Source organism: Pseudoalteromonas sp. K222D (assembly GCF_017653575.1).
GTDB lineage: Bacteria > Pseudomonadota > Gammaproteobacteria > Enterobacterales > Alteromonadaceae > Pseudoalteromonas > Pseudoalteromonas nigrifaciens.
In genome coordinates this window covers 57,672-113,542 of sequence record NZ_JAGGDL010000004.1, presented here as the reverse complement: position 1 = coordinate 113,542, position 55,871 = coordinate 57,672, and the positions used below count along the sequence as shown (strand labels likewise).

At 40.5% G+C, this 55,871-nt stretch carries 65 protein-coding genes, 1 other RNA gene and 1 riboswitch (2 of these 67 cut by a window edge); of the genes, 35 read left to right on the top strand and 31 right to left on the bottom strand.

Annotated features, from left to right (window positions below; translation table 11 throughout):
* A protein-coding gene (locus tag J5X91_RS04040; RefSeq protein WP_011329232.1) for a 1-acylglycerol-3-phosphate O-acyltransferase crosses the window boundary here: on the top strand, positions 1–106 show its final stretch. Its footprint begins 608 nt before the window's first position; only the last 106 of its 714 coding nucleotides appear in the window; its start codon lies beyond the left edge, outside the window; the stop codon is at positions 104–106.
* Positions 106–441: a ribonuclease E inhibitor RraB gene (gene rraB / locus J5X91_RS04035; RefSeq protein ID WP_011329231.1), complete on the top strand. Its 336-nt coding sequence runs from the start codon at positions 106–108 to the stop codon at positions 439–441. The genes J5X91_RS04040 and rraB overlap by 1 nt, the downstream gene beginning before the upstream one ends.
* Before the next feature lie 94 nt (positions 442–535).
* Here the strand turns inward: rraB and J5X91_RS04030 are convergent, their stop codons facing one another.
* The 3 genes from J5X91_RS04030 to J5X91_RS04020 all read right to left on the bottom strand — a co-directional run bounded on the left by J5X91_RS04030 (position 536) and on the right by J5X91_RS04020 (position 2,796).
* A complete protein-coding gene (locus tag J5X91_RS04030; protein ID WP_011329230.1) occupies positions 536–1,006 on the bottom strand; it encodes a hypothetical protein in 471 nt (156 codons plus the stop codon).
* A gap of 71 nt (positions 1,007–1,077) precedes the next feature.
* Positions 1,078–1,476: a hypothetical protein gene (locus J5X91_RS04025; RefSeq protein WP_208834107.1), complete on the bottom strand. Its 399-nt coding sequence runs from the start codon at positions 1,474–1,476 to the stop codon at positions 1,078–1,080.
* 348 nt (positions 1,477–1,824) lie between these two features.
* Entirely contained in the window at positions 1,825–2,796 is a 972-nt protein-coding gene (locus J5X91_RS04020; protein WP_193038447.1) for a zinc transporter ZntB, read from the bottom strand.
* 278 nt (positions 2,797–3,074) lie between these two features.
* Between J5X91_RS04020 and J5X91_RS04015 the strand changes: the two genes are divergently transcribed.
* The 3 genes from J5X91_RS04015 (at position 3,075) to J5X91_RS04005 (ending at position 5,513) form a co-directional block, all read left to right on the top strand.
* Positions 3,075–3,497 carry an ATP-dependent zinc protease gene (locus tag J5X91_RS04015; RefSeq protein ID WP_086995212.1) on the top strand — a complete coding sequence of 141 codons (423 nt, stop codon included), beginning with the start codon at positions 3,075–3,077 and terminating at the stop codon, positions 3,495–3,497.
* Positions 3,498–3,562: 65 nt separating this feature from the next.
* Positions 3,563–4,468, top strand: coding sequence for a 30S ribosomal protein S6--L-glutamate ligase (gene rimK / locus J5X91_RS04010; protein WP_011329225.1), 906 nt, complete (start codon positions 3,563–3,565; stop codon positions 4,466–4,468).
* Positions 4,455–5,513 (top strand): succinylglutamate desuccinylase/aspartoacylase family protein, encoded by a 1,059-nt coding sequence (locus tag J5X91_RS04005; protein ID WP_011329224.1) that lies wholly within the window; start codon positions 4,455–4,457, stop codon positions 5,511–5,513. Before rimK ends, J5X91_RS04005 begins: the two co-directional genes overlap by 14 nt.
* Before the next feature lie 90 nt (positions 5,514–5,603).
* Here the strand turns inward: J5X91_RS04005 and J5X91_RS04000 are convergent, their stop codons facing one another.
* From J5X91_RS04000 to recQ, 4 genes are all read right to left on the bottom strand, one after another.
* Positions 5,604–6,173 carry a mechanosensitive ion channel domain-containing protein gene (locus J5X91_RS04000; protein ID WP_011329223.1) on the bottom strand — a complete coding sequence of 190 codons (570 nt, stop codon included), beginning with the start codon at positions 6,171–6,173 and terminating at the stop codon, positions 5,604–5,606.
* 65 nt (positions 6,174–6,238) lie between these two features.
* On the bottom strand, positions 6,239–7,948 hold the full coding sequence (locus J5X91_RS03995; RefSeq protein ID WP_208834106.1) for a ShlB/FhaC/HecB family hemolysin secretion/activation protein: 1,710 nt from the start codon (positions 7,946–7,948) through the stop codon (positions 6,239–6,241).
* Positions 7,949–8,055: 107 nt separating this feature from the next.
* Complete coding sequence (locus J5X91_RS03990; protein WP_011329221.1) at positions 8,056–8,340, bottom strand: DUF3630 family protein; 285 nt, start codon at positions 8,338–8,340, stop codon at positions 8,056–8,058.
* Positions 8,341–8,347: 7 nt separating this feature from the next.
* On the bottom strand, positions 8,348–10,171 hold the full coding sequence (recQ, locus tag J5X91_RS03985) for a DNA helicase RecQ (RefSeq protein ID WP_208834105.1): 1,824 nt from the start codon (positions 10,169–10,171) through the stop codon (positions 8,348–8,350).
* A 201-nt stretch (positions 10,172–10,372) separates the two neighbouring features.
* Between recQ and J5X91_RS03980 the strand changes: the two genes are divergently transcribed.
* Both J5X91_RS03980 and rarD read left to right on the top strand, forming a co-directional pair.
* Positions 10,373–10,828: a thioesterase family protein gene (locus tag J5X91_RS03980; protein ID WP_172459223.1), complete on the top strand. Its 456-nt coding sequence runs from the start codon at positions 10,373–10,375 to the stop codon at positions 10,826–10,828.
* 52 nt (positions 10,829–10,880) lie between these two features.
* Positions 10,881–11,801 (top strand): EamA family transporter RarD, encoded by a 921-nt coding sequence (rarD, locus tag J5X91_RS03975; RefSeq protein WP_011329218.1) that lies wholly within the window; start codon positions 10,881–10,883, stop codon positions 11,799–11,801.
* 106 nt (positions 11,802–11,907) lie between these two features.
* Here the strand turns inward: rarD and J5X91_RS03970 are convergent, their stop codons facing one another.
* Positions 11,908–12,282 (bottom strand): DUF413 domain-containing protein, encoded by a 375-nt coding sequence (locus tag J5X91_RS03970; protein ID WP_208834104.1) that lies wholly within the window; start codon positions 12,280–12,282, stop codon positions 11,908–11,910.
* 90 nt (positions 12,283–12,372) lie between these two features.
* Between J5X91_RS03970 and J5X91_RS03965 the strand changes: the two genes are divergently transcribed.
* The 8 genes from J5X91_RS03965 to ung all read left to right on the top strand — a co-directional run bounded on the left by J5X91_RS03965 (position 12,373) and on the right by ung (position 20,035).
* On the top strand, positions 12,373–13,236 hold the full coding sequence (locus J5X91_RS03965) for a LysR family transcriptional regulator (RefSeq protein WP_011329216.1): 864 nt from the start codon (positions 12,373–12,375) through the stop codon (positions 13,234–13,236).
* Positions 13,237–13,398: 162 nt separating this feature from the next.
* A complete protein-coding gene (locus tag J5X91_RS03960; RefSeq protein WP_208834103.1) occupies positions 13,399–14,337 on the top strand; it encodes a porin in 939 nt (312 codons plus the stop codon).
* Between the two features lie 45 nt (positions 14,338–14,382).
* A riboswitch (cobalamin riboswitch) is annotated at positions 14,383–14,524 on the top strand.
* Positions 14,525–14,602: 78 nt separating this feature from the next.
* On the top strand, positions 14,603–15,415 hold the full coding sequence (locus tag J5X91_RS03955) for an ABC transporter ATP-binding protein (protein WP_208834102.1): 813 nt from the start codon (positions 14,603–14,605) through the stop codon (positions 15,413–15,415).
* A 1-nt stretch (position 15,416) separates the two neighbouring features.
* Entirely contained in the window at positions 15,417–16,418 is a 1,002-nt protein-coding gene (locus J5X91_RS03950; protein ID WP_011329213.1) for an iron ABC transporter permease, read from the top strand.
* 9 nt (positions 16,419–16,427) lie between these two features.
* The gene (locus tag J5X91_RS03945; RefSeq protein WP_179806965.1) at positions 16,428–17,918 is read left to right on the top strand and encodes a cobyric acid synthase; all 1,491 of its coding nucleotides are present in this window, start codon (positions 16,428–16,430) and stop codon (positions 17,916–17,918) included.
* Entirely contained in the window at positions 17,902–18,501 is a 600-nt protein-coding gene (gene cobO / locus J5X91_RS03940; RefSeq protein ID WP_182683923.1) for a cob(I)yrinic acid a,c-diamide adenosyltransferase, read from the top strand. Before J5X91_RS03945 ends, cobO begins: the two co-directional genes overlap by 17 nt.
* Positions 18,501–19,376, top strand: coding sequence for a cobalamin-binding protein (locus tag J5X91_RS03935; protein WP_208834101.1), 876 nt, complete (start codon positions 18,501–18,503; stop codon positions 19,374–19,376). The genes cobO and J5X91_RS03935 overlap by 1 nt, the downstream gene beginning before the upstream one ends.
* Complete coding sequence (gene ung, locus J5X91_RS03930; protein ID WP_208834100.1) at positions 19,373–20,035, top strand: uracil-DNA glycosylase; 663 nt, start codon at positions 19,373–19,375, stop codon at positions 20,033–20,035. Before J5X91_RS03935 ends, ung begins: the two co-directional genes overlap by 4 nt.
* Before the next feature lie 57 nt (positions 20,036–20,092).
* Here ung and J5X91_RS03925 read toward each other — a convergent pair whose 3' ends face one another.
* Both J5X91_RS03925 and tal read right to left on the bottom strand, forming a co-directional pair.
* On the bottom strand, positions 20,093–20,272 hold the full coding sequence (locus J5X91_RS03925; RefSeq protein ID WP_011329208.1) for a DUF3545 family protein: 180 nt from the start codon (positions 20,270–20,272) through the stop codon (positions 20,093–20,095).
* A 270-nt stretch (positions 20,273–20,542) separates the two neighbouring features.
* Positions 20,543–21,493 (bottom strand): transaldolase, encoded by a 951-nt coding sequence (gene tal / locus J5X91_RS03920; protein ID WP_089368743.1) that lies wholly within the window; start codon positions 21,491–21,493, stop codon positions 20,543–20,545.
* Between the two features lie 231 nt (positions 21,494–21,724).
* Here tal and yaaA point away from each other — a divergent pair, with 231 nt between their 5' ends.
* Positions 21,725–22,504, top strand: coding sequence for a peroxide stress protein YaaA (yaaA, locus tag J5X91_RS03915; protein WP_208834099.1), 780 nt, complete (start codon positions 21,725–21,727; stop codon positions 22,502–22,504).
* A 132-nt stretch (positions 22,505–22,636) separates the two neighbouring features.
* Positions 22,637–23,593 (top strand): mechanosensitive ion channel family protein, encoded by a 957-nt coding sequence (locus J5X91_RS03910; protein ID WP_208834098.1) that lies wholly within the window; start codon positions 22,637–22,639, stop codon positions 23,591–23,593.
* A gap of 87 nt (positions 23,594–23,680) precedes the next feature.
* On the opposite strand, the gene mgtE is transcribed toward J5X91_RS03910, so the two are convergent.
* The 12 genes from mgtE to J5X91_RS03850 all read right to left on the bottom strand — a co-directional run bounded on the left by mgtE (position 23,681) and on the right by J5X91_RS03850 (position 33,016).
* Positions 23,681–25,039, bottom strand: coding sequence for a magnesium transporter (gene mgtE, locus J5X91_RS03905; RefSeq protein ID WP_011329204.1), 1,359 nt, complete (start codon positions 25,037–25,039; stop codon positions 23,681–23,683).
* Between the two features lie 147 nt (positions 25,040–25,186).
* Positions 25,187–25,459 (bottom strand): HPr family phosphocarrier protein, encoded by a 273-nt coding sequence (locus tag J5X91_RS03900; RefSeq protein WP_011329203.1) that lies wholly within the window; start codon positions 25,457–25,459, stop codon positions 25,187–25,189.
* Positions 25,460–25,502: 43 nt separating this feature from the next.
* Positions 25,503–26,348 (bottom strand): RNase adapter RapZ, encoded by an 846-nt coding sequence (rapZ, locus tag J5X91_RS03895; RefSeq protein ID WP_058374152.1) that lies wholly within the window; start codon positions 26,346–26,348, stop codon positions 25,503–25,505.
* Between the two features lie 21 nt (positions 26,349–26,369).
* Entirely contained in the window at positions 26,370–26,822 is a 453-nt protein-coding gene (ptsN, locus tag J5X91_RS03890) for a PTS IIA-like nitrogen regulatory protein PtsN (RefSeq protein WP_041454569.1), read from the bottom strand.
* Between the two features lie 4 nt (positions 26,823–26,826).
* Positions 26,827–27,114, bottom strand: coding sequence for a ribosome hibernation promoting factor (hpf, locus tag J5X91_RS03885; RefSeq protein WP_011329200.1), 288 nt, complete (start codon positions 27,112–27,114; stop codon positions 26,827–26,829).
* Between the two features lie 26 nt (positions 27,115–27,140).
* Positions 27,141–28,634: an RNA polymerase factor sigma-54 gene (locus J5X91_RS03880; RefSeq protein WP_208834097.1), complete on the bottom strand. Its 1,494-nt coding sequence runs from the start codon at positions 28,632–28,634 to the stop codon at positions 27,141–27,143.
* Between the two features lie 69 nt (positions 28,635–28,703).
* Positions 28,704–29,429, bottom strand: coding sequence for an LPS export ABC transporter ATP-binding protein (lptB, locus tag J5X91_RS03875; RefSeq protein WP_011329198.1), 726 nt, complete (start codon positions 29,427–29,429; stop codon positions 28,704–28,706).
* Positions 29,426–29,971, bottom strand: coding sequence for a lipopolysaccharide transport periplasmic protein LptA (lptA, locus tag J5X91_RS03870; protein WP_208834096.1), 546 nt, complete (start codon positions 29,969–29,971; stop codon positions 29,426–29,428). Before lptA ends, lptB begins: the two co-directional genes overlap by 4 nt.
* Positions 29,961–30,518, bottom strand: coding sequence for an LPS export ABC transporter periplasmic protein LptC (gene lptC, locus J5X91_RS03865; protein WP_208834095.1), 558 nt, complete (start codon positions 30,516–30,518; stop codon positions 29,961–29,963). Before lptC ends, lptA begins: the two co-directional genes overlap by 11 nt.
* Positions 30,515–31,066: a 3-deoxy-manno-octulosonate-8-phosphatase KdsC gene (gene kdsC / locus J5X91_RS03860; protein WP_011329195.1), complete on the bottom strand. Its 552-nt coding sequence runs from the start codon at positions 31,064–31,066 to the stop codon at positions 30,515–30,517. Before kdsC ends, lptC begins: the two co-directional genes overlap by 4 nt.
* Entirely contained in the window at positions 31,067–32,038 is a 972-nt protein-coding gene (locus J5X91_RS03855) for a KpsF/GutQ family sugar-phosphate isomerase (RefSeq protein ID WP_208834094.1), read from the bottom strand.
* Positions 32,039–32,047: 9 nt separating this feature from the next.
* The gene (locus J5X91_RS03850; RefSeq protein WP_208834093.1) at positions 32,048–33,016 is read right to left on the bottom strand and encodes a calcium/sodium antiporter; all 969 of its coding nucleotides are present in this window, start codon (positions 33,014–33,016) and stop codon (positions 32,048–32,050) included.
* 266 nt (positions 33,017–33,282) lie between these two features.
* On the opposite strand from J5X91_RS03850, the gene J5X91_RS03845 reads away from it, so the two are divergent.
* The 7 genes from J5X91_RS03845 to murA are packed head-to-tail and all read left to right on the top strand — an operon-like array spanning position 33,283 to position 37,947.
* A complete protein-coding gene (locus J5X91_RS03845) occupies positions 33,283–34,098 on the top strand; it encodes an ATP-binding cassette domain-containing protein (protein ID WP_208834116.1) in 816 nt (271 codons plus the stop codon).
* A complete protein-coding gene (gene mlaE / locus J5X91_RS03840) occupies positions 34,098–34,877 on the top strand; it encodes a lipid asymmetry maintenance ABC transporter permease subunit MlaE (RefSeq protein WP_041454775.1) in 780 nt (259 codons plus the stop codon). The genes J5X91_RS03845 and mlaE overlap by 1 nt, the downstream gene beginning before the upstream one ends.
* Before the next feature lie 13 nt (positions 34,878–34,890).
* Positions 34,891–35,439, top strand: a complete 549-nt coding sequence (mlaD, locus tag J5X91_RS03835) for an outer membrane lipid asymmetry maintenance protein MlaD (RefSeq protein WP_011329190.1) — start codon at positions 34,891–34,893, stop codon at positions 35,437–35,439.
* A 5-nt stretch (positions 35,440–35,444) separates the two neighbouring features.
* On the top strand, positions 35,445–36,125 hold the full coding sequence (locus J5X91_RS03830) for an ABC transporter substrate-binding protein (protein ID WP_208834092.1): 681 nt from the start codon (positions 35,445–35,447) through the stop codon (positions 36,123–36,125).
* Entirely contained in the window at positions 36,118–36,411 is a 294-nt protein-coding gene (locus J5X91_RS03825; protein ID WP_208834091.1) for an STAS domain-containing protein, read from the top strand. Before J5X91_RS03830 ends, J5X91_RS03825 begins: the two co-directional genes overlap by 8 nt.
* A gap of 5 nt (positions 36,412–36,416) precedes the next feature.
* The gene (locus J5X91_RS03820) at positions 36,417–36,674 is read left to right on the top strand and encodes a BolA family protein (protein WP_208834090.1); all 258 of its coding nucleotides are present in this window, start codon (positions 36,417–36,419) and stop codon (positions 36,672–36,674) included.
* Positions 36,675–36,687: 13 nt separating this feature from the next.
* Entirely contained in the window at positions 36,688–37,947 is a 1,260-nt protein-coding gene (murA, locus tag J5X91_RS03815; RefSeq protein WP_011329186.1) for a UDP-N-acetylglucosamine 1-carboxyvinyltransferase, read from the top strand.
* Positions 37,948–38,010: 63 nt separating this feature from the next.
* Here murA and J5X91_RS03810 read toward each other — a convergent pair whose 3' ends face one another.
* The 3 genes from J5X91_RS03810 to J5X91_RS03800 form a co-directional block, all read right to left on the bottom strand.
* Complete coding sequence (locus tag J5X91_RS03810; RefSeq protein WP_011329185.1) at positions 38,011–39,093, bottom strand: trypsin-like peptidase domain-containing protein; 1,083 nt, start codon at positions 39,091–39,093, stop codon at positions 38,011–38,013.
* A gap of 99 nt (positions 39,094–39,192) precedes the next feature.
* Entirely contained in the window at positions 39,193–40,545 is a 1,353-nt protein-coding gene (locus J5X91_RS03805; RefSeq protein ID WP_086995406.1) for a Do family serine endopeptidase, read from the bottom strand.
* A 393-nt stretch (positions 40,546–40,938) separates the two neighbouring features.
* A complete protein-coding gene (locus tag J5X91_RS03800) occupies positions 40,939–41,373 on the bottom strand; it encodes a YhcB family protein (RefSeq protein WP_011329183.1) in 435 nt (144 codons plus the stop codon).
* Positions 41,374–41,498: 125 nt separating this feature from the next.
* Here J5X91_RS03800 and zapE point away from each other — a divergent pair, with 125 nt between their 5' ends.
* The 8 genes from zapE (at position 41,499) to J5X91_RS03760 (ending at position 47,996) form a co-directional block, all read left to right on the top strand.
* Positions 41,499–42,587: a cell division protein ZapE gene (gene zapE, locus J5X91_RS03795; protein ID WP_011329182.1), complete on the top strand. Its 1,089-nt coding sequence runs from the start codon at positions 41,499–41,501 to the stop codon at positions 42,585–42,587.
* Positions 42,588–42,902: 315 nt separating this feature from the next.
* On the top strand, positions 42,903–43,331 hold the full coding sequence (rplM, locus tag J5X91_RS03790; protein WP_011329180.1) for a 50S ribosomal protein L13: 429 nt from the start codon (positions 42,903–42,905) through the stop codon (positions 43,329–43,331).
* Positions 43,332–43,339: 8 nt separating this feature from the next.
* A complete protein-coding gene (gene rpsI, locus J5X91_RS03785) occupies positions 43,340–43,732 on the top strand; it encodes a 30S ribosomal protein S9 (protein ID WP_086995409.1) in 393 nt (130 codons plus the stop codon).
* A gap of 525 nt (positions 43,733–44,257) precedes the next feature.
* Complete coding sequence (gene petA, locus J5X91_RS03780) at positions 44,258–44,848, top strand: ubiquinol-cytochrome c reductase iron-sulfur subunit (protein ID WP_011329178.1); 591 nt, start codon at positions 44,258–44,260, stop codon at positions 44,846–44,848.
* Positions 44,848–46,113 (top strand): cytochrome b N-terminal domain-containing protein, encoded by a 1,266-nt coding sequence (locus tag J5X91_RS03775; RefSeq protein ID WP_208834089.1) that lies wholly within the window; start codon positions 44,848–44,850, stop codon positions 46,111–46,113. The genes petA and J5X91_RS03775 overlap by 1 nt, the downstream gene beginning before the upstream one ends.
* Entirely contained in the window at positions 46,110–46,853 is a 744-nt protein-coding gene (locus tag J5X91_RS03770) for a cytochrome c1 (RefSeq protein WP_011329176.1), read from the top strand. Before J5X91_RS03775 ends, J5X91_RS03770 begins: the two co-directional genes overlap by 4 nt.
* Positions 46,854–46,932: 79 nt before the next feature.
* Positions 46,933–47,559 (top strand): stringent starvation protein SspA, encoded by a 627-nt coding sequence (sspA, locus tag J5X91_RS03765; RefSeq protein ID WP_011329175.1) that lies wholly within the window; start codon positions 46,933–46,935, stop codon positions 47,557–47,559.
* On the top strand, positions 47,559–47,996 hold the full coding sequence (locus tag J5X91_RS03760; RefSeq protein WP_208834088.1) for a ClpXP protease specificity-enhancing factor: 438 nt from the start codon (positions 47,559–47,561) through the stop codon (positions 47,994–47,996). Before sspA ends, J5X91_RS03760 begins: the two co-directional genes overlap by 1 nt.
* Before the next feature lie 272 nt (positions 47,997–48,268).
* Here J5X91_RS03760 and dolP read toward each other — a convergent pair whose 3' ends face one another.
* Genes dolP through J5X91_RS03740 form a run of 4 tightly spaced genes read right to left on the bottom strand, consistent with a single transcriptional unit; the run spans position 48,269 to position 51,718 of the window.
* Positions 48,269–48,835 (bottom strand): division/outer membrane stress-associated lipid-binding lipoprotein, encoded by a 567-nt coding sequence (gene dolP / locus J5X91_RS03755; protein ID WP_011329173.1) that lies wholly within the window; start codon positions 48,833–48,835, stop codon positions 48,269–48,271.
* Positions 48,828–49,421 carry an SIS domain-containing protein gene (locus J5X91_RS03750; protein WP_011329172.1) on the bottom strand — a complete coding sequence of 198 codons (594 nt, stop codon included), beginning with the start codon at positions 49,419–49,421 and terminating at the stop codon, positions 48,828–48,830. The genes dolP and J5X91_RS03750 overlap by 8 nt, the downstream gene beginning before the upstream one ends.
* Positions 49,422–49,455: 34 nt before the next feature.
* A complete protein-coding gene (locus tag J5X91_RS03745; RefSeq protein ID WP_011329171.1) occupies positions 49,456–49,827 on the bottom strand; it encodes a YraN family protein in 372 nt (123 codons plus the stop codon).
* Between the two features lie 13 nt (positions 49,828–49,840).
* Positions 49,841–51,718, bottom strand: a complete 1,878-nt coding sequence (locus J5X91_RS03740) for a penicillin-binding protein activator (RefSeq protein ID WP_182683927.1) — start codon at positions 51,716–51,718, stop codon at positions 49,841–49,843.
* 61 nt (positions 51,719–51,779) lie between these two features.
* Here J5X91_RS03740 and rsmI point away from each other — a divergent pair, with 61 nt between their 5' ends.
* Both rsmI and rnpB read left to right on the top strand, forming a co-directional pair.
* Positions 51,780–52,637 carry a 16S rRNA (cytidine(1402)-2'-O)-methyltransferase gene (gene rsmI, locus J5X91_RS03735; RefSeq protein WP_208834087.1) on the top strand — a complete coding sequence of 286 codons (858 nt, stop codon included), beginning with the start codon at positions 51,780–51,782 and terminating at the stop codon, positions 52,635–52,637.
* A gap of 43 nt (positions 52,638–52,680) precedes the next feature.
* Positions 52,681–53,045: RNase P RNA component class A (rnpB, locus tag J5X91_RS03730), an RNA gene on the top strand.
* A 110-nt stretch (positions 53,046–53,155) separates the two neighbouring features.
* Here rnpB and J5X91_RS03725 read toward each other — a convergent pair.
* Complete coding sequence (locus tag J5X91_RS03725) at positions 53,156–54,235, bottom strand: mechanosensitive ion channel domain-containing protein (protein ID WP_011329168.1); 1,080 nt, start codon at positions 54,233–54,235, stop codon at positions 53,156–53,158.
* 114 nt (positions 54,236–54,349) lie between these two features.
* Between J5X91_RS03725 and J5X91_RS03720 the strand changes: the two genes are divergently transcribed.
* Positions 54,350–55,309, top strand: a complete 960-nt coding sequence (locus J5X91_RS03720) for a YihY/virulence factor BrkB family protein (protein WP_011329167.1) — start codon at positions 54,350–54,352, stop codon at positions 55,307–55,309.
* Between the two features lie 57 nt (positions 55,310–55,366).
* Here the strand turns inward: J5X91_RS03720 and J5X91_RS03715 are convergent, their stop codons facing one another.
* Positions 55,367–55,871 carry the final stretch of an EAL domain-containing protein gene (locus tag J5X91_RS03715; RefSeq protein WP_348272514.1) on the bottom strand. Its footprint extends 2,519 nt past the window's final position, so only the last 505 of its 3,024 coding nucleotides appear in the window; its start codon lies off the right edge, out of view; it ends in the stop codon at positions 55,367–55,369.

The following is a 55,871-nucleotide window of genomic DNA, read 5'->3' as shown; positions in this document are numbered from 1 at the left end:
CATATCGCTTGATAAAAACATCAGCGCGCGCGAGCACGCTAAAAGTGTGCACAGTATTATGGCTGCTAAAATAACTGAATTAGATGCTCAAGTGAGAGAAAATTAATGGAAAACTGGCGTGAAATAAGTGAAGACATCGTATCTTCATTACTCGAAGATGGTTCAGACCCTGAAATACTTTACGAAGTAGAACATCACTTTGTATGTGAAGACTTCCCTAAGTTAGAGCAGGCCGCATTAGCCGCTTTTAAATTAGGCTACGATGTAGAAGAGCCAGCAGAGCTTGAGCTTGAAGACGGTGCAAAAATTTGGAGTTTTGACATAGTTGTAGAGTCAGAGCTTGATGTTGACGTAATAATGGAAGACGTTGATAAGCTGGCAGCACTTGCTGTTGAATGCGAAGTAGAATACGACGGTTGGGGCACTTACTTTCAAGAGTAATTAGCTGACTGTTATAAAAAAGGCGAACATTATAAAATGTTCGCCTTTTTTGTATTGGTATAATCTCTACAAACTGTATTAGATCGTTAGTGAGCTATATTTTTACAGTGCTAACTTGGATGGCGGACTTTCCGATTATTCGATTCGTGTTTTTACCAGTTCGTTGATGAATAGCTATAAAGTATTCTATAGGGTACTTTATTTTAGAAAGCTGCTCTTCAGAAGGAGAGTGCGCCTTATCTAATATGGTTGGCCATACTATAGATTTTTCGCCTTTGGCTTTATTCAACTCACAAGGTGATTTTTTACCATTTGATATTGAGATTGTTGTGCCATCTAAAGCTAAAAATTGTACAGAGCAATTATATAAATTGTTCGCATCTACATATTCAGATATTTCATAATCAAAAGATATTTCTAGCTTATGCTGCCTTTCATTTAAATTATGAGTTTCGTTAATTTTAAGCTTTGATATTACAGCTTCACTAACGTCAAAATCTGAATAATTTGTTGATGCACAGCCTGCTAAAGCTAATAAAGCAATTGAAATTCCGAGTTTTCTCATTATTTTTCCTTAAAATATAAAGCAACCAGATGTTGCAGTTTAGTGTTTTAAATATTCACGTTTAATCAGTATTAAGTTATATCAACAAGTGCCTTTAATTCTGAGTTTATTTTAACCTTAACCGGAATTTTAGTCGGGTTAGTTATGGAAGGCTTATATTGTTGTATTGGCATTTTATCTAATATTTTTTGTGTCATCCAATCATTAGGTATGGAGTCAATTAACTCTCTACTAACCAAAGTTCCGTTAGAATCAATAGTAATAAAAAAAGATGCTTTACCCATTCCTTTAGGTATCCACTTTGGACGCCCAGGTAAGAAAACTACCTTAGATGTTTTAGCAACCCAATATTGGTTCAAATCAGCTACATCAATCACTACAATATCGTTATTAAAAGTTGGCTTTTTAACCGATCTACAACTTAATAAGGTCAAAGACGCAAAAATAAACCACAGTACTAATTTGGTCACACAATAACTCCTAAAGCGGTCACTTGCTTAAAGGCATTATAGAGAAAGACTAGGAGGCAATACTATCAGAGCTTCCTAGTTATTATTTCCTATATTAGTAACAAATAGTTAAGAGTTTTGCTAGTTTATTGTAATTAAATTGTTGCTTTATTTTGGTGTGGTTTGTTTTTAGGAGAATATAGAGGGTTTTATATTTGAATTTTTTTGCGTGTTTAGAGCCGCATCAGATTTTTATTGCATAAAAACCTGATGCGGCTCACCTTAAATTACCTAGCGTATTTATAAGCTATCTTTGCTTGTTGCTTTACCCGCAGCGCGTTACTTTCACTGAATAATTAATTTATACTGTTACAGCCATTTTTTATTTTTAAAGTACACGCCAATACTGCCGGTAAGTACAACTAAAAACACGACGAATAAAGTGAACGCATAAGGGCTTTCTGTGCCAGGTATGCCGCCTACGTTTACGCCTAATAAGCCGGTTAAAAAGCCCAGTGGCAAAAATAATGCAGCCACCACCGACATAACATACATACGCTGATTTAGCTGCTCAGATACTTGGTTAGTGACTGTTTGTTGAATAATTTGCGCCCGCTCTATTGAGCTGTCTAATTCTTCAAGGTAACGAGTTAGTAAATTAGTGGTTTCATTAAGCTTAGCTTTATCCTCATCGAAGAGCCATGAATAGTGATGATTTACCATGCTAATAAGCGCTTCTTTTTGTGGCTTTAAATAGCGTTTTAAAGCAATAGTTTGCCGACGTAATTGCGACAAACCTTGATTATCAAACTTTTTGCTTGGCTCATCTATTTCTTCTTCAAATTCATCTAGGGTTTCATCTAAAGCATCAATAACACTTTCCATACGGGAAGTGAGTTTTTGGGTGATAGTGCAGACGAGTTCAGAAATACTGCGCGGACCGGTATTGTTACTAAATGAAGCTAAAATATCTTGAATAGATAGTAAGCGACGCTTTCGGGTAGTAATAACAATATCATCGTTAATAAAAAGGCGAATTGAAACCATGTCTTCAGGGCTTTGTGCCGGATTTAAATTAATACCGCGTAAAAATAACATATGGCCGTTTGTAGCAGAGGTGATACGTGGACGAGTTTCGTCTGCAGTTAGCGACTCTAATTCGTAGTCGGTTAAAAATTCACAGCCTTTTAGCCAAGTGACAACGTCAGCTTGGCTATAATCCATGTGCACCCAAAGCTTGCCTTGCTCTGGTTGCCAATTATGTAGTTCGGCGCTGTTTTCTATAGTGCGCGCACCGCCTTGCTCATCAAGTACAAGGGCGTGAAGTAAGCCATTAATCATAATAATTTCTCATAGATGGTGTGTTTTTAATACCGTTTACTATAGTGTATTTACTTTAGTAAATTAAACTTATCTTTCTTTTTTAAGAAGTTAAATTTATTTAGCGCTTCGAACAAGGGGGTTTTTGGCCCTTAAAGTTGACTAGTTTGTTACGCTTATATTGTTAAACTAGTCGGCTATAAAGATCAATCAAATCAATTTGTCGACTTGATAAATTTATTTTGTTGGTGTTTTTTTTCCGGTAGCGTATAAGACACTTTTTTATTAAGGGCACATTTATGACAGCAAAGATTACCGTTGGTTGGCGTGAGTGGTTGAGTTTACCAGAGCTAGGCATCGAGAAAGTAAAAGCAAAAATTGATACCGGTGCCCGCACCTCATGTATTCATGCACTTAATATAGAAGAGTATGAAGTTGATGGCGAAAAGTGGGTTAAATTTATTACCCAGCCATTGCAAGAAGATGAAGAAACACAAGTTGTTTGCAATGCAAAAGTTAAAAAGAAGAAGCACGTAACCAGCTCTGGCGGGCAAAAAGAGTTACGTTACTTTATAGAAACAACATTGCATGCGGGTAAATATAGCTGGCCTATAGAAATTACCTTAACTAGCCGCGCAACAATGAAGTTTAGAATGTTACTCGGGCGTACAGCCATGGAAAATCGTATAGTCGTTGACCCGGCTTTATCTCATTTATTATAAGGATGTATTAACTTTTAGAGGGACTAAGCTTCTAAAATAATACGTACTTATTTAAGGTTTAAATTATGAAAATTGGTATTTTATCTCGCAACAAAAAATTGTATTCAACGCGTCGTTTAATTGAGGCGGCTGAAGCTCGTGGTCACGAAGTTAAAGTAGTAGATGCACTGCGTTGTTATATGAATATAAACTCTGAGCTACCAGAAATTCACTATCGTGGTGAAAACTTAAAAGGCTTTGATGCAGTTATTCCGCGTATTGGCGCATCAGTTACGTTTTACGGCTGTTCGGTGCTGCGTCAATTTGAAATGATGGGCGTGTATCCAGTAAACGAGTCGGTTGCTATTTCTCGCTCTCGCGATAAGTTGCGCTCATTACAGCTTTTATCTCGTAAAGGTGTAGGTATGCCAGTGACTGGTTTTGCTAGTAAACCAGATGATGTAAAAGACTTGCTCGAAATGGTAGGCGGTGCGCCGGTAGTAATTAAACTACTAGAAGGCACGCAAGGTATTGGTGTGGTATTGGCTGAAACGCGTAAAGCGGCTGAGAGTGTTATTGAAGCATTTATGGGCTTAAAAGCTAACATTATGGTGCAAGAATACATTAAAGAAGCCGGTGGTGCTGACATCCGTTGTTTTGTTTTAGGTGACAAAGTGATTGCAGCAATGAAACGCCAAGCACAAGAAGGTGAGTTCCGCTCAAACCTTCACCGTGGTGGTAGCGCTACATTAGTGCGTATTACGCCAGAAGAACGTAAAACAGCCGTTGCAGCTGCTAAAGCGATGGGCTTAAATGTAGCCGGTGTTGATTTACTTCGCTCATCACGTGGTCCTTTAGTGATGGAAGTTAACTCATCACCAGGCCTTGAGGGCATTGAAATAGCAACAGGTAAAGATATTGCAGGCATGGTGATTGATTTCATTGAAAAAACAGCATCAAGTAAAGGAACAGCAACTCGTGGCAAAGGTTAAAATTAACCGTTCTTTTACCTTATTAGGTGAAAGTGTTGGCGTAGGCGAGCGTAAAACGCTGGCCTTAGAAGCGGCAAAACTTTATACCCACTCTCCACTTAATATTCCAATTGAAGTGGTTAATGGTGTTATGGAAGGGCCGGTACTTATGGTGTGTGCGGCTATTCATGGCGATGAGCTCAATGGCGTAGAAGTGGTGCGGCAATTACTTGCTAAAATAGATCCTAACCAGTTGCGCGGCACGCTGATTGCGGTGCCGATTGTAAATGTGTTTGGCTTTATACATAAGTCGCGCTACTTACCTGATAGACGCGATATGAACCGCAGTTTTCCGGGTTCAGAGCGTGGCTCGCTGGCTGGTCGTATGGCGTATATGTTTTTTAATCAAGTGGCAGTACATTGTACCCATATTATTGATTTACATACCGGAGCTATTCACCGCACTAACTTACCGCAAATACGCGCTAATTTAGCCGATGAAGCCACCGCACAAATGGCTAAAGCATTTGGTACACCCGCAGTGATAGATGCCTCGTTACGTAATGGCTCACTGCGCAGCGAAGCCGCTAACTTAGGGATCCCGGTTATTACTTATGAAGCCGGTGAAGCACTGCGTTTTGACCCATTTGCGATTGCTGCAGGTGTACAAGGCGTTGACTATGTTATGCGCCATTTAAAAATGATCCGTGGTAAGCGTCCTAGAAAGCTTCCTGAGCCTATTATAGCCAGCTCTACAAGTTGGGTGCGTGCTAATGTAGATGGCATTGTGCGTGCGCAGGTATCGCTTGGAGAGCGTGTTACTAAGGGACAAGTGCTTGCTTATATTAGCAGCCCACTTGGCGACTCTGAACTTGAGTTACCAGCACCACGCAGTGGAATTATTATTGGCCAGCAAACTATGCCATTAGTAAATGAGGGTGATGCAGTGTTTCATATTGCATATTTTGCTCATGCAAATAGCTTGGTTGAACAACAACTTGGCACTTTTATTGATGAAATAAATGATTTAGATGATGAGCTTAAAACAGCTGAGTTAAATAACTAGTTGTAATAGTAAGCTACTAAATGTTGGTAGAATAAATTGTAAAGCCGTTTTAGTTAACCCAGTTGGGATAACAAAACGGCTTTTTTATTGCTATTTATTTGGCTTTTTGGGGCCAATAATACGCCTAATTACCGGGGCTTTTGTTGGCTTAGGCTCTTTGTTTAAAACCAGCACCGGACGAGTTACAAATAAGTTATTGGGGTATATAACTCTATGCCCGTCAATGTGCTCAAGCACTACATTCATTAAGCCCATTTCTATAATGCGCCCTTCAATACTATTTGCGCCATCAACAATACGTACCCAATAGCCAACGCGGCAGTCATTTTGAATAAACATCAGTAAAAAAGCGGTAAGATTACTCAGTAATGACCAAGCGGCAAACAGTGCAACACCTAACATAGCAAATAGCGACGAACCTAGTACTAGGAGTCCGCGTAGCTCAATACCCCAAAATACCAGCACTAAACATAACATCACAAATGCGAGGATAATCTTAAGTAATAGCTCAGCACGATATTTTCGGTGTAGGTCTATTTTCCCTTTAATAGCTTTTTCGAGAAGCTTTTTAGTACCTTTTAACAGTATCGGAAAAAGTAATAACGCAATAAGGGTAACGACCAGTTTATATTGGGTGCCAAGCAGAGCTAACAATTCCAAAGTTATAGTCTCACAATAATTATATATGCCCAGTTTAACGCTTTAGGGTGCGACGAAATAGCCATTTAAAAAGAATTTTTAACATTTACCAGCCACTGTACCGAATCTACGCCATCGGCACTATCTAGCGGTGCAGCTATATCTATATGGATCATGGTGCCGGCATTAGCACGGCTTGGTGCTAAGCGCAGGCCTATACCTACATTTTTAAGAACGCGGCTATCTTCAATATTGTTTGGGGTGTTAGACCATGCTCGGCCAACATCAAGAAAAGCAGCGCCGCCTACTTTAAATAATTGCAGCAAATCATATTCCCAATAGTAGCGCTTTTCTAAACTCACTAAAAAGCTGCGATCTCCATGCTGATAATCCATAGGATAGCCACGTAGGCCGGTTTCGCCGCCGAGTGTAAGTTGTTTATCGTTAGTGAGGTTTTTAGCGTACTGCACCCGAGCTTTTACATACCAAGACTGATCAATGCTGGTATTTAAATAATATTGTATTTGGCTGGTGGAGATCAGGTTTTCAAATTTGTCCTGCTCTTTATTCCAGTAACCATCAATGTCTGCACTAAAGCGCCATAAGGTATTATCGCCACTAAAGTGAGCTTTATTAAAGTTAAAAGAGTAAACCGCGCGACTATCATCGTTACTAACAGATTCATCGGAGTAGCCCAGTAAGGCTTTTATGTTCCAACCTAAGTTTAAGTCCTCAGTACGATAAATACTGTCGAAATTGCGTACTTTTATAAAGTTATCTTCAAACCAGTGTCCGCTTACATAAGGATAGCTTAAGCTGCGATCGACGGCTAAGGGGGCAAAGGTAGATTCTATTGCAGCAAAAGTATGTTGCTCATCAACGTAGCCCAGGCTGAGGCGCTGGGTCCAGTTACGGCTTAATGATTTGGAGTGACCAACAAAAAAGCTGTTGTAGTCGGTCGTTTGATCAAATTCACTAAACTTTTCACCGCGCTGATATAGCGCTTCTTCGCGTTGCTCTGAATAGCTTAAAATACCGTAGCTAAAAGGGGTGTCTATAGCAAAAAACGGATAGGTAAGTTCTAGCAGATGGCGTTTACCATCGTTATTATCGGCGTACTCTAAACGCCCACGATAGCGGGTTGATAAAATATTAGGATCGTCGTATACAAATAAATAACCATTACGATCGCTATCTGTAGTGCGCGACAACGACAAACGCTTACCCCAGCCAAATAAGTTAGATTCGCGAAAACCAATGCTTGATTTGTTTTCCCCGCCACTGCGGCTAAAGCTTATTTCTGGTAGTAGTGTCCATAAGTCACGCGTAACGACGGTAACATTAACGTTCCCTTCGCAGTTTTCGGTGGCAATGACTTGAGCATCGTATAAATAGTTTTGTTTACGCAGTAAGCGTTCTGATTCGGCGAGCTTTTTAGGATCAAAATTATCACCGCTCTCAAACAATAAAATACTTTTAATAACCTCAGGCTCGGTTTGAATATGCGCGCGGTTAGCAAAGCGAAATAGGGCGTTATTTTCGGCTTCGAGTTCAGTATTAAATACGTTAAGTTGCTGCAAAGTAATATTGGCAATTTTTGCATTACTACTTTGCTTTAACAGTGGCGTTGGTTGATCTAGTTGACGGCGTAAATTATTACTACTTGATGGCGTTGGTTGCTCGCTTGCGCAATCATTTTGCGCATGAGGGGTTTCTTGCGCAGCTAAACTGAACATAAAAAAGCTTGGAATACAGAGGCTAAAACAACAAGATGAAATCCATTTTTTAGTAATCATTCAAACCCTTTACTGCTACGTAGCAAATTACTACCGTAATATCAGCTTACATCATTGTTACTAAAATGTAAGTTAAAAGTAGAGAGCTTGAAGTTATTTAATTGCTATTAACTTAGGTAAAAAGTAAGTGCGGCTAATAAATGTTCAGCGTCATGGCCTTCGCCGTTAATCCAAATACTTTGGCTGTAGTGTTCAAAATTTAAATTAAATGTTTGCTGCTGATAAGTGAAGCGCAGTTGATGGCGATCGGCACCAGCAGAGTACTCATTAATGGTTATTTCATCGTGGTGTAAAAACAAGCGACTCCACAGTTCAAAGTCTTCGTCGTGGGGCGGCTCTACCGGCGTAATAATAATGCATTGATGCGTGTGGTGATATTCTATTATGGTCATAATGCTCTTAGTTAGTAGCAAGGTAGTTGCGAATTGCAGTTAAAAACTCACCGCCATACTTATTTAATTTAGTAAAGCCAACACCCGACACCTTTAAGAATTCGCTGTCGTTGGTCGGCATTAGCTGCGCCATTTCTGCAAGCGTTTTGTCGTTAAATACCACGTACGGCGGTACATCGTCGGCATCGGCTAACTCTTTTCGCAGCGCCCTTAAGCGAGCAAATAGCTTTTTGTCGTAATTAAACTGAGCTAATTTATCTTGATAAACATGCTTCGCTTGCAGGCGAGGCTCTGCGAGTTGCAACGCATATTCGCTTTTTAAAATAGCGCGCGCGGCTTCGGTTAAACGCAGTGATGCACCTTGGGTTATATCTTGGCTTAATAAGCCTTGATGAATAAGTTGGCGTAAAATACTTAGCCAAAATTCACTACTTTTGTCTTTGCCAATGCCGTAGGTGCTGAGTTGATGATGGTTATTATCGCGAATACGACTGGTGTTTGCACCGCGTAGTAACTCAACAATATATCCAAGGCCAAAGCGTTGCTCTGCTCTGTATACACACGATAGCGCCTGCTGCGCTACTAAAGTGCCATCAAAGCTTTTGGGCGGATTTAAGCAAATATCGCAGTTACCGCATGGCTCACGTTGATACTCACTAAAATAGTTAAGCAGTATTTGTCGACGGCAGGTTTGTGCTTCGGCAAAACTGGCCATGGCATTAAAGCGCTGCTCTTCGACGCGGCGACGTTGCTCGTCGTCAATATCTTCAAAAAAGCGTCTTACGCGGCCTATATCAGCCGGATCAAAATACATTATAGCCTCAGCGGCAAGTCCATCTCGCCCAGCGCGGCCAGTTTCTTGATAGTACGACTCTATGCTTTTGGGAATATCGTAATGCAATACAAAGCGCACATTGGGTTTATTTATACCCATACCAAAGGCCACTGTAGCAACCACTATTTGTATATCGTCGCGGGCAAAGCCGGTTTGCACAAATTGGCGCTGCTCGTTACTCATACCTGCATGATAGGCGGCGGCGTTAAGTCCCGCGTCGGCTAACTTTTCGGCTATGTCGTCTACGCGCTTACGGCTGGTGCAATAAATTATGCCGCTTTGGCTTTTTTGTTCTTTTAAATAGCGCAGCAGTTGCACCATAGGTTTAAATTTTTCTTCTATGGTGTAGCGAATATTAGGGCGATCAAAGCTGCCGGTATGAATATAGGGTTGTTGTAACTTTAATTGCTCAACAATATCAAAACGAGTGGCTTTATCGGCAGTTGCAGTAAGGGCCATCATAGGTGCATGAGCAAAGCGTTGTTTTAATTCGCTTAAACGAAAGTAATGGGGTCTAAAATCGTGCCCCCAATGCGATACACAATGCGCTTCGTCAATAGCAAATAAGCTGATTTTTAAATGCGATAAGCGCTCTAAAAACTCTCGCTGCAGCACTTTTTCAGGGGCAACATACAGTAGTTTAATTAATCCCTGATGGAGTTGTTGGTATACCTGCTGCTGCTCTTCGCGGGCTAAGCTATTATTTATATATGCGGCTTTAACGCCCAGCGCTTGTAGTTGAGTTACCTGATCTTGCATTAGCGATATTAGCGGAGAAATAACAATAGTTACCCCTTCAAGCACTAAAGCGGGTATTTGATAGCACACAGATTTACCGCCACCGGTTGGCAGCAATACCAACGAATCTTGGCCGTTAATGGCTGCATCAATAACCGTTTTTTGGCCGTCGCGAAATTCACTATAACCAAACACTTGTTTGAGTACAGCTTCAGGGGTGCGCACAAGTGAGCTAGAGGGTGGTGTTAATGTATTCATTGCGGGGTATTTTAGTGTTTTTTGTACAGGATGTCTTTAGCGAGTGTTGAATGTTTTTTGAATAAATTTATAACGTGTGAATTTACTCGCTCAGGGGGGGGATATTAGCTGACTTTAAGCGGCTAATAAATTTAACTGTGTTGCTAGTTTTATCCTAGTTATGCTTTACTCCTCTTACCAGATATAACATAGAGAATAATAATGAATAAAGAAATGTTAATAGAGCATGTAGGCTCGCTGTTTGTAAATAATATGCCGTTTAATCAGTTTTTAAAAATATCGGTAGAATCACTTAGCCCAGAACAAGCAAAAATATCGTTTCCTTGGCAGGATATACTCATAGGTAATCCGGCACAAAAAATACTCCATGGCGGCGTTATTTCGGCAGTGCTCGATAACGTAGGTGGTATGTTAGCTGCAGCAAGTGTAATAGATAAGCTAAACGATGTTGATATTTTATCTGTGCAGCAAAAACTAGCCACCTTGGGCACTATAGATATGCGCACCGATTACCTACGCCCAGGCAAAGGCGAGAAATTTATAGCCAGTGCCACTTTAATTCGCTCGGGCAATAAAGTATGTGTTTGTAGGATGGAATTGCATAATGAGCAAGCAGTACAAATAGCATTTGGTACGGGCACGTATTTAGTTGGCTAATAAAAGTTTGCGGAGTAAACTGGCGACCTTTTGAATAACTAAGTGTTTATTTATGCCGATTGATACCGAGAAGCGCAAGGGCGCCATTTTGGCTTGCATCGCTTTTACTATATGGGGTTTAGCACCTATATACTTTAAGCAACTCCAGCATGTTACTGCATTTGAAATTTTAACGCATCGTGTTGTGTGGTCGGTGATGTTTTTAATTATTATTGTGAGTATTTTAGGCCAGTGGGATAGAATTAAACGCATTATAGTACAGCCTAAGTTATTGTTAATGCTGGTTTTAACCTCGTCGATACTGGGGTTTAACTGGGGCTTGTTTATATGGGCAGTTAATAATAATCATATGCTTGATGCCAGTTTAGGTTATTACATTAATCCGTTACTAAATGTATTACTGGGAGTGTTATTTTTAGGCGAACGTTTACGTAAGTTTCAAATGGTTGCTGTTGCTTTAGCATTTACCGGTGTACTGCTGCAATTAATAAGTTTTGGCTCATTTCCTGTGGTTGCTTTTTCGCTAGCTATATCATTTGCAATATATGGTTTACTGCGTAAGAAACTGCCAGTGGAAGCATTGTCCGGTATTTCAATAGAAGCATTTATACTCTTGCCCGTAGCGCTTATTTATTGGTATTTAATGGTGCCTACAGCAACGTCAAGCTTGCCTGCTAATGACTGGCATACCAATGTGTTACTCATTAGTGCCGGGATCATTACCACCTTACCACTACTGTGCTTTACCGGCGCTGCTAAGCGTTTGCAATACACCACTTTAGGCTTTTTTCAGTACATAGGGCCAAGTTTGATGTTTATATTAGCTGTGATGCTTTACGGTGAAGTGTTTGATGCCGAGCGAGTAGTTACATTTGTTTGTATTTGGAGTGCATTGGCTATTTTTAGTTGGGACTCTTTTAGGCAATCTCGTAAACGTAAAAAAGCCGCTATTGTGGCCTCAGGCGTGGTTTAAAAGTTAGTTAACTTAAGTAAGCACGTAGCGCGATGTATTTTGTACTCGCGCTAGGCTTGGTGTATGTTTAACTATTTAAAATGTAAAAATTAAATAGTTAAAGCAATTACATACTGTCTGACTCGGCGTAATAGTCTTGGCTTATTGGTGCTGGGGTCGCTATTTTTGAGCGGCCAAATAATGTATGGAACTTTGCTTTGCTTGTTGTTAACTTTAAGTATTTAACCCAAGCGCGCTCAATTGCATTGGTTGGCTCTAAAGTACCACTAATAACAGCGACAAATTGTTGCTGATGTTCATTTTGTGGCTCTAGGGCTTTATTATGTAAGCCTTTTAAAACAACACCGTGTTGCTCTAATATACTGGCTTCTAATAAGGTAAAGTTTCCGCTGCGACCAAATCCGCGTGGGAAGTTTTGATCATCAAAAAACTGACGTTGACTAACAAATGCTTGGCGAAGTAGTGAAATATCATTGCTCATTGTTGTACCCTCATACCTTGGTAATTGCTGGAGTATGCGGCAAGTTTGCAAATATTTTAAACAAGTTATTTTTATCGTGAGGATAAAAAATTGGATATCGATTTATTAAAAACATTTGTTGAGGTAGTACGCACTCGTCACTTTGGCAAAGCGGCTGAAAACCTTTATATCACGCAGTCTGCAGTAAGCTTTAGAATTCGTCAATTAGAGCAAGGGCTTGGTGTTAATTTGTTTATTCGCCAGCGCAATAATATTCAACTAACAGCGCCAGGTGAGCGTTTATTACCCCATGCACAAATGATCATTACTGGCATGCAAAGAGCAAAAGTAGATGTGGCACTTGCCGATAATATGCATAAACAAATTTGCCTAGCGGGTACACCAAACATTTGGGATGCATTTTTACAGTTTGGTATTACTAATATTGTATCGGCAATGCCCGGTGTGTCTTTGGTGGCTGAGGTAAAAGCACAACAAGAAAGTACCCGCCTGTTATTAGAGCGCACCTTAGATTTAGCTATTTTATTTGATCCACCCAAAGTTGATGAACTGGTAGTTGAGCGAATTTGTGAACTCCCCATTATACCGGTAAGCGCGTTTGATACTGCCAGTTACGATAACTTTTTTGATAACCAGTACGTATATGTTGACTGGGGCACCACGTTCTCACTGTGGCATGCTCGCCAGTTTACAGGCAAAACCCCACCTTACTTTAGAACAAGTACCGGGCGTATAGCACTGGATTTAATATTGCAATGCGGAGGGAGTGCATTTATTCCTCAAGTACTTGTTGCGGCGCATTTAGAAAAGGGCGAGTTATTTCATGTGAAAGACGTGGAAACCACCTCGCGCGATATATTTGTTGCCTATCACAGAGACAATGAGCAAAAAGAGTTAATAGAAACACTAGTAAATTTATTAACCCAAATGACCCCTAAGTTACCCGTAGAGTAAGGGCAATGGCTTTGCTGTATATGTACGTTTGATTGCAACTATTATGTATTTTTATGAATTTAAAAGTGTAAAAATATGACGGCTGTAATATTTTTGTCATTTAACAGTGCCAAACTCCTGTTGCATTAAAAACGAGTCTGTTGTGATTATCGAGGAAATAACATGAAATTTGTAAAGTCGAGCTTATGTGTAGCTTTATTAGGTGGTTTGTCTTTTAATGCGCTTGCTGAAGTGGATTTTTACGGTAAAGCGAACGTAACACTACAGTCGTCGGATGATGGTGAGAGGTCTTTTACCGAAATTAAAAGTAACTCATCACGTTTGGGCTTAAAAGGGTCTGAAAAAATATCTGATGGCTTAGAAGCTGTTTATAAGTTTGAATTTCAAGTTGATGTTTCTGACGCCGACTCAAAAGGTGATAATGACGACAATATCTCTGCTCGTAATCAGTATATAGGTTTAAAAGGCGCGTTTGGCCAAGTTGTTATTGGCCGTAACGATACCGCGCTTAAGCAGTCACAAGGTAAAGTTGATTTATTTAGCGACCTTGAAGGCGACATTAAAAATGCCTTTAAAGGTGAAAATAGAATGGGCAGTAGTGTTTCTTATGCCTCTAATTCTTACCAAGGTTTTAAGCTTTTGGCTACGTTTGTTGCAGAGGATAGCGATGCAGCAGGTGCTAAAAATGGCTATTCAATGGCAGTAACTTATGGTGACGCAGCCCTTAAAAAGAGCGCAATATATGCCGCTATTGCTGCCGATAGTGAAGTGAACGGCTACGATGTAGTGCGCGCATCAGTACAAGGTAAAGTAGCCGATTTTAAATTAGGCGCTATGTATCAAACGCAAGAAAAAGTTGATGGCAGTAGTGAGGCCGACGGTTATTTATTAAGTGCGGCTTACACTATGGCTAGCAATACCTTTAAATTGCAGTACCAGGCAATGGATTTTAAAGGCAGTGATGACAAAACGGCTATTTCGGCAGGTGTTGATCATCAGTTAAATAAAAACACTAAATTATTTGGTTTTTATTCTAATTTCGATATGGACAACAACGTTGACCAAGACTACTTAGGTGTAGGTATAGAATATAAATTTTAAGCAGCGCTTAGCACTGCCTTTTTAAGCCGTACTTTGTTAAGTGCGGTTTTTTTTGCTTTAAATTATTTACTTAGCCGCCCATAATAGAGTATTCATTTGGAATGAGGTGCAACTCCTCAACTGTTCCCGCAACTGTAATTAGCATAACGCTTTAAGTCAGATACAAATAAACTATTTTAACGAGCGGGTTTACTCATCTTCAAATTATGTACTAGCCATAGTTAGTTGCATTGTTAGTGAGCGCATTCCTGCCTAGGGCTAACTATTGCAAACTCAAACGCCATTAAATACACCATTGTTAAGCGTTAATCACGTGTCGTGGAATATTGGCAGTAAAACTATCCTCAACAATGTTAATTTGCAAATAAAGCAAGGTAAGTTCGTTGGCTTAATTGGCCCCAATGGCGCAGGTAAATCTAGTTTACTGCGGTGTTTGTATCGCTTTAATCAGCCCACTGCAGGGCAAATTAAATTTAATAATACCGATATTTGGCAGTTAAAAAGCCATGAATACGCAAAGCAGGTTGCGGTTGTTTTACAAGAAACCCCATCACAATTTAATTTAACTTTATTAGATGTGGTTGCACTTGGGTTAACCCCGCACAAAGCATTATTTAGCACCACCACAACAGCCGACACACAAAAAATAAACCAAGCTATAGCGCGAGTTGGCTTGCAGAATCATGCAAGCCAACGTTTTGAGTCGCTTTCGGGAGGAGAAAAACAACGTGCATTAATTGCTCGGGCTATGGTGCAGCAACCGCAACTATTAATTATGGATGAGCCAACCAGCCACTTAGATGTGAAGTATCAAATTCAGGTAATGGAGTTGGCTAAATCGCTTGGCGTTACTGTGTTTGCATCGTTTCATGATTTAAATTTAGCCGCTGCTATGTGCGATGAGCTGGTGGTTATAAATCACGGCGAAATTGTTAATACTGGCTCTCCCATCGATGTGCTTAGCGAGGACATGCTCAATGATGTATTTGGTGTATGTGCACAAGTAAGCCACCACCCGCAAATGTCTAAACTAGGTGGTGTTATTCCACATATTACTTACTTTTATGGGTATGAATAATATGCGCATGCTTAACAATCATTCAATAGCACTTTTAGTCACAGTACTAGCTGCATTATTTACGTTATTTACGGCGCTGAGTTATGGCGCTGCCGACACATCATTAACTGATGTATTTAAAAGTATTTTCACCTCAACAGAGGGCTCCTTTAACACTCGAATTATTGTTGAATTAAGAATGCCACGCACATTACTGGCATTTTTAGCTGGCAGTGGTTTAGCCATTGCCGGGCTTATTTTGCAAACCGTGACGCGTAATCCGTTAGCAGATCCTTATTTATTTGGGATATCGTCTGGGGCGTCTTTGGGGGTAGTTATACTCATGGCGTTTGTGGGCATTAGTGCGGGCTTTGCATTATCGGCAGCGGCATTGGCTGGCAGTTTAGTCGCTATGAGTTTACTTATATTGATTGCAGGGCGGCAGCAAAGTGGGCAAGTAGAGTCTATGCTGCTGGCAGGTGTGGCCTTGTCATTTTTATTTAGCGCATTTACCAGTTTATTACTTTACTGGAGCGATCCTCAGGCAGTTGCGGCTATTTTATTTTGGACGCTCGGCAGTTTTGCACGAGCGCAGTGGGCAACGCTGTGGTTACCTTTTGTGGTTATTGTATTGTGTACATTTACAATGCTTAGTTTTAGGCGCCAACTTAATGCCATGCTGCTCGGCGATGAAAGTGCTATAACACTGGGTGTGCGGGTACATCGCTTTAGAATATTGATGCTAGTTTTAAGTTCGCTGATAACGGCAGTGTTAGTGGCTATGTGTGGCGGAATTGGCTTTGTAGGATTAATGGTGCCGCATATAGTGCGCTTTTTTATCTCCCAAGGTAGCTTATCTGGCTTACTGGTAACGAGTTTGGTGGGCGGTACTTTTATGGTTTGGGTTGATGTGCTAGCGCGCACGTTATTAACTAATCAAGAGTTACCCGTTGGGGTTATTACTGCAGCTATTGGTAGCGTGTTTTTTTTAAGCTTATTGTATTTTCGTAAGCGCCAGGTATAGGGCTATAAAATGAAAACGTTAATGGTGCAAGGCACCACATCCGATGCGGGTAAAAGTACACTGGTTGCGGCGCTGTGTAGAGTATTTGCTAATAGAGGGCTAAATGTAGCGCCATTTAAGCCACAAAATATGGCATTAAATAGTGCAGTTACAGATGATGGTGGTGAAATAGGTCGTGCTCAAGCACTGCAAGCTATAGCGGCAAAGGTAGCCCCTGAAACTGACTTTAATCCCATATTACTTAAGCCAAATAGCGATACTGGCGCGCAGGTTATTATTCATGGTAAAGCCATAAGTAATATGGAAGCTGGGGCGTATCACGATTATAAAAAAGTAGCTATGGATGCAGTACTCACGTCGCATAACCGTTTAGCAAAACGTTTTGATTTATTGCTGGTGGAAGGGGCGGGCAGCCCAGCCGAAATAAACCTCAGAGCCAACGACATTGCTAATATGGGCTACGCCGAAGCCGTTGACTGCCCCGTAATTATAATTGCCGATATAGATAAAGGCGGTGTGTTTGCTCATTTAGTGGGTACTTTGGCATTGTTGAGTGAGTCGGAGCAAGCGCGGGTAAAAGGCTTTGTAATAAATCGTTTTAGAGGCGATATAAGCTTATTACAAAGTGGACTTGATTGGCTGGAACAGTACACAAGTAAACCGGTGTTAGGCGTATTGCCGTATTTACACGACCTTGCATTAGATGCTGAGGATGCAATTGCTATTGATAATACGCTAACTAATGCCAGCGTTAATATTGCCGTGCTGCTTGTGCCGCACATTAGCAACCATACTGACTTTGATGCACTGCGCTTACATCCCAATATAAATATTAATTATGTAGCGCATACACAAGCGATCCCCGATGTTGATTTGATCATTTTACCGGGGAGTAAAAACGTATTAAGTGATTTAGCCTTTTTAAAAAATGAAGGCTGGGATACACAAATAAAACGCCATTTACGTTATGGTGGTAAAGTGCTCGGTATTTGTGGTGGTATGCAAATGCTTGGCAATAGTATTAATGATCCCCTAGGTGTTGAGTCATCATTACAGCATATGCCGGGGCTAGCGTTAAGTGATTTTACCAGCACACTTACAGCACAAAAAATATTGAGTAATGTAACCGCGACTATGCAATTAAATAACCAGCAAACACTTTGTAGTGGCTACGAAATTCATGCAGGCATTAGCCAAGGTGAAGCACTTAATAAACCATTTTTAAGCTTTAATGAACACCCAAATGGCTTTACAGCCGATGGGTTTATTAGTGATGATAACGCCATAGCGGGTACTTATTTACATGGCTTATTTGATCAAGCGAGTGCCACATTGCAAATATTAAAGTGGCTCAAAGCCGATACAGTTATTAATCCGGTTAATATTAACCAGCACCGTGAGCAGCAACTAGAGCGTTTAGCTGCCATGTGTGAAACGCATTTAAATATTGCACACATTATTAAAATTTATGAAGGGCATAATCATGAGCGAACAAAGTAAAGATAAACATCAGCAACGCCAACAAAAATTAAAAGATCAAGTTGATGCACGAATAGCTGCAGCGCAACAAGAAAAAGGTATTTTTCAGGTTATAACCGGTAATGGCAAAGGTAAATCGACCTCGGGCTTTGGTGTGGTAGCACGTTGTGTTGGTCATGGAAAAAAAGCCGCTGTGTGTCAGTACATAAAAGGCACTTGGGAATGCGGAGAGCGTAACTTGTTACAGGGTGCGGGTGTGGAGTTTGTGGTAATGGGCACAGGCTTTACATGGAATACCCAAGACAAAGAGAGCGATACCGCAGCCGCGCAAGCTGCTTGGCAAGAATCAAAGCGACTGCTTAGCGATGCAAGCCTAGATGTAGTGCTGCTCGATGAGCTTACCTACATGGTAACCTATGGGTATATTGATGTAGATGAAGTGCTAGAGGCGATTGGCAACAGACCGCCAATGCAGTCGGTTATTATTACCGGCCGCGCAGCCCATCGTAAATTAATAGAACTGGCTGACACAGTAAGCGAAGTGCGTAATGTAAAACATGCATTTGATGCAGGTGTTAAAGCTCTGCAAGGTTTTGATTACTAATGTTTAAACAGCTTGTTGTTGGCCTATTGTTACTCTGTTTATCCCAGCATGCGCAGGCCAACAAGGTACAAATTGATAAAGTACAGCCAGCTAAAACACTGCGTATTGTGGCACTGGCCCCGCACATAGTAGAAAACCTGTATGCAATAGGCGCGGGAGATAATATTGTTGGCACAGTTGATTACGCCGACTACCCTGCAGCGGCAAAAGGTATTACCCGTATTGGCGGTTACTATGGTATTTCAATCGAAAAGCTTTTAGTCCTTAAGCCTGATATAGTAATTGCTTGGAAAAGTGGTAATCAAAGCGATGATTTAGCACAAATAGAGCGCTTAGGTATTAAGCTTTATTTAACTGATCCAACGACAATTACAGGTATTGCCGATGAGTTGCTTATGCTAGGAAAACTTACCGGTAACATTAAACAAAGCGAGCAAGTGGTAAAAGCATTTAATGCTAAACTTGCAGCCATTAAAGCCAAGCAACAGGGTAAAAGTAAACTCACTGGCTTTTATCAACTCTGGTCTGAGCCGATGATGACAGTGTCGAAAAGTACCGGAATAAGTGAGTTAATAGCCACTTGCCAAGTAACCAATGTATTTGCAAATAGCCGCACCGACTATCCACAAATAAGCATAGAAAATGTGATTGTGGCTAAGCCGCAAATTATAATTATTCCGGATGAAAAATCAGCAACACCGCAACCTACTATTAATTGGCAGCAATGGCCAGAAATACCCGCAGTAAAAAATAAGCAGTTTTTATCTGTAAATGCCGACTTACTACATCGTTTTTCAGCGCGTATGCTAGATGGGCTGGCCGATATGTGTGATAAAATAGACGTATCACGTCAACAAATAAAGAGCATACAATGAGCGATTGGACTGCATTTTTAAAGCAAGAATTACAGCAAGCATATATGCAGCAAACACTCGACTACGTTGCTAAGCGCCGCAGTGAAGGTGTTGCTGTTTATCCTCCAAAAGATCAAGTGTTTAGCGCATTTACTGCAACACCGCTTAGTGATATACGCGTTGTTATTTTAGGGCAAGATCCTTACCACGGTGAAGGCCAAGCGCATGGTTTGTGTTTTTCAGTATTACCTGAGGTTAAAAAGCTGCCACCTTCGCTTAAAAATATTTATAAAGAGCTGGCTAGCGATATAAACGATTTTGTTATTCCTACCCATGGTTACTTGCAAAGCTGGGCAGAGCAGGGAGTGTTTTTACTCAATACAGTACTTACGGTAGAGCAAGGCCAAGCCCATTCGCATAAACACTTAGGGTGGGAGCAATTTACCGATAAGGTTATTGCGCATATAAACACCCATTGTGAAGGAGTAATATTTATTTTGTGGGGGGCTCATGCACAAAAAAAAGGTAAGGGAATTGATAGCGCACGCCAGCATATTTTAGCAGGGCCGCACCCATCGCCACTGTCTGCTCATCGAGGTTTTTTTGGTTGTAGGCATTTTTCAGACACGAATGCGTTATTACAATCTCAAGGTAAAACGCCGATTAATTGGCAAGTATAATTTTAACTTTTAAAACCAAAGGCCCGCACAGTAATGCGGGCCTTTTTAGTTAGTCGTTTAAAAGTCGAGCTCATTAACGGCTATGCTGTCTGTAAAGTAGTCCAACTCCTGTAGTTCTTTGCGTAAACGATACTTTTCTTGTATTGCTTCGATTTCGCGCCATCTTCTTTTTTTATTTTTTTGAGAAGCTTCCTTTTTTGTTTCAGGACCTTCTATTATATTGCTTAGGCTATCCATGAATATCTCCTTTAGACTGCATTTGATACCAGTCTTATTAAAAACATAAGCTATAACGGCTCACTAATTTAACGCAATAGGTATTAACTTCGCGAATACCTATACCATAGGCCTAGCTAAAATAGAATATAAAAGTGACATTTATGTTACTAAAGTGTGATTTGTTGATGAAGCTTTGCTTTATGATGGGTTTATAAGTTTTTTGCATATAAATTACAGGCATAAAAAAACGTCGCAACTGCGACGTTTTTATACAAGCGTTTGAGCCAATTACATGGCTTTAAAGCGTGCTTCTAATTGCTCTTGAGCATCAGCAAAAGAGCGAATACCTTCAGCTAACTTTTCAGTCGCCATAGCATCTTGGTTATGCAACCAACGAAATTGAGCTTCGCTAAGCGGTGCCGGTTTTGGCTGCTGCGCAACATCTTTTGCTAGTAAGTATTCTGGTGCATCTTCAAGGTTACCCAACTCTTCTAAAAGATTAGGGCTAATAGTTAGCTTATCGCAACCAGTAAGGGCAATAATTTCGCCGGTATTACGAAAACTTGCACCCATAACTACCGTTTTGTAGTCGTGGCGTTTATAAAATTCAAAAATGCTGCGTACCGATTGTACCCCAGGATCTTGCAGTGGGTCGGTCGGTTTTTCCATACCGTTAGCAACGTGCCAATCTAAAATACGACCAACAAATGGCGAGATTAAAAATACGTTAGCATCGGCGCAAGCACGTGCTTGGGCATCACTAAACAATAAAGTAAGGTTACATTTAGTACCTTCTTTTTCTAGTTGTTCAGCGGCTTTAATGCCTTCCCAAGTAGAGGCTACTTTAATTAAGATTTTATCTTTGCTTACGCCTTCTTTTTCGTAAAGACTAAGTAGCGTGTGCGCTTTATCAATAGTTGCTTGGGTATCAAACGAAAGACGTGCATCTACCTCAGTAGAAATATAACCAGGTACAATAGCGCTAATTTCTTTACCTAATAATACCGCAAAGTAGTCGCATGCTAGCGCTAGTTGCTTAGCTGGATCTTGCTCGGTTTCTTTGGCGTAGCTCCATGCTTTATTTAAATAAGGCTTATAGGCTTCAATCTCGCTCGCTTTTAATAGCAATGACGGATTGGTCGTTGCGTCTTCTGGTTGATGCTTTTTAATTGCTTCAATATCACCCGTGTCGGCCACGATTGATGAATGTTGTTTTAGCCTTTGTAGCGCGTTAGTCATTTGCTTTCCTCATTCCAAGCAAGTTAAAAGAAAATCTAAACTACTTTAATATTACACCATACTGCAACAGCGAAGTAATGCTTGATAGGTCTTATGTCCTTATCAATATAAAAACGGTTATGTATGAATTATTAAGGTAGGATCAGTCTGTTTAATATTAAACAAAACGTGCTTTTCGTTTCATTTAATGTTGAAATTGACATTAAATAAATTACAAGTCAATAGCTAACTATGATCACTGTTATTTCACCTGCAAAAAATCTTGATTACACCACGCCACCTGCAACCGATAAGTTCACTCAACCGGAATTACTTGAGCACAGCGAAGCACTGATGCAAGTATGCCGTGAACTAACCCCTGTGCAAATTGGCAGCCTGATGAAAATTAGCGATAAGCTCTCAGGGCTTAACGCTGCTCGCTTTAGTGAGTGGGCACAGCCATTTACCACAGAAAACGCTAAACAAGCGGTACTGGCCTTTAATGGCGATGTATATGGTGGTTTAGATGCTAGCACGCTAACGGCTAATCAGCTTGATTACGCACAAAGCCACCTACGCATATTATCGGGCTTATATGGGCTTTTAAAGCCGCTTGATTTAATGCAAGCGTATCGCCTTGAAATGGGCACCAAGCTTGAAAACAGTCGTGGTAAAAACCTGTATGAGTTTTGGGGCAGTGTAATTGCCAATAAACTTAACGAGGTATTAAAAGCCGAGGACGCCCAATACTTAGTTAACCTTGCTTCAAACGAGTACTTTAAAGCGGTTGATAAAAAAGCCCTTAATGCACAAATAATTACTCCACACTTTAAAGACTGTAAAAATGGTCAATATAAAGTAATTAGTTTTTACGCTAAAAAAGCACGAGGCATGATGGCGCGTTACCTCATCGAAAATAAAGTAACTCAGCTAAGCCAGCTTAAAGAGTTTACAGTAGCGGGTTATTACTTTAGCGCCGAAGCAAGTGTGAAAGAGCTTGAGCCAGTATTTTTACGCGATGAACAAAGCTAAAACTTAAACCTTTACCTAATCTATAAAAGCCATGCACAGCATGGCTTTTTTAATACTGGCGCTATACTTGCAATTGATATGCGAATTCAAGATTGATTCTAATCACATTATAAATCAATAGGTGCAAGTTACATGTTTAGTATTCCCTCAATTAGCGACGCCGAAAAACTTATCGAAGAAAAGCTCGGAGGGTGGTTTGATGTCGTTATAAGCCATATTCCTAATTTTATTGTGGCAGTTATTATTGTCATTCTATTTTCTATGCTGGCTCGCTTTGCCGGTAACTTAATGAAAAATTTATTACGCCGCTCCCTCGATTCAAAACAGATAGCTGATTTAATGGCTTCTATATTTAAAGTGCTGATATTAAGTGTAGGAGTGTTTATAGCACTGGATTTTATGGGCTTAAAAGGCACGGTAACGTCATTACTAGCTGGTGCCGGTATTGTTGGTTTAGCGATTGGTTTTGCATTTCAAGATATGACCGAAAACTTAATAGCAGGTATTGCTATGGGTATTCGTAAGCCATTTAAACCAGGTGATGTAATAAAAACTGATGATGTGTTTGGCTCTGTGCATTCAATAAACCTGCGTAATACACTAATAGAGAGCTTTTATGGGCAGCAAATACTAGTGCCTAATAAAATACTATTTAGAAATGTATTGCGAAACTACAGCACGCTAGGCATTAGACGCATAGAAGTGCCGGTAAGAATTTCATTAACAGAAGACATAGAAAAAGCCGCAAACGTTATTGTGGATAAAATTAATCAATTTGAGTTTGTAATACGCCAAGATGAAACGGCCGTATACGCAGAGAGTTTTGGCGACAGTAGTATTAATTTATTATTGTGGTTTTGGATTAAATACCCTGGTGAGCCAGACTTTATGACAGTACGCCACAAAGGTGTTGTGGCAGTACAGCAAGCACTAAATGAGGCTGATATTCGTATTCCATTCCCAATACGTAGTTTAGATTTTGGGGTTAAAGGTGGCGAAAACCTCGATGCAATAATAAGTAATAAAGTAAATACACAATCGTCAAAGCAAGAAGGAGCCGATGGCTCTACAATCAATAAAGAAGACTAGATAACCTGAACGCTGGTTAAATTATATTGCGTAAAAGTTACTTTTAACCAGCGCGCATTTACACAGTAATGTGCGCTGGTTTATTTATTAAACCAGCAACCAAGTTGCGGTGCCTAAAAAGGCAAATATACCTACTATATCGGTTACTGTAGTGAGTATTACACTGCCAGCAAGTGCAGGGTCTATTTTCATACGTTTAAGTATTATAGGAATACACGCACCCGCCACACCCGCAACAACTAAGTTCATAAACATTGCAAACGCCAGTACCGCGCCAAGCATTAAGTCCCATTGCCATAGGGCTATAACACTGGCAATTAAAACAGCCCATAAAATACCGTTTAATGCACCAATGGCTAGCTCTTTTATCATTACAAAACGTTGGTTAGTTTGGTTAATATGGCCCACTGCTATACCACGAATAACCAAGGTTAATGACTGGCTACCGGCCACCCCACCCATTGAGGGGACAATGCCGTTAAGCACGGCTAAAATAGGCAGTATTGCTAAAGTGCCTTCAAAAAAGCTGGCAACAAAAGCGGCTGCCAGAGCCGTTAATAAGTTAACACCTAGCCAAACAGAGCGTTTTTTTGAGCTTTTTAAAACCGGTGCAAAGGTATCTTCTTCATCATCAAGACCCGCTAAACCTAATAAGTGATGCTCTGCGTCTTCACGAATTACATCAACAATGTCATCGATAGTAACACGGCCAAGTAGCTGGGCGTTGTCGTCAACTACTGGGGCTGATATCCAGTTATGACGTTCAAATAACTGCGCCACTTCGCTTTCATCCATCGAAATAGGAATAGACTCACAGTCTTCATCCATTAGGTCGTGAACAATTTTTTCGGGCGAATTGGTTAGTAAGGTACTTAACGATAAAGCGCCTAAAAAACAGTTATGCTTATCGACAACGTAAAGGTCGTCGGTACCCTCAGGGAGTTCGCCGCGCAGACGAATGTAACGCAGTACCACATCTAGGGTTACATCAGGGCGAATGGTTACTGTATCTGTGTTCATCAGCGCGCCAGCAGAGCGTTCCTGATAGGAGAGTGCTTGCGTAGCACGTTCTCTATCTTGAATGTCCATGGCGCTAACCACGTCTTTATAAACCGTGTCAGGCAGGCTTCGCAGTACTTCACCTAAGTCATCGTGGCCCATGTCTTCAGTGGCAGCAGCAATGTGCTTAGGTTCCATTTGGGCAATAATGCCTAAACGTACATCTTCAGAGAGTTCTTCAAGAACATCACCTTGTACATCTGGATCAACTAATTGCCAGAGCAGGCGACGAACTTTGTGCGGTGATGATTCTAGTAAAAGGGCGGTATCACAAGGAGCTGTTTTTGCCAGCATGCGCCTAACTTGAACAAACTGACCACTATTGAGTGACTTGGTCACTTGTTGTAATTGTTGTAGTGGGTAGTCTTGTTCGAAAGTTTCGGGCATTGGCGTCCTTAATTTACTTTTATAACGTTAGGGAAGAAGTTAATCATTAACTTCGTTCAGTTTATCTTACTTTTTTTAGCCAAACTAGCTTAAGGTTTTACTAAGCCTATATTTTAGCTCGATAACTTGGTTTAAATAAAGTGTCTGCTATTCTTGTTCGTTAAAGCGCTGTGCTATTAATTGGCCAACGGCATGTAATGCATGCTCAGCATCGGGTCCTTCGCACACTACTTTTACTTCTTTACCTTGGCTGCTTTCAAGTAGCATTAAAGCCAGTACGCTATCGCCAGCGGCTTCTTTTTCATCCTGAAATAAGGTAATAGATGCGTCAAATTGTACCGCTAATTGTGCTAATACGGTAGCGGCTCTAGCATGCAGACCAAGTTTATTTTTTATTAAAAACGTATTTTCTAAGCGCATAAGATACTCTACTTAAGCTGAACAGATGATTGTTTAAATTGAATTATTTTTCTTGCTCGCGATGGCGAATTTTTACATTAGGGTGAGACATAGCAAAGCTTTCACCAATTGTTTGCGCTAAATAAACTGAGCGATGCTGACCACCGGTACAGCCAATAGCAATCGTTAAGTAACTACGGTTATTACGCTCTAGGTGTGGTAACCACGTCTGTACAAAGGTTTGAATTTGCCAAGTGAACTTTTGCACAATACTATGACTAGCTAAATAATCTTTAACGGGTTGATCTAACCCAGTTAAGGGCTTTAGCTCAGGTTCCCAGTGTGGGTTTGGTAAAAAACGCGCATCAAAAACATAATCAGCACCTTTGGGAATACCATGCTTAAAGCCAAACGACTCAAAGGTAATGATAAGCTGTTTGTCTTTTTTACCGAGTATGGTTTCACGCATAGATTCAGCAAGTTGATGCACACTTAAATCGGTTGTATCAATGACATGATCAGCCCGCGTTACGAGTACATCGAGTAATTCTTTTTCTTTTTGTATTGCTAAATCTAGCGGTAGCGAATCAATCGAAAGCGGGTGCAAACGACGCGTTTCTGAATAACGGCGGATTAATGTTTGATCGTCACTATCTAAATAAAATAACGTTGGTTTAGCAAAGTCGGGCAAGTACTCAAGAATATCGTTAAATTGCTGCTGATCTTTAGGCAGGTTACGCACATCTATACTAACGGCTATTTTATCGTAGTTATCAGAGACACTGCGCACTAATGAAGGCAGTAAATTTACCGGAATATTATCTACACAATAGTAACCTAAATCTTCTACAACACGTAAAGCAACCGATTTACCAGAACCCGATCGGCCACTTATAATAATTAATTCCATTTACCACCCCTTTATTAGTAACTAGGATTGATCCAAAATAACTTGGTATAATGCTTCATCAGACTTTGCCGCACGCAATTGCTTACAAAACTCTTTATCGTTTAGTTTATCAGCTATTGTGGCTAGTGTTTTCAAGTGCTGCTGGTTATCGCCATCGGGCACTATAAGTGCAACAAAAATATCAACTGGACGATTATCAATTGCATCAAAATTAATAGCGGTTTCGCTTATTAAAATTAAGGCAAGAGGTTCCTGCGCCCCGCTCATACGGCCATGTGGAATTGCTATTCCTCGGCCAATACCGGTACTGCCTAGCTTTTCTCTTGCCAATAAAGCAGTGAGAATATCTTGCTGGGGTAAATACGGCATTTTTTTATGCGCGAGTTCACTGATGAATTCTAAAATTCTTTTTTTACTATTAAAAAGGACCACAGCTTTGCTGCAGTCCTGGCATATAAGTGAGCTTAATTTCATAGTGTTAGTGTCGAGCAAACTTCTCTTTGTGTTTAATTACTTGACGATCGAGTTTGTCAATCAACGAGTCAATGGCAGCGTACATATCTTGGTGTTCGGTCGATGCAAATAGCTCAGCGCCACTTACAAAAATTGTTGCTTCAGCTTTTTGACTTAATTTTTCTACATCGAGAATAACATGCACATTAGTTATGTGATCTGAGTGTCTTTGCAGCTTTGCAAATTTATTATTTACATAGTCTCTTAATGAGTCTGTAATGTCTACATGACGACCAGTTAAGTTTAGTTGCATCAGCATTTTCCTCTTTGTTGTACGTCTTAAATCAAGCTTTTACGTTGATTCGACGGGGGAATAGCCAGAGATTCGCGATATTTTGCAATTGTCCGTCTAGCTACTTTAATTCCTTGCTCAGCCAATATATCTGCAATCTTGCTATCACTCAATGGTTTGGCTAAGTTTTCTGCAGCTATCAACTTTTTAATCAAGGCACGTATAGCAGTTGATGAACATTCGCCACCATTTTCGGTGCTTACATGGCTTGAAAAAAAGTACTTAAGCTCAAAAATGCCACGTGGAGTGTGCATGAATTTTTGTGTAGTGACCCGTGAAATAGTCGACTCGTGCATTTCAACTATTTCGGCAACATCGTTTAAAACCATAGGTTTCATGGCTTCTGGGCCATGTTCAAAAAACGCTTGTTGTTGCTTAACAATACAATTAGTTACTTTTAGGAGTGTTTCGTTTCTACTTTCTAGGCTTTTAATAAACCATTTAGCTTCTTGTAAGTGCGAGCGAATAAATTGGCTGTCACCACTGGACTTTACCGTACGAGACATAGCAGCATATTGGCTGTTAACACGTATTTTTGGCATGCTATCTGGGTTTAGCTCTACCACCCAGCGGCCTTTTATTTTTTTAACAGATACGTCAGGTATAACGTATTCAGATTCTTCTCTGACAATAGTATCCGCAGGCTTAGGATTAAGCGTATGAATAAGTGTCATTATTTCTTTAAGCTCTTCTTCTTTGAGCTTAGTTTTTTTCATTAACGTACGATAGTCGCGAGCAGCGAGTAAATCGATATGATCAGTTAACACCATTTTTGTTTCGTTAATATAAGGGGTGTCTTTATCAAATTGGTTTAATTGAATACATAAGCATTCTTGTAAGCTGCGAGCTGCAATACCAACAGGATCAAATAATTGAATGCGCTTTAGCACTGCTTCTATTTCATCTAGTTCTACTTCGTGTTCGTCATCACTTTCTTGATTAAAGCTTGCTAAAAGGTCTTCGCAACTGATAGTTAAAATACCAGAGTCATCTACGGCTTCAACAATAGCTATGGCAATAGCTTCGTCTATAGGACTAAAAGGAGTGAGCTGTAATTGCCACATTAAGTACTCATGCAGAGTTTCGGCTGATGCACCTTGATAAATAGATTCATCTTCAGGCATTGGCCCCGATGAAGAGGCAGGCGCTGCGCTCATATATTCATCCCATGATACATCCATGGCCATATCGTCGCTTATGGTGTCTTTGTTTAGTGCTTCACCGCTATCTTGCTCATACTCGCTCGGGGTGTCATCGGCAGAGGCACTAACAGTAATATCATCTGCTTTTTGCTCGTTTTTACCAGCTGATTCTTCCGTGTAATCTTGCTCATCAACTTCTAGTAGCGGGTTGCTATCAAGTGCTTCTTGTATTTCTTGCTGGAGATCCAAGGTACTAAGCTGCAATAAGCGAATAGCCTGTTGCAGTTGCGGAGTCATTGTAAGTTGCTGGCCCATGCGCAGCTGTAATGATTGCCTCATTTATCTCTAACAATCCTTATAAATTGATATGATTAATCTTAGCAGATGCTTATAGTAATAACATAAATATTACAGTTTGAACTGCTCGCCTAAATAAACATCACGTACTGTTTTATCGTTTAATACAAATTCAGGAGTACCAGATGCAATTAGCTCACCATGAGAAACAATGTAGGCTTTTTCGCAAACATCAAGGGTTTCCCTTACATTGTGGTCGGTAATTAGCACGCCAATACCACGGTTTTTAAGGTGTTCTATAATTTTTTTAATATCGAGTACTGAAATAGGATCCACGCCAGCAAAGGGCTCATCAAGTAATATAAATTTAGGATCTGCAGCTAAAGCACGTGCTATTTCTACGCGGCGGCGTTCACCACCAGATAACGCCATGCCTAAGCTGTCGCGAATATGTTGCAGGCTAAATTCGTCCAGCAAGCTATTTAGGGTTTCTTCTCTGGCTTGTTTGTTTAGTTGCTTACGCGTTTCTAAAATAGCCATTAAATTTTGATACACAGTGAGCTTTCTAAAAATAGACGATTCTTGTGGTAAATAACCAATACCTAAACGAGCACGGCTGTGCATAGGAAGTAGGGTAATATCGTTATCATCAATTAATATTTTGCCTTTGTCACTAGGAACTAAGCCTACAATCATGTAAAAGGTTGTGGTTTTACCAGCACCATTTGGACCAAGTAAACCAACAATGCTCCCTGCTTTTACTTCAAGGCCTACATTTTTAACAACTTCACGGCCTTTATAGCTTTTTGCTAATAGCTCTGCTTTTAATGTACTCATGGCTGACCTTTATTGAGTTTTTGTTCTTTTTTTACGTCTATAGGCACTAAAATAGTGTGCACCCGATCAGTTGAGTTTTCATCTTTTTCAGCACTTATAAGCTGTTGCTCTATATCGTAGGTGATACTTTTAGCCGTAATTTTTTGCCCAGCTTGAGAAATGTTTGCATCTCCTACTAGGGTTAAAAAACGTTTCGCTACATCGTAACGTACTTCGTTAGCGCTGGCGCTCATGACAGTGCCATCTGCTTGCTTTTCTTCAAAATATGCAGGGCTGCCTGTGGCAATTAATAGTTGTTTATTATCGCCAAGTTCGTCGCGCTTATGTACTTCTAAACGATCGGCGGTGATACGACGATTACCGTGGATAATCTCTACGTTTTTTTCAAAAATACCAACATTTTCTTTTAGTTGACCTTCTTGTCGGTCAGCACTAATAGAAATTTGATTAGCTAGTGGGGAAGTACTTTGCTCTGCCGCATTACTATTAAATGCAAGTATAAGCGATGGAATAATAAGTATTTTTGCAAGGTTATTGGTCATAATATAGTGTTCGCGTATGGTTAATTAGTTTTATCACCTCGGTTGTTAAATTGGCTTCAAGGCCTTTACCGGTGATCTTTAAATTCGGTCCAGTTATAATAACGGGTTGTTCGCTGTGCATAGTGAGTAGCTTTATATCTACTTGAATATTGTCGGCGGTGATTTTGTCTATCATTGCACCATCAATTAAGTTTTGGGCAGTTACATTACCCTCTAAAATTAATTGTCTTTCATCGTAAAGTGTTGCTTCATCAGCATTTATACGCCACGTTTTTTGTCTGTCGTCGTACAATATAAAAGTAGGTTTTTCGAATAAGGTAAATCCTAGCTGCTCGTAAAGCTCCGTTTTAACCGCAGTTACTTTATGGCTAATTTCACCGTTTTCGTCAAAAGCTGTTTGTTTTAGCTCAATGGCGGTGTAATCGGGTTTAGCTATCACTTCTGCGTCGGCTTTAACAACCGTATTTATCTGAGTAAAATAAGGGTACCAAAGCCAAACCATACAGCTGATGAATAAAACGCTTAAGACTATGCGCGCTATATTCATGAACTAGTGCCTTGGCTGGTTAATGGTTTATTGTTTTCAAGCATAAGTAAGTCGGTCAGCTCTCTTACTGCACCAAAACCACCCGGCATTTGCGTAGTGTAATGTGCTAAGCGTTTAATTAGTGGGTGCGCATCGTTTACTGCGACTGCAAAGCCAACTAACTCCATAACAGGCATATCTGGGCCGTCATCACCAATATAAGCAATTTGCTCATCGCTTAAATTAAGCTTGTTTTTAAGCTCTTGGTAGGCAATAAGCTTGTTTTCTTGACCTTGATAAATATGCTGTACGGTTAAGCTGGTCATGCGTTGTTGTACTATTTGCGAGTGCCTGCCGGTAATAACCGCTACTTCAAAGCCGCTGTTAATAAGTGCTTTAATACCAAAGCCATCTTTTGTATTAAATGCTTTTAGCTCTTCACCTTGGTTGCCTAGGTAAATTCGGCCATCAGAAAATACGCCATCAATATCGCATATAAGTAGCTTTACTTTTTTTGCGCGCGCTTTAGCGTCATCACTTAGCGCTTGATAGAGCTCTTCAAATTGCATTTATAATACTCCCGCTTTAAGTAGGTCTTGCATATTGAGTGCACCAATAGGCTGATTATGCTCATTAATAATAATTAAGCCATTAATACGTTTATGTTCCATAATATTAAGCGCTTGCGCAGCAAGCATATCTTGGGTTGCCGTGGTACACGATTTAGTCATTACTGCATCTATTAGTGTGGTATGAATATCAACGCGTTGCTCTAAAATACGACGTAAGTCACCATCGGTAAATAACCCGGCAAGTTGCTGATTATCGTCAACTATGGCGGTCATACCTAAGCCTTTAGCTGTCATTTCAATCAGCGCATCTTTAATGGTTTGCGAAGTAGTTATAATAGGCGTATTTACACCGCAGTGCATAACATCTTTTAAGGTGAGCAGTAATCGCTTCCCTAAACTGCCACCGGGATGTGACAGTGCAAAATCATCGGCAGTAAACCCGCGCGCTTCTAACAGTGCTACTGCCATTGCATCGCCCATTGCGAGTGTGGCAGTGGTACTTGCTGTTGGTGCTAAGCCTAATGAGCAGGCTTCTTTTTCTACTTTAATGCATACATGCACGTTAGCAAGTGTTGCCATGGTTGATTGCGTATTTCCTGTCATGGAAATAATTTTTGCACCAAGGCGTTTTAACACTGGAATAATATTAAGTACTTCACTGGTTTCGCCAGAGTTAGAAATAAGCATAACGACATCGTTTTTAGTGATCATGCCCAAGTCGCCGTGGCTGGCTTCGCCAGGGTGCACAAAAAATGCAGGGCTGCCAGTACTTGCTAAAGTTGCCGCAATTTTATGGCCAATATGCCCCGACTTACCCATACCAATAATTATAATACGGCCGCTGCAGTCATACATAAGCTGACATGCCTGATGAAAATTATCATCTACATATTGTTTTATATCAAAAAGTGCTTGGCGCTCGATATCAAGAACGCGTAGTCCTTGCTCGATAAAACTTAGCTTGGTCATAGACAACTCTTACCCTATTTGACTAAAAATGTAACCTTGGTAAATCAAAAATGCGCTTAGCAGTAAACCACCTTCTACTCTATTGATACGCTGAGCGCCTCTAAAGTTCAATGACATAACAATAAGTGCCAAGGTTGCTGCAATCATAATCAGTACATCACGATTAGCAATAGAAGGGTCGATTACCGATGGGTTGATAATACCGGCAAGTGGTAACACGGCTAAAATATTAAAAATATTTGAGCCCACAATATTACCCAGCGCTAGGTCATCTTCATTTTTAAGTACACCTGCAACAGACGCTGCTAGTTCTGGTAAACTGGTGCCAATAGCAATAATAGTTAAGCCAATTACTAAGTCACTTAAGCCAAAGAATTTTGCAATATCGACAGCTGAGCCAACTAAAAAATGAGAACTAACAGGAAGTAATATCAAGCCTACAATTAGCCAAAAAACAGCCTTTTTAGTGGGAACGTTGTCGGGTACTTCATCGCAGGCTTCGTTTACAAATGGATCATTATTATTTTTAGCTCTTAGGGAAATAATAATAAGTCCAAAAATAAATACAATAAAACCAATAAGTAAGGCAATTGATTCTGGATATGAAAAATAGTTATCTGAAAAAATATACCAAGTAGCTAACGAAATAATTAATACCAGAGGTATTTCACGTTTTAGGGTACTTGATGAAACAGACAGCGGGCGCAATAAAGCGGTAATACCCAGTACTAATAAAATATTGGTTATGTTTGAGCCAACGACATTGCCTATGGCTGTATCGGTTTTGCCTGCTAAAGCGGCAGAAGCCGAAACCATCATTTCAGGTGCAGATGAACCCATTGCAACAACGGTTAACCCGACAATTAAAGTAGGCACGCCAAAGTTTTTCGCCAGTGCCGCGGCGCCGTAAACAAACTTGTCTGCGCTCCAAACTAAACCAACAAGACCAAAAATTAAAATAATAAATGAGGTAACCATTGTATTGAACCAGTTATTGAAAATATATATTGCGCGAATAGTAACAAAAGCCAATCTGAAAGTATAAATAAAACAGTGGCGAAGATGGCGGTTAATCACTTATTTTATAAATATTTAGGGTATGCTATGCAAAGGTTTAAGCCAAGGTTAAGGTGGTTTGAGCGAGCCTTATAGCTGTTTTGGCAATCACATTACAAAATCTTACGAATTGTTTTTTCCATCTTGGTCGAAAAAGCCTTAAAATAGGAATACGAGTGAATATTGTTATGGAGAGCGACTTGTCGCAATCAATAGTAGAAGTCAAGGATGTTTGCTTTTCAAGGGGCGATAGAATCATATATAAAAATATGAGTTTTAGTGTTCCTAAAGGTAAAATCACTGCCATTATGGGGCCAAGCGGCATTGGTAAAACTACCATGCTACGTTTAATTGGCGGTCAGCTAAAGCCTGACTCGGGTGATATTTTATTTGAAGGCAATAGCATTCCAAAAATGTCACGTAAAGTACTATATGAAGCACGTACCAAAATGAGTATGCTGTTTCAAAGTGGTGCATTATTTACTGACATGTCGGTATTCGATAATATTGCTTTTCCGATTCGAGAGCACACTAAGCTAAGTGAAGACCTTATTCGCTTAGTGGTATTAATGAAGTTACAAGCTGTAGGTTTACGAGGCGCTAAGGATTTAATGCCGTCGGAGTTGTCAGGTGGTATGGCTCGCCGTGCAGCTTTAGCCCGCTCTATAGCACTTGACCCTGAATTAATTATGTATGATGAGCCATTTGCAGGCCAAGACCCTATTTCTATGGGAGTACTGGTAAAGCTTATAAAGTCACTCAATGAAGTGCTTGGTTTATCGTCTTTAATTGTGACCCATGATGTTAACGAAGTCATGAGCATTGCCGATCACGTTATAATAATTGCCGATCAAGGTGTTATTGGTTGTGGATCGCCAGAACAAATGCGTCAACATGAATCTCCTTTGGTACAGCAGTTTTTAAAAGGCTTATCGGATGGTCCTGTGCCATTTCATTTCCCGGCACAAACATATGCAGATGAGTTGCTTGGAGAGAATAAATGATGTTGAATTTTCTGCAAAAAATAGGGCATAAAACACTAGGTCGTTTTGCAGCGCTGGGGCGCTCAGCGAATATGTTATTTGGTGCACTTGTGCACATACCTAATTTTAAAAAAGGCACCCCCTTACTCATTCGCCAGCTTTATATGGTGGGCTCACAATCGTTGCTCATTATTGTGGTGTCGGGGTTGTTTATTGGCATGGTATTAGCGCTGCAAGGCTATACAGTGCTGGTTGGTTATGGTGCTGAAGATAGCTTAGGTCCTTTAGTTGCACTGAGTTTACTTAGAGAGCTAGGCCCTGTGGTTACTGCATTGCTATTTGCTGGGCGGGCGGGCAGTGCGCTCACCGCTGAAATTGGCTTAATGAAAGCAACCGAGCAATTGTCATCACTCGAAATGATGGCCATTGATCCATTGAAACGTATAATTGCACCGCGTTTTTGGGCTGGTTTAATAAGTATGCCGTTGTTAGCATTAATATTTTCGGCAGTGGCTATTATTGGTGCCCATTTAGTCGGCGTTGATTGGCTAGGCGTTGATACCGGAAGCTTTTGGTCAATTATGCAATCACAAGTTTCGTTTCAGCAAGACATACTCAATGGCATAATTAAAAGCGTTGTATTTGCTATTGTAGTGACCTGGATCGCCCTTTATAAAGGATATGATTGTGTACCAACTTCTGAGGGGATCAGTAAAGCAACCACAGAAACCGTGGTGCACTCATCTTTAGCAGTGTTAGGGTTTGACTTTCTTTTGACAGCGGTAATGTTTACCAACTAGTAGGGTATAGATAATGAATTCACGGAAATTAGAGATTTTAGTTGGTTTTTTTGTCGCATTAGGCATTTTAGCATTTGCTATGCTTGCGCTTAAAGTGGCCAACACTGGTATTAGTGGCTCAGGTGACACATACACACTTAATGCTAAATTTGAAAACATAGGATCATTAAAACCCCGTGCACCCATTAAAGTGGGCGGTGTGGTTATTGGCCGGGTAGAATCTATTTATGTTCATCCGCAAGAATTTTTACCAGTTGTTAATATGACCATTGATGCACAGTATTTATGTCGTTTTTCAGATACTAGCTCAATCTCTATTTTAACCTCAGGCATTTTAGGTGAGCAGTACTTAGGGATTAACCCTGTTATCGCACCAGAATCTGCAGAGCAGCGTTGTTTAGGTTTAACTGTGGTACATAACGAACAAGATCAAGCAATTGATGATTTATTTGGCGTAGAAAGTAAAGCGCTAGGTGACGGCGGATCTATTACCGACACTAAGTCTGCCTTAGTGCTAGAAGAGTTAATTGGGCAGTTTTTATTCAACCAAGGTAGTGAGTAATTATTATGTTGAAAAAGTTTTTAGTTATTGCAGCGCTTAGTACCCTAACGTTTGCACAGGTAGTTAAAGCTGCCGATGTTAAGTTAACAGATCCTAACAAAATGGTACGCCAAGTGGCAGATAATACCTTTGAGCGGATCACAAAAGATCAGCCATTAATTATTAAAAATAATGAGCATTTACGTGTCATTGTTGAAGAAGAATTAATGCCCTACATTGACTACAAATATGCGGCACTGCGAGTATTAGGCAGCGAAGTATCAAAAGTGCGTGCAATAACCGATGGGGCTGAAAAAGCGCGCGCAATTAAAGATATTCAGCGCTTTATTGTGGTATTTAGAGAGTACCTAGTAGCAACGTACGCAGGTGTTTTTACCCAATACACCAACCAACAAGTTGAGTTTGGCGCACCACAACCTTTTAAAGGTAAAGATGTGGTGGTAGTAAAAACCAAGATAATTGAAGCGGGTAAACCCGATATTAAAATTGACTTTAAAGTACGTGAAGACAGAAGTGGTGAATGGCGTGCTTACGATATGATTGCAGAAGGTATTAGCTTACTAGATGCAAAGCAAAGCGAGCTACAAGGCATATTACGTCAACAAGGTATTGACCATGTAAGTAATCTTTTAGAGCAAAAGAGCCAACTGCCAGTACAGTTTCGAGGCAGCGACACCAATGACTAAGTTGGTGATAAGCCAAGTTGATGAGCAACATTTTCGAGTTAGTGGTGAGCTTACTCGAAGTTCAATTGGCGATGAAAAGCACCTGGGCAGCCAGGCAATAACCAAGCATAAAATCTGCTACTTTGATCTTAGTGACGTATCTAGGGTTGACACAGCAGGCTTAGCTTGGTTAATTCACACTTTTGCGCAGTACAAGCAACAAGGCATTCGCCTTGAGTTGCAAAATCTACCTGAACAATTGCAAAATTTAATGCAATTGGGTCAAGTTACAACCCTATTTGAGTGAGAGTTATGGAAACTAGCCAAGTCGAAATATTATTACGCGATGAACTTCAATTAGCAGAAGTACATGTTAAAGCCAATGGTAGCCATTATGAAGTAATAGCTGTTGGCGAATGCTTTGACGGTTTAAGCCGAGTGAAAAAGCAACAGCTAGTTTATGGACCATTAATGAATACTATTTCAGATGGCACCATTCACGCAGTATCAATTCGCGCTTTTACTCCTACAGAGTGGAAACGCGAGCAAAAATTTATTTTACCGCAATAAAAAAGGCCCCTACATGGATCAATTTGTAATTCAAGGTGGCACTTCGCTTGCGGGTGAAGTTACTATCTCTGGCGCTAAAAATGCGGCACTTCCTATTTTATTTGCTGCACTATTAGCCGATGGTAAAAGTACGTTTACTAATGTACCGCGCTTGCGTGACATAGTTACCACCGAAGCGTTATTAAAAACCTTAGGTGCGAGTGTTAATTGGCAAGGCGACACGCTTGTGATTGACGGCGCAACAGTGGATAAAACACTTGCTCCGTATGATCTAGTTAAGCAAATGCGTGCATCGGTACTGACACTTGGGCCTTTAGTGGCGCGTTTTGGTGAAGCACAAGTGTCACTCCCTGGTGGCTGCGCTATTGGAGCTCGACCTGTGGATATTCATATTCAAGGTTTAGAGCGCATGGGCGCACAAATCAACGTAGAAAACGGTTATATTAATGCCAAAGTAAATGGTCGCTTAAAAGGCGCTGAAATCTTTATGGAGATGGTTAGCGTTGGGGCTACTGAAAACCTATTGATGGCCGCGACCTTAGCCGATGGCAAAACTGTGCTTGAAAATGCAGCTTGTGAGCCAGAAATAACAGACTTGGCTAATTGCTTAATTGCTATGGGCGCTAAAATTACGGGTGCGGGTACAAACCGTATTGAAATTGAAGGCGTTGAGCGCTTAGCGGGTTGTGAGCACCGTATTTTACCAGATCGTATAGAAACAGGTACTTTTTTAGTTGCTGCTGCTATGGCCGGTGGCGAAGTGCTGTGTAAGATGACCGATTTTCATTCACTTGAGCCGGTAATTGAAAAGCTACGTGCAACCAATGCATTGTTAGAAGTACATGACAACAGCATTTATTTAGATATGCGCGGCAGAGAATTAAAAGCCGTTAATATTAAAACAGCTCCGCATCCTGGTTTTCCTACCGATATGCAGGCGCAGTTTACCGCATTAAATGTAGTGGCTAATGGTAGTGCCACCATTACCGAAACTATTTTTGAAAACCGCTTTATGCATGTACCTGAGCTACAACGTATGGGCGCAAATATTCGCTTAGAAGGCAACACAGCTATTTGTGGTGATACAAAAACTCTTAGCGGTGCCCAAGTTATGGCAACCGACCTACGTGCTTCAGCCAGTTTAATTTTAACCGGCATAGTGGCGCAAGGTGAAACGATAGTTGATCGTATTTATCATGTTGATAGAGGTTATGAGCGCATTGAAGATAAGCTCAGCGCGTTAGGTGCTAATATTAAACGTAGAAGTAGTTAAATAACTATTTAGTTAAGGTATTTTTAAAGGCCGGATAAGCTAATTTGCTATCCGGCCTTTTTATTAAAGCTTAGTTTCAAGCTCTGCAACCGTCACCATTATTTTTTCTATTTTACCATTGCGGTACAGCTCAAATTCTATTTCTTTACCGGGTTCGGTATTGCCTATTTTTTCTAACACTTTTTGTGGGTTTGCTACCGAAAGTCCTGCTATTTCAATTACAATATCTTGCTCTTCAATACCGGCCTGCCAAGCTGGGCCTAGTGGATCTAAGTTAGTAATACGCATACCTGCCACGGGCGTTAGGCTGTCGTTTACTTCTTTGCCTGTGCTATCTACAGCTGTCCCCTCAAACCCTAAGTAGCCACGAACCACTCGGCCATGGCGAATTAGTTTTGCCATAACCTCTTTTACTAAAGAGTAAGGAACCGCAAAAAATATTCCCTGTATGTTTAAGTTTTCGCGAGTTTTAAATTGCGCAGAAGTAATACCGACTAAATCACCATTGGAATTAACTAATGCACCGCCCGAATTGCCTACATTAATGGCTGCGTCCATTTGCAATAAATTATTATAAGGACTGTCGGTGATTTTTTGTTTGCCGGTGGCGCTAATAATGCCTTGGGTAATGGTTTGCCCTAAATTTAAAGGGTTACCAATGGCCAGTACAATGTCGCCAACACTTGATGAGTAGTCATCGTTAACAGGAATAACAGGTAAGTGATCGGCATTAATTTTTAAGAGCGCAAGGTCAGTAATAGTATCAAAACCAATAAGCTGTACATCAAAAAAGCGTCGGCCATCGGTTAATATAACCAGTATTTGGTCGGCATTATTAATCACATGATAATTGGTAAGAATATAGCCATCTTGCGACATGATCACGCCCGAACCTAGTTCTTGTACGGTGTTTTGTCGTTTATAGCGTGGTTCTTTAGAAATACTTTCTGAAAAAACGGTGACTACCGAAGGAGCCGCACGCTTAACCGCATCTGAAAAGCTTAAATGGTTGCTACTCATAGCACTGGGCAGTGGCACATTAGGCAGCAATGCAGTGCGCATATTAGGACTAAAAAAAACCACTAAAAAAGCAATACCTAGGCCTGCAAATAGAGGAGGGAGTATAAATTTTAAGATTTTTAGCACAAGATTCTTATTGTTAGTGAGCAATCTCTTTATGATGGCCAAAAAAAATAACAGCGGCAAGTGCCGCTGTTACTTTTATTGCATTTTAACGGTTATAAATTATTGAATGAGTACAAATATAGACTCACGACCGCGTTTTACCCCTAATACAATGTTGCCTTTGATGTTTTCAATGATCTGGTTCATATCATTTATGCTTTCTACGCGCTGGCGATTTACTTGCACAATAATATCACCTTCTTCAAGACCAACACGCGCTGCAGGAGAGCGCGGATCAACCGTACTAACTTCAATACCCTTAGCGTTATTTTTCTTAACGTTTTCTAATGTGGCACCTTGAAATGCAGGGTGTAATTCTTCGCCTGTTGCGGTAATACCAGATGCGCCATCTAGGGTTACTTTAACGGTTTTTATCTTACCATCGCGGTAAATACCTAATTTAACGTCTCGGCCTTCACCTAGGGTTGCTATTTTACTGCGTAATTCATGAAAGCCGCTAATATCACTACCATTAATGCTAATAATAACATCGCCTGCTTGTATGCCCGCTTTGCTGGCTGCAGTGTTATCCATTACTTGCATAACATACGCGCCCTGTTTTACGTCAAGCTGCTGTGCTTTGGCAAGCCCAGCATCGAGAGGGCGACCTGATATTCCTAGCGAGCCACGGCGAACTTCACCGTGTTCAATAATTTGATCAACTAAGTTTTTCATCATATTAGAAGGAATAGCAAAGCCAATACCTACGTTACCGCCAGATGCGCCTAAAATTGCGGTGTTAATTCCAATTAGCTCGCCATTTAAATTAACTAATGCACCACCAGAGTTACCTTGGTTAATAGCGGCATCGGTTTGAATGAAATCTTCGTAACCTTCAATATTTAAGCCACTGCGACCAAGTGCGCTTACTATGCCAGATGTAACCGTATGGCTTAAACCAAATGGGTTACCAATGGCAACAGCAAAGTCGCCCACCCGTAAATTATCAGAGTTAGCTAGCTTTACTGCGGTTAAATCATCTGCATCTATTTGTAATAAGGCGATATCAGACTCTTTATCAGTGCCAATTTTGGTTGCCTCAAACTCTCGGCCGTCTTCAAGGGTGACTATCATTTTTTCGGCGTCTTGGATCACATGGTTGTTAGTGACCACATAACCTTTCTTAGCATCAATAATAACCCCTGAGCCTAACCCGCTAAATTGACGTTTTTGACTGCGAGGTTGTGGGTTACCAAAAAAGAACTCCAGCGGATCGGCGCGGCGACGTATTTCTTTTGAGCCCGACACCTGGATACTGACAACACCAGGGGTTATTTGCTCTAACATAGGCGCAAGTGTTGGTAATTGTTGGCCATTTACTGCAATCGGCATTTTTGCGTAAGACGTAACCGGGCTCAATAATAGGCTAGTAGACAAAATAGCTGCGCTGATAAGTGATAATTTCATTTTCATAGTCAGGGTTTACTCCACTTAGGATAAGCGAAAACAAAAAGGGCTACTTTAAAAGCAGCCCTTTTCGGTTTATTTAGGGCCTGTTGACCTTTCAGGATTGTAATTTGTTCTATCTAGAGGGGGTTTAATCGCGGCGCGAGATTTGTAACCTAGTGGGCTAAGTAAAAACCGAGCAACAATGAGTAAATTCCCCCTAGGACGAACCCAAGGGCAGCGCATGTTTGTTATTTATGCTGCGTTATCGCCTGTTTATGTGAAATAACCACATGGCACAGGCTCTGCCTTGCCTAAAAATCAAACATACTGCTGCAAATTCAACCTCGAAAGAAAAACAGGCCCTTTAAAACAACAAAGCTGTTATATCTAAAGACTATGGGGTTGAAAAAAAGTTCATCAAGATGCTGTTGAAGATTTTGCTTCGCCAGCAAACAAACCAGACTCACCCGATACGTAATCAGCCGGCTGTGCATCGGCGTTAGAGCGATCTGAGCGGCGCTCTTTAAGTGAAGCTTGTAACTGCTCAGTCATCTCTTTAGAGAAAAAAGGTTCAGCAGGTGCTTTATTTCTGTCCTCTAGTAACAACTGATTAGTTTCTTCAACATGGCTAAGTAACTGATCGTAATTGTCTTTCATTTTAGTTACTAACTTACCAGTATTTGCTAAGTGATCAGCTACATCTTGTCGATATTGCTCTAGCGTATTTTTTGCTTGTTCAACCTGCTCTTCTAATTCATCATGCTTGAACTGTTTTTTAGTGACAAATGCACCGATGAAAAATGCGGCTATAGCAACAATAATAACTAAACCGACCCATGTAAATGTACCCATAAATATCACCTCTTTGGGAAAATAACTAACGAATATCTTAAATCAAACTAAGTCTAATATACCCTGACTAATGATGCGTGTTAATATGCTTTGTAAATTAAACTGCGTTTTAACTGTAAATAGATATGACTCCTTGGCAAACATACCAGCAAGACCTCAAGCGTGATGACTTTGTATACGACGCAGCACAAGAAAATGCTGTACGTCATTTACAGCGCTTATATGATGATTTAACTCAAGCAAAACCGCAACCTACCGGTTTTTTTGCAAAGCTATTTAATAAAACAGAGCCTGCACCTATAAAAGGTTTGTATTTTTGGGGCGGAGTAGGGCGTGGTAAAACGTATTTAGTTGATACCTTTTATGAAGCACTACCGGGGCAGCGTAAAATGCGCGTGCATTTTCACCGCTTTATGCACCGAGTACATGACGAGCTTAAAAAATTAAATAAAAAAGAAAACCCACTAGAAATAGTAGCTGATATTTTTAAAGCCGAAACCGATATAATTTGTTTTGATGAATTTTACGTTCAAGACATTACCGATGCTATGTTACTCGGTGGCTTAATGGAAGCACTGTTTGCTCGTGGCATAGTGTTAGTTGCTACGTCGAATATTATTCCCGATGAGTTGTATCGAAATGGCTTACAGCGCGCGCGCTTTTTGCCCGCGATTGCGCTTGTTAATGCAAATACAGAAATAGTAAATGTCGATTCGGGCATAGATTACAGATTAAGAACTTTAGAGCAGGCAGAGATATTTCACAGCCCACTCGATGAGCAAGCCGATAAAAATCTATTTGAATACTTTGATAAGTTATCACACGAACAGGGTAAATCTAATACCGCCATTGAAATTGAAGGGCGCATGATTAAAACCCGTAAAGTATCTGATTGTGTTGTAATGTTTGAGTTTAGCGAATTATGTGAAACCGCGCGTAGCCAAGTAGATTACATGGAAATTAGCCGTTTATATAACACAGTTATTTTGTCTAACGTAAAACAATTTGGGCAAGTAAATGACGACGCAGCAAGACGCTTTATTGCATTAGTAGATGAATTTTACGAACGCCACGTGACTTTAATAATTTCGGCAGAAAAACCCATTACAGAGCTCTATACTCAAGGTAATTTAAGCTTTGAGTTTAAACGCTGCATAAGTCGCTTACAAGAAATGCAGTCGCTAGAGTATTTAGCGAAAGAGCATTTAGCATAAAAGTTAGCGCCTTAGGGCTAATTTATTCTTTTGAGGAAGGGGCTCAATGCTAGAGCCCAATACACAGCGAAGGTCTTTTTAATATAAAGTGCCTAGCAGTTAAAAAATTTGTGGAAAAAACAACCCGCCGGTAGTAATGCAATAAAAGTGCTGATATACTCCCGCTCCTGCCACGTTGCGTTCTATGCCTTCATATAGTCTAGCCACTTGTGAGCGGCGCAAAAGTCTAAAACTCGAAGGGGTTATAGCAAACTTAGAGCAGTAGTTAATATTAACTACTTGTGGTTTTAATTGAAAAACATTGGATTTTTATAAATGAAAACGTTTGTTGCTAAACCAGAAACAGTAAAACGTGACTGGTACGTAGTTGACGCTGAAGGTAAAACTTTAGGTCGCATCGCTACTGAAATCGCTCTCCGCCTACGCGGTAAGCATAAAGTTGAATATACACCGCACGTAGATACTGGTGATTATATCATCGTTATCAACGCTGAAAAAGTTACTGTAACTGGTAACAAATTCAAAAACAAAGTGTACTATTCACACTCTGGTTTTCCAGGTGGTCTTAAGTCTACTACTTTTGATAAACTTCAAGCTGCAAAGCCTGAAATGATCATCGAAAAAGCTGTTAAAGGCATGTTGCCACGTGGTCCTTTAGGCCGCGCTATGTACCGTAAACTTAAAGTTTACACAGGTACTGAGCATAACCATGCTGCACAACAGCCTCAGGTTCTAGACATTTAAGGAGCACCATCATGGCAAATCAATACTACGGTACAGGTCGTCGTAAAAGTTCTAGTGCTCGCGTGTTCTTACGCCCAGGTACTGGTAACATCGTAATCAACAAGCGCTCTTTAGAAGAGTACTTTGGTCGCGAAACAGCACGTATGGTTGTTCATCAAGCTCTAGAGCTTGTTGATATGACTGAAAAGTTTGATCTTCACATCACCGTTTCTGGTGGTGGTACAACTGGTCAAGCTGGTGCAATCCGTCACGGTATTACTCGTGCACTTATGGAGTTTGACGAGTCACTACGTCCACAACTTCGTAAAGCAGGTTTCGTAACTCGTGATGCACGTAAAGTTGAACGTAAGAAAGTGGGTCTTAAGAAAGCGCGTAAGCGTCCACAGTTCTCAAAACGTTAATATTTACGTTATCAAGAATTCAAAAACCCAGCTTATGCTGGGTTTTTTGTTTTTCGCGACATAATAAATGGTAACTTTGACGATAGGTAATTGATAAACTCAGCGTGTTTAATGAGCAAAAGTAAAAAAACACTCAGTGAATACTAAAAAAGTTAAATAATTATCGTAATTAGTTTAAATCCATCAGTTAATTGGTGAATTTTTTTGCTACAATTGGCTGGCAAATAATGTGAGCAGGTTTAGCCCTAGCAAATGCAGTTGTTACTGCTTGTTTTGGTGAGGTTGACCTGAGTCAGTATATTATTTTTACAGAAGCGATATGATAGTCATTCGGCTTCATACTCGAGCTAACTTAATCTATTTTTTGAGCAAGTCAGGATTATTCGAGCATGGGGCTGTGAGTAACCTTGTTTTAAACAAGGATTTAAATATGATCGTTTCTATTTTATAATTCAAAAAAATTAACCTGCTGTAACTGATGTTCTCAATATAGCAAGTGTTGAGAATCATAGTGGAGATAAGTGGATGAGCAATGCGCCTGTAGACAATGGCCGACGTCGCTTTTTAACCATAGCTACCTCTGTTGTTGGTGGTGTTGGTGCGGCTGGGGCTGCTGTTCCTTTTATTGCGTCTTGGAATCCAAGTGAGCGAGCTAAATCTGCGGGTGCGCCTGTAGAAGTAGACATAAGCAAACTTGAGCCAGGACAATTAATACGTGTCGAGTGGCGTGGTAAACCTGTATGGGTTGTATCACGGACCCCAAAAATGCTTGAGCAAATGAAAGGACATGAAGATCAACTTCGTGACCCGCATTCGCAAGAGCCACAACAATTAGAATCATCAACAAATGATTACCGTTCATTGCGTCCAGAAATATTTTTGGCTGTAGGTATTTGTACTCATTTAGGATGTTCACCTAGCTTTTTACAAGGTGGCTTTGGTGAAAAAGTGGAAGGGACTGACGACGGTTTTTACTGTCCATGTCATGGTTCTAAGTTTGATATGGCTGGCCGTGTATTCCAATCGGTACCTGCACCATTAAACCTAGAAATACCACCATACACTTTTCTTGATGAAACCACTATATTAGTGGGCGAAGAACAAGGAGTGGCCTAATGTTTGGTAAGATTATTAGTTGGCTAGACGACCGTATACCATTGACACGTGTCTGGAACATGCATATTGCACAGTACCCAGCACCTAAAAACTTTAACTTTTGGTACTTCTTTGGCTCACTAGCTATGTTAGTACTAGTTAACCAAATTCTTACAGGAATTTGGTTAACTATGAACTATGTACCTTCTGCTGAGGGGGCGTTTGCATCAGTTGAATACATCATGCGTGATGTTGATTATGGCTGGTTATTACGTTATTTACACTCAACCGGTGCATCAGCGTTTTTCATCGTTGTATATTTACATATGTTCCGTGGCATGATCTACGGTTCTTATCAAAAACCACGGGAATTACTGTGGGTATTTGGTATGTTTATTTTCTTAGCGCTAATGGCCGAAGCATTCATGGGGTACTTATTACCATGGGGGCAAATGTCATTTTGGGGTGCACAGGTAATCATTTCACTATTTGGAGCAATTCCGGTTATAGGTGATGATTTAACACTTTGGATCCGTGGTGATTACGTAATATCGGGTGCAACGCTTAACCGCTTCTTTGCATTGCATGTTATTGCTTTACCATTAGTTATCGTGATTTTAGTATTTTTACACATAGTTGCACTACATGAAGTAGGGTCAAATAACCCTGAAGGCGTAGATAACAAGCGTAAAAAAGGTACGGTAGCTGAAGAAGATAAACCTAAGTTTAAGTTCCATGAATATTATACTGATAAAAAAGATATTCTTGATGCGATCCCGTTCCACCCTTATTACACAGTAAAAGATATTGTGGGTGTGGTTGGTTTCTTAATATTGTTCTGTTGGGTGGTGTTCTTTATGCCAGCCATGGGTGGTTTCTTTTTAGAAGCGCCAAACTTTGAAGCGGCTAACCCGCTGAAAACACCAGAGCATATTTTTCCAGTTTGGTACTTTACGCCATTTTATGCAATCTTACGTGCGATCCCTGATAAGTTAATGGGTGTTGCAGCAATGGGTGCATCTATTGTAGTGCTTGCGTTATTACCTTGGATAGATCGTGGTTCAGTTCGCTCAGTTCGTTACCGTTGTGGTTTCCACAAATGGAACATTGCAGGCTTTGTTGTTACTTTTGTTCTTTTAGGTTGGGTTGGTGCAACACCACAAACTGACATGAAAACAATTGTTTCGCAGATATGTACTGTGACTTACTTTATGTTCTTCGTACTGTTATTTGTATACAGTAAGAATGAAAAAACTAAGCCATTGCCTGAGAGGTTACTGAAATGATGAAAAAGCTACTTATTGGTTTATTTGCATTATCAATTAATGTGTTGCCGGCAATGGCTGCAGGTCCTTCAGTGGCATTATTAGATGCTGGTAATGACCTAACAGATCAGCCTTCGTTGCAACGCGGTGCTAAATTGTTCATGAACTATTGTGTTGCTTGTCATCAAATGCAATACCAGCGTTATGAACGTACTTTTCGTGATATCGGTATTCCAACGGAAATTGGCGCAGAACAGTTAATTTTTGACGGTTCAAAAGTAGGTAGCCATATTACCAATGCGATGGCGAAAGAAGATGCTGAAAAGTGGTTTGGTGCTGCGCCACCAGATTTAACTAACGTTGCACGTGTTCGTGGTTCTGATTGGATATATACGTATTTAAAATCGTTCTACAAAGATGAGTCACGTCCATTTGGCGTAAACAATACATTGTTTCCATCTGTAGGTATGCCGCATGTTCTGCAAGAACTACAAGGCTTACCAACAGCTATTACAGAAGAAGTAGAAGTGAATGGTCATACTGTGACCAGAATTATTGCTACTGAAACTGATGGCTCAGGTGAATTAAGTGTAGATGAATACGACCAAGCTGCTCGCGATTTAACCAACTTCCTTGAGTACGTGGGTGAACCTTCACGTCTTGAGTCAGAAGCAATAGGTATTAAGGTAATTGGGTTTTTATTCATCCTATTTATCTTGGCATTTATGCTTAAGAAAGAATACTGGAGAGATGTTCATTAAGTTTGAACATGTTTAAAGGTAATTTTGCAATAGGGGCTTAAGCCCCTATTGCTGTTTTAGTTATTTAATGGAGGTAGGCATGGCCGTAGCTGCCAATAAGCGCCCTGTAATGACCCTTTTTTCTGGTGCTAACTGTATGTATAGCCACCAAGTACGCATTGTACTTGCTGAAAAAGGTGTAAGTGTAGATATTCATTTGGCTGAAAAAGATAACCTGCCAGAGGCACTTCACGAAATTAACCCTTACGGTACAGTGCCAACACTGATTGACCGTGAGCTTGGTTTATATCAGGCAAATATCATCATGGAATACCTTGATGAACGTTTCCCTCATCCTCCACTAATGCCTGTTTACCCGGTAATGCGTGGCCGTAGCCGTTTAATGATGCACCGTATTGATACTGATTGGTACAGCCTAGCTGACAAAATCACTAACAACGCACCAGATGCTGCTCAAGCTCGTAAAGAGTTAACAGAAGCATTGCTTGCGGTTGCAGCAATCTTTAGCGAAGCACCTTACTTTATGAGTGAAGAGTTTAGCTTAGTAGATTGTTACCTTGCTCCACTATTATGGCGTTTACCTGAATTTGGTATTGAGCTTAACGGTGCAGGTTCTAAAGAGCTTAAAGAGTATATGATCCGCTTATTTGAGCGTGAATCATTCCAAGCTTCTTTAACTGAAACTGAGCGTGAGATCCGTTTATAATGACGCCTAATCGTCCTTATTTATTACGCGCTTTTTTTGATTGGATTGTTGATAACGAATGCACGCCACATTTAGTGGTTGACGCTGATTACCCTGCAGTACAAGTGCCAACACAGTTTGTGCAAGACGGACAAATTGTATTAAACATAAGTCCTTCAGCGGTAACGCAGTTTTTGTTAGATAATGAGCAGCTTAGCTTTAGCGCGCGGTTTGGTGGTCAGCCAATGCAAGTGTATGTGCCTTTAAGGGCTGTACTTGCAATATACGCGCGTGAAAATGGCGAGGGTACGGTCTTTACAGCAGATGAGTTTTTAGAGGACGAAGACGACTTTGCTCCAGATTTTGAAAGTGTTGATTCATCAGCAAATTATGTTGACGAAACACCACCAGAAAAGCCTGAAAAGAAAAAAGGTTCGCATTTACGTGTTATAAAATAATACATTTTATAATCTGTTAATGATAAAAGAAAAACCGCTAATAAGCGGTTTTTTTATGTCTGTATAAAAGTAAAAGGTTTTAGGTATTAGGTATTAGGTAGAGATTAAGCCAACCACAAAGTTTCGCTTAAGGCTTTATGCCTTAAAGTTTGCGGGAGTGGGCTGCGAGAAGTGGGTTAAGGTTGATTGTTGTAACGGCGGGTTTTCCCACCGGTATAAAAAACCTTGCAGTGTTAACTACAAGGCTTTTATATTCATCGAACCAGCTATCTTTACAAATATTCAAATACTTTAATTACGCGCTCAACACCCGATACATTACGCGCAATATTTACTGCTTGCTCTGCTTCTGCGTCAGAAACTAAACCCATCAAAAATACTTCGGCATTTTCAGTCACTACTTTAATATTATTACTGCTAATATTTTTAGCGGTTAATAGCTGTGCTTTTACTTTTGAGGTTAACCAAGAGTCATGAGTTTGGGTAGTCACCCCAATATTTGAACCAATACGAATTTGGTTATGTATTTTTCGAATGCCAGCAACACTCTCAATGGCTCTATTAGCTTCGTTTTTCATTTCTTCATTGGCAACTTGGCCAACTAATAAAACAATGCCATTAACGCTTACAGCGCTAATATGAGCAAATTTATGCAAGCGATCTACTTCACTAATTGCAATGCTAGCTTTTATTTCAATATTGCTGTCATCGATCTGAGAGCCAATTGTGCGACGATCGTTTGCAGCTGTTATTGCACTAGCAGTACCAGCAACCACTGCGGCTGCACACCCTTGCAGTAATACAACCGTGCCTAAAATAATAAGGGAGCGTTTAAACATAATTTTCATCCTGCGGGAAAAGCGTTAAATCAACCAGTTCACTTAAACAATGTAAGTTAACTAAATGCGACTCGATAATACGGCTTGGGCGTTTAGAAGGCGTTCTAATCTCAACATCATTAGGGCCAAGTAAACCAACTAGCTCACCGCCGTCATCACCAACCATAACTATGACCTTCATATCCTTAGTTAGTGCCGCCTCTACCGCTGAAATAATTTGTTTTTCATTACCATTAATAGCCAGTGCCAGCAGTAAGTCACCTTGTTGAGCAAAGGCACGTACTTGACGAGCAAACGTGTCGTAATCGTCAACCTGAGTACTTTGCCCTAAGTTAATACTCTCTTGCGATAACGCAATAGCTGGCAGGCAAGGGCGCTCGGTTTCATAATGATTAACTAAAACACCTGCCATGTGTTGAGCAAGCATATGGCAGTTAGCTGTACCGCAACAAATAAGCTTATTGCCGTTGATCAGGCTTTGAGCAATGGTAAAAGCGGCTGACTCTAATGCACTGGGTAATACCTCACCCGCTGCTATTTGTACCTGAATGCTTTCTGTAAAAATTTCTTTAATTGTGTCTTGCATAGAATACCAACAATTTATACCTAGTTCTTTGTTTTTAAAATACGTTTTTGAGCCAGTTAATATGCATAGACGGCTCTCCAGTGATTGCTACATAATCGATTCTTAACGGCTGATTTGTTAGGTTTTTAGCGGCTAAGTAATGATAAATACTGCGTTTTAAGCGTGCTTGTTTTTGTATACTTAATGCGTAATTAGCGCCGCCGCGAGCGTGGTTTTTACGAAACTTAACTTCCACAAAAACCAAAGTGTTACCGTCTTTCATAATTACATCAAGTTCGCCAAAGGGGCAGTAATAGTTACGCTCAATTGCTGTTAACCCTTGAGAAACTAAATACTTTTGTGCCTGGAGCTCATAATACTGGCCTTTTTCACGACTGTTTTGCCACAGCTGTTTAAACCAAGACATGTCGCCCCCTTAGTTATTCGGTAATGTATAAGTCACTGGCTGATTGCATAAATAATGGTACAGGGCGTTGTGTTTTTAGTTGCACAGCCTTAATCCGACGATTGGTATATTGTGCCCAGTCTAATGTGCGTTCAATATGCCCGCTAGTATTAACCGAGAGCTTACCACTTAAACCGCTAAACTGATTCCCAGGGGAAAGACTTAGTTGTTTAATGTCATGTAATATAGTTACTGCATCGTAGGCCATAGCAAATAAACGCTGACTTATATCGGCGTGCTCTGGCCACAATGTTTCGTATTGCTGGCGAAGATTATGCTGTTTAATTTGCGACTTTAACATCCAAGGAAGTTCGGTAAAGTATAAGCCATCTAAGTCGCCTTTATCGGTACGATCAATTTGGCTACTATGGCTTTTAGAACTAGCATAAAGCGGGATCCTATCAGCAAATGTACTTACATTAACGTCTAAATACGGCTTTATTAAACGGGTTTCTATTGCATCGCCTAAGATATAAATAGCGTCTATATCGCTGCGCGAGCGTGTTTCGTTTTCGACTTCTTGCTTAAATAAAGTTTTAACGGTTTTGATCCGCTCTTTACTTTTATCAACCTCAAGTAAGCTGGTAATCGTATCAGGCATGTCTTGATTACTGTTATAAAAGCCAATTTGTGGTTTGGTTTCGCTATAGCGTTGCCACTGCAGGTTAAAGTAATCAACCAAACGCTGCCCGTTTGCATTATTAGGCGCAAGTAACATAGGCTTTTGGTAGCCCTGAGCTAAAAAGTGCTCTAATGCTTGTTGTACTTCATGCTCGGGGTTAAGGGCAAAAAAGTAGTGCTGTAACGAAAGCCGCTCACCATCAAAGGTATTTAAATGCATAGTAGGTATGTCTATAAGCACTTGCGCATTAGCAAGTTTATCTATATTCGCTTTTAACAGTGGACCAACAACAAAGTCGGGTTTTATTTGCGCTATTTTAGCCGTAATTTCATCAACATCACTGTTTTCATCAATAAAAATGGTTTCATTAATGCTTTGCTGATCAAGTGCTGCGAGCACGCCGGCTTTAAGTGCATCACCTAAGCGTTCATTAGCACCAGATTGCGGCAGTAGTACAACTAAACGCTCTATTATTACAGGCGTTAAGTCATTCACTAACTCATCTTGTTTAGATAAAACTACTTTAGCAGGGTGCCCGGGGTAGCGTCTCAACCAATTATTAATAGCTTGGTCAAGTTCAACGGCACTGCCAGCATAAACTTGATGGTACAAAGCAAGGTTAACCCAACCTTGTTGAATAACCGACCCTCTGTTAAAGCGTTCAAGTGTATAAGAGGAAAGCTTTTTTAAGTTATCCCATAAGTTTTGGTTTAGCTGTGCAATATCAATATTGTTTTTAGTAGCAGACTCAGACGCTGCAAAAAAGTAAGGGGCTGCGCGTTTCGCAAAGTCTTGCGATGCATACACACTGGCGGTTAAAAATTGATGCCAGGCAAAATGTTCAGGCTGTTTAAGTTGACCATCTAAAGACTGCAAAATAACTAACGCTTGAGCGTTTTTATTTTGCTGCTTTTGCGCAAACGCAATATAAAGACGATTTTGAATCTGATCAACACTTGGGGTTAATTCTAACTCACCGCATACCTTTTCTAATAACGACCAACTTTGCTCATTCACTGCAGCATCGCGGGCACTATAAAGTAGCTGTATTTTATCGGCACCTTGGCGGTTTTGCGCCAATTGGTAGATAGATAACGCACTATTAGCTTGGTTTTTTAGTGCATTGGCACTGTTACTGAAGTTATCACTGTTTTTAGTTGGTTTTTCGGTTGTGCTACACGCCGATAACCCTGACAATATAATTAATAGACTAACTAGTTTAAGTCGCACAATGATTTCCCAATACGTTAACGCGATTTGCTTATATTACTGACTGACGCAGGAGACCTCAATGTTAAATGAGGAGAATTCACAGAAAATTGGCACTCTTTACATTGTAGCCACCCCAATTGGCAATTATGACGACTTAAGTCAGCGTGCAATCGCGACATTATCGCAAGTTGACTTAATCGCTGCTGAAGACACACGCCATACTGGCAAGCTACTTAGCCACTTTGGTATCAAGGCTAAAACCTTTGCTTTACACGATCATAACGAAAAGCAAAAAGCACAACAAATTATCGATCAGCTCAATCAAGGCTTAAATATAGCCTTAGTATCAGACGCAGGCACACCTTTGATCAGCGATCCTGGCTATGCGGTGGTTAATTTATGCCGCGAGCAAGGCGCACATGTTACACCCATTCCTGGAGCATGCGCTGCAATAACCGCTGTATGCTGTTCTGGCTTACCAACTGATCGCTTTCAATTTGTTGGTTTTACACCAGCAAAAAGTAAAGCACGCCAAGAATTTTTTATTGATGCAGTTAATTCTGGCATTACTAGCATAATGTATGAAAGTACCCATCGTATTATGGCAAGCCTTGATGACTTAGCCGAGGCACTTGGCGATGATCAGCAAGTGGTGTTTGCTAAAGAGCTGACTAAAACCTTTGAAACATTTTTTAATGGCAGTGTGAGTGAGTTAAAAGCATTTTTAACTAACGATCCTACCAAGCAGCGCGGCGAAATAATACTCATGTTGCCGGGTAAACCTAAGCTAATAGACGACGTACCGCCTGAAGCACGTAAAATGCTAGCGCTGCTTGAAAGCGAAATGCCAATGAAAAAAGCCTGCGGTATTGTAGCCGATTACTTTGGTATGAAAAAAAATGCGCTGTATAAAACAATAATTGACGAAAAAGGGTAAATCTTTACTGCGCTTGGCATTATCCTCAGGTATAATCCGCGCCGAGTTAGCCAAGATAATCGCTGCCTGTGACGAAAATGATCAGGGGGAGGAAAGTCCGGGCTCCATAGGGCAGAGTGCCAGTTAACGGCTGGGGGGCGCGAGCCCACGACAAGTGCAGCAGAGAGAAGACCGCCAATCTTCGGATTGGTAAGGGTGAAAGGGTGCGGTAAGAGCGCACCGGGCCGCTAGTAATAGTCGGTTGCAAGGTAAACTCCACTCGGAGCAAGACCAAATAGGGTTCCTTATGGCGTGGCCCACGTTGGAACCGGGTAGGTTGCTTGAGCCATAGAGCGATTTATGGCCTAGACGAATGATTATCACTTTCTTCGGAAAGGACAGAACCCGGCTTATACGGCTAACTCACTCATTCAATAAAAAGCCCGCAGTGCAAACTGCGGGCTTTTTTGTGTCTAAAATAAAAGTAGGCTCGATATAACCTGATACGACCTTATAAAACTAGCTCCCTGATTTTTTAACTAGATAATATTTTTACCTTGCTCGGGATCGCGGGATTGATCTGCTTGCTCGCGTATTTCATCGGTGTCGCTACTTACGTCATCTAAGTTTTTGGCTTGAGCTTGTGTTTCTGATACTTTTTTAGTTGGCGCTATAGGCTCACTTTTTTCTGGGGTTACAGCTTCAAGGTTAGGATCGCTAAGTATAATGCGTTCTCTGGCATCGTCTGGCATGCTGATGTTATGACTAGTAAATTCGTTTACTAATTCTCGCATTAGCTGTGAGGCCACTTTAGCGGTACTGAACTGCTCGCTATTAACCCAAAAAAATAACGTAAAGTTAATTGTTGATGAGCCTAGGTTTTTAATTAATACCTGCGCAGGTGGATCGGTTAATACTGCGTTTTGTTGGTTTGCAATTGTGAGGGCTAGGGTTTGTGCGCTGCGTATATCGTTATCATACCCTATGCCTATTTCTACTTTGCCGCGCATTTTAGGGTTGGCAGTGAGGTTTTTAATAATATTTTTGTACACAGTGGCATTAGGTATTTGAATATGGTTACCGTCGTAGTCAACTAAAGTGGTTGCGCGAGCGGTTACTTTTTTAACTATGCCGAGGCGGCCTTCTACCTCAATTACATCATCTATTTTAAAAGGGCGTTGTATGCTTAATAATAAACTAGCTATAAAATTTTCGGCAATATCTCTAAATGCAAAACCGAGAATAAGCCCTATCAAACCTGTGCCACTCATTATAGCTACGGCAAACTGTGTCAGCCCAGCTAAACGTAAAAACAAGTAAATACCCAATAGTAGGATTAAAATACTTATACTTCGTCTTATAACCAGATGAATAAGTGCACTATCGGTTAAATATTCAATAGGTTTAATTAATAGGCGTGATAACGGCCTGGCAAGGATGTAACTTATTACAACTATAATAATCCCTAAAAATAGGGTGGGTAAGGTTTGCACTACTACATGTAGGAATTGCATGCTTTGCTCTTGCAAAAACGCCCACGACAATACATCGGCTTTAATGCTTGGAGTAGCAGGGGCTGCATTAACTGCAGTTATAATGTTATTTAAAGCACTGAGCATGGGGGTTATCTGTGTTAAATCATCTTTATAAACAATAATAGCAAGTTTAATACCAAGCGCATTGGTGTTGGCAAACATTTTGCTCTCTTACTGCTATATAACAAAGGAGTTAAAATGAGCGATGTAAAACGTGGTCAAGATGCACAGCAACCAGTAAATATTCCGTTGCTTGGTTGGTGGGATATTACTAAGCGTATTTTTACTCAAATGAGTCGTGATAATTTATCGTTAGTGGCCGCTGGCGTGGCATTTTATGCGTTACTGGCTATTTTTCCAGCGCTTGCTGCACTTGTATCTATTTATGCCTATTTTGCATCACCTACAGATATTGGGGCGCATTTAAGTCAGGTAATTGAGCTGCTACCAGAGAGTACCGGAGAGTTAATTTTGTCGCAAATAGCCAGTATCGCCCAAAGCTCAAGTACTAGCTTGAGTTTGAGCGCAATTGGCACATTAATATTAACTATTTGGAGTAGTTCAAAGGGCAGCCAAGCATTAATTACAGCCTGTAATATAAGTTATCAGGAATATGAAAAACGCTCATTTTTTAAAGCACAACTTGTACGCTTTCTGTTTTCGATTGGCGCTATTGTGGTGGCTATTTTTGCGCTGTTAATTATTGGTATTTTACCGGTAGTACTTAATTTAGTGGGATTAAAAGAAAATATAGATTTACTCATCACGTTTATTTCATGGCCATTATTAGCATTTACTTTTAACTTTGCCTTAGTGCTTTTATACCGTTACGCGCCGCATCGTAAACCTGCTAAATGGCGTTGGATCACCTTAGGATCTGTTATTGCGACAATTTTATGGATAGTCGCTTCAATTGGTTTTTCATTTTATGTATCGAAATTTGCCAGTTATAACGAAACTTATGGCTCGTTAGGTGGGGTGGTTATTATGCTGATGTGGCTATACATTAGTGCTTATATTGTAATTTTAGGGGCGACAATTAATGCTGCCTCAGAGCAACAAACTGCAATAGATAGTACAATAGGCCCAGATAAAAAAAGAGGTGAGCGCGGAGCCTATGTTGCCGATCATCTTGATGTGAAAGAGCTTAATAGGTAAGTAACTTTACAAGTACTCATAATAGAGTCTTGTAAAGTTTGGTGCCTAACGCTGTGGTTATTTTAGTGCAATGATTTGGCTTGTGGTTAGTAAGCTCATAAACTGCTCTTTAGGTAAGGGTTTTGAAAATAAATAGCCCTGCCCATAGTCGCAACCAGCTTCAAGTAACAGTTGCATTTGCTGCTTGGTTTCTATTCCTTCAGCAATTACTTTTAACCCTAACTGATGCGCCATAACGATAATGGTTTCGCACAATACCAGCTCCTGGCTACCTTTATTAATGTTATCAACAAAGCGTTTATCTATTTTAAGGTAGTCGGTATCCATTTCTTGTAAGTAAGCGAGAGAAGAGTAACCGGTGCCAAAATCATCAAGGGCTAATTGCATTCCCGACTGAACCAGTGCCTTTAAACGGCTTTGTGTTAAAGCCTCAGGGTTGACCATTAAGCCTTCTGTTATTTCAGCAACAATTGATGATGCAGGCAGGTTTGCTGCATTAAGCATAGCTCCCCACTCATCTATCCCGCTATCTGGGGTAGATAGCTGTATTGGCGATACATTA

Coding starts and splice junctions, on each gene's coding strand:
- rraB (WP_011329231.1), top strand. CDS start 106: ATGGAAAACTGGCGTGAAATAAGTGAAGACATCGTATCTTCATTACTC.
- J5X91_RS04030 (WP_011329230.1), bottom strand. CDS start 1,006: ATGAGAAAACTCGGAATTTCAATTGCTTTATTAGCTTTAGCAGGCTGT.
- J5X91_RS04020 (WP_193038447.1), bottom strand. CDS start 2,796: ATGATTAATGGCTTACTTCACGCCCTTGTACTTGATGAGCAAGGCGGT.
- J5X91_RS04015 (WP_086995212.1), top strand. CDS start 3,075: ATGACAGCAAAGATTACCGTTGGTTGGCGTGAGTGGTTGAGTTTACCA.
- rimK (WP_011329225.1), top strand. CDS start 3,563: ATGAAAATTGGTATTTTATCTCGCAACAAAAAATTGTATTCAACGCGT.
- J5X91_RS03995 (WP_208834106.1), bottom strand. CDS start 7,948: ATGATTACTAAAAAATGGATTTCATCTTGTTGTTTTAGCCTCTGTATT.
- J5X91_RS03990 (WP_011329221.1), bottom strand. CDS start 8,340: ATGACCATAATAGAATATCACCACACGCATCAATGCATTATTATTACG.
- recQ (WP_208834105.1), bottom strand. CDS start 10,171: ATGAATACATTAACACCACCCTCTAGCTCACTTGTGCGCACCCCTGAA.
- J5X91_RS03980 (WP_172459223.1), top strand. CDS start 10,373: ATGAATAAAGAAATGTTAATAGAGCATGTAGGCTCGCTGTTTGTAAAT.
- rarD (WP_011329218.1), top strand. CDS start 10,881: ATGCCGATTGATACCGAGAAGCGCAAGGGCGCCATTTTGGCTTGCATC.
- J5X91_RS03970 (WP_208834104.1), bottom strand. CDS start 12,282: ATGAGCAATGATATTTCACTACTTCGCCAAGCATTTGTTAGTCAACGT.
- J5X91_RS03960 (WP_208834103.1), top strand. CDS start 13,399: ATGAAATTTGTAAAGTCGAGCTTATGTGTAGCTTTATTAGGTGGTTTG.
- J5X91_RS03950 (WP_011329213.1), top strand. CDS start 15,417: ATGCGCATGCTTAACAATCATTCAATAGCACTTTTAGTCACAGTACTA.
- J5X91_RS03945 (WP_179806965.1), top strand. CDS start 16,428: ATGAAAACGTTAATGGTGCAAGGCACCACATCCGATGCGGGTAAAAGT.
- cobO (WP_182683923.1), top strand. CDS start 17,902: ATGAGCGAACAAAGTAAAGATAAACATCAGCAACGCCAACAAAAATTA.
- J5X91_RS03935 (WP_208834101.1), top strand. CDS start 18,501: ATGTTTAAACAGCTTGTTGTTGGCCTATTGTTACTCTGTTTATCCCAG.
- ung (WP_208834100.1), top strand. CDS start 19,373: ATGAGCGATTGGACTGCATTTTTAAAGCAAGAATTACAGCAAGCATAT.
- J5X91_RS03925 (WP_011329208.1), bottom strand. CDS start 20,272: ATGGATAGCCTAAGCAATATAATAGAAGGTCCTGAAACAAAAAAGGAA.
- tal (WP_089368743.1), bottom strand. CDS start 21,493: ATGACTAACGCGCTACAAAGGCTAAAACAACATTCATCAATCGTGGCC.
- yaaA (WP_208834099.1), top strand. CDS start 21,725: ATGATCACTGTTATTTCACCTGCAAAAAATCTTGATTACACCACGCCA.
- J5X91_RS03910 (WP_208834098.1), top strand. CDS start 22,637: ATGTTTAGTATTCCCTCAATTAGCGACGCCGAAAAACTTATCGAAGAA.
- mgtE (WP_011329204.1), bottom strand. CDS start 25,039: ATGCCCGAAACTTTCGAACAAGACTACCCACTACAACAATTACAACAA.
- J5X91_RS03900 (WP_011329203.1), bottom strand. CDS start 25,459: ATGCGCTTAGAAAATACGTTTTTAATAAAAAATAAACTTGGTCTGCAT.
- rapZ (WP_058374152.1), bottom strand. CDS start 26,348: ATGGAATTAATTATTATAAGTGGCCGATCGGGTTCTGGTAAATCGGTT.
- ptsN (WP_041454569.1), bottom strand. CDS start 26,822: ATGAAATTAAGCTCACTTATATGCCAGGACTGCAGCAAAGCTGTGGTC.
- hpf (WP_011329200.1), bottom strand. CDS start 27,114: ATGCAACTAAACTTAACTGGTCGTCATGTAGACATTACAGACTCATTA.
- J5X91_RS03880 (WP_208834097.1), bottom strand. CDS start 28,634: ATGAGGCAATCATTACAGCTGCGCATGGGCCAGCAACTTACAATGACT.
- lptB (WP_011329198.1), bottom strand. CDS start 29,429: ATGAGTACATTAAAAGCAGAGCTATTAGCAAAAAGCTATAAAGGCCGT.
- lptA (WP_208834096.1), bottom strand. CDS start 29,971: ATGACCAATAACCTTGCAAAAATACTTATTATTCCATCGCTTATACTT.
- lptC (WP_208834095.1), bottom strand. CDS start 30,518: ATGAATATAGCGCGCATAGTCTTAAGCGTTTTATTCATCAGCTGTATG.
- kdsC (WP_011329195.1), bottom strand. CDS start 31,066: ATGCAATTTGAAGAGCTCTATCAAGCGCTAAGTGATGACGCTAAAGCG.
- J5X91_RS03855 (WP_208834094.1), bottom strand. CDS start 32,038: ATGACCAAGCTAAGTTTTATCGAGCAAGGACTACGCGTTCTTGATATC.
- J5X91_RS03850 (WP_208834093.1), bottom strand. CDS start 33,016: ATGGTTACCTCATTTATTATTTTAATTTTTGGTCTTGTTGGTTTAGTT.
- J5X91_RS03845 (WP_208834116.1), top strand. CDS start 33,283: ATGGAGAGCGACTTGTCGCAATCAATAGTAGAAGTCAAGGATGTTTGC.
- mlaE (WP_041454775.1), top strand. CDS start 34,098: ATGTTGAATTTTCTGCAAAAAATAGGGCATAAAACACTAGGTCGTTTT.
- mlaD (WP_011329190.1), top strand. CDS start 34,891: ATGAATTCACGGAAATTAGAGATTTTAGTTGGTTTTTTTGTCGCATTA.
- J5X91_RS03830 (WP_208834092.1), top strand. CDS start 35,445: ATGTTGAAAAAGTTTTTAGTTATTGCAGCGCTTAGTACCCTAACGTTT.
- J5X91_RS03825 (WP_208834091.1), top strand. CDS start 36,118: ATGACTAAGTTGGTGATAAGCCAAGTTGATGAGCAACATTTTCGAGTT.
- J5X91_RS03820 (WP_208834090.1), top strand. CDS start 36,417: ATGGAAACTAGCCAAGTCGAAATATTATTACGCGATGAACTTCAATTA.
- murA (WP_011329186.1), top strand. CDS start 36,688: ATGGATCAATTTGTAATTCAAGGTGGCACTTCGCTTGCGGGTGAAGTT.
- J5X91_RS03805 (WP_086995406.1), bottom strand. CDS start 40,545: ATGAAAATGAAATTATCACTTATCAGCGCAGCTATTTTGTCTACTAGC.
- J5X91_RS03800 (WP_011329183.1), bottom strand. CDS start 41,373: ATGGGTACATTTACATGGGTCGGTTTAGTTATTATTGTTGCTATAGCC.
- zapE (WP_011329182.1), top strand. CDS start 41,499: ATGACTCCTTGGCAAACATACCAGCAAGACCTCAAGCGTGATGACTTT.
- rplM (WP_011329180.1), top strand. CDS start 42,903: ATGAAAACGTTTGTTGCTAAACCAGAAACAGTAAAACGTGACTGGTAC.
- petA (WP_011329178.1), top strand. CDS start 44,258: ATGAGCAATGCGCCTGTAGACAATGGCCGACGTCGCTTTTTAACCATA.
- J5X91_RS03775 (WP_208834089.1), top strand. CDS start 44,848: ATGTTTGGTAAGATTATTAGTTGGCTAGACGACCGTATACCATTGACA.
- J5X91_RS03770 (WP_011329176.1), top strand. CDS start 46,110: ATGATGAAAAAGCTACTTATTGGTTTATTTGCATTATCAATTAATGTG.
- sspA (WP_011329175.1), top strand. CDS start 46,933: ATGGCCGTAGCTGCCAATAAGCGCCCTGTAATGACCCTTTTTTCTGGT.
- J5X91_RS03760 (WP_208834088.1), top strand. CDS start 47,559: ATGACGCCTAATCGTCCTTATTTATTACGCGCTTTTTTTGATTGGATT.
- dolP (WP_011329173.1), bottom strand. CDS start 48,835: ATGTTTAAACGCTCCCTTATTATTTTAGGCACGGTTGTATTACTGCAA.
- J5X91_RS03750 (WP_011329172.1), bottom strand. CDS start 49,421: ATGCAAGACACAATTAAAGAAATTTTTACAGAAAGCATTCAGGTACAA.
- J5X91_RS03745 (WP_011329171.1), bottom strand. CDS start 49,827: ATGTCTTGGTTTAAACAGCTGTGGCAAAACAGTCGTGAAAAAGGCCAG.
- rsmI (WP_208834087.1), top strand. CDS start 51,780: ATGTTAAATGAGGAGAATTCACAGAAAATTGGCACTCTTTACATTGTA.
- J5X91_RS03725 (WP_011329168.1), bottom strand. CDS start 54,235: ATGCTCAGTGCTTTAAATAACATTATAACTGCAGTTAATGCAGCCCCT.
- J5X91_RS03720 (WP_011329167.1), top strand. CDS start 54,350: ATGAGCGATGTAAAACGTGGTCAAGATGCACAGCAACCAGTAAATATT.